This window comes from Paracoccus salsus, from assembly GCF_021556615.1.
Lineage (GTDB): Bacteria > Pseudomonadota > Alphaproteobacteria > Rhodobacterales > Rhodobacteraceae > Paracoccus > Paracoccus salsus.
In genome coordinates, this window is record NZ_JAKGGD010000006.1 from 1 (window position 1) to 54,935 (window position 54,935).

The following is a 54,935-nucleotide window of genomic DNA, read 5'->3' on the forward strand; positions in this document are numbered from 1 at the left end:
TTGAAGTCGCCAAACTCCACCTCGACCATACACCTCGATGGCCACCTGAGATTACACCGAACGAGCCGGTGAAATTACACCACGTGCTCGGACATTACCTTTTCTTTGCGCGCCGTCCCGCCTGAAGTAGTCGATGGTGTTACGTCGGGCCTGTACAAAGTCACTGGCTCCGTTGTCCGTGAGGTGTCTTCAGGGCGCGGTGTGGCATTCCTTCAAGAAACCAGTGTGGTACAGTCTCTGCTCAACAGTGCGTTGAGTGGGGTTGGCGCAACGCTTCAGAACGGATTCAGTCCCCTAGGCGTAGTTGCTCTCATCCAGAACCAGCAGATTAAATCTCGCTTGGCCGAAGTTCAATCTTCTCTGGCTCTCTTGCAGAATCTTCAAATTGGCACGTTGGCAGTTTCCGGCCTTGGGCTTGGAGTATCTGTCGCGGGCTTTGCCGTGATTCTGAAACGCCTCAAAGGCATCGAGGCACAGCTCGGCACTATCGAGGCCAAAATTGATCGCGTTACAACTGATCGTCGCACAGATGATATTCGCATGATCTTTGCTGATGTTGGGACGCAGTTGGACATCGTGGACACCTTGTCCGCGCGGTCAAACAGGGTGAGCAGCGGAGAGGCGGCTGAGCATGCGCTAGCGATCTCATCCGGGAGACTTGAAGCCCATTTTCAGCAAGAATCCGAAGCCATGCAGATGGGCCGCATGACATCTGCCGACATGGACATGCTGTGGTCGTTGGCCGCTGCGATCAGACTTTGCCATGAAGCTGGGCTCCGAGCCCTCTACAGCATCGACGAATTGGAAGCTGCAAAACAACTGGCCGAACGACGAGCGCAGCGTTTTCTAGATCTTAGCCAGAGCCTTACCCCCGATGCCTTGGCGCGCCTCTGTGCTCAGGGCAAGCTCGATCTGACCTCCTACACTGAGGCGCGGCGGCTGGCACTTCCACAGGCCGAAGTTCTTGTGCAGGCGCTGCGTGATAGTGTGGCGTCAATCAGCTCCCAATCGGAGCTGGCTCATAACCTGATAGACAACGAGATTACGGGTCCAGCTTACCTCGCTGAGATCGCAGAAGAGGAGGACGCGCCGCTACTCATGCTGTCGCCGCCTGCCTCGTAGAGGTAACAAGCACCAGTCCTTTTTTCATCAACGCTTTTCGGGGTTGGCACCGGCAAATCACCGCCATCGCTACGCACCATTCGGCCAGCGCACGCAGCTTCTGCGCCTCTTGCGTGTTGCGGCTCTGTTCCCCTTGAAGGCGATTGACACAAGGCCCGAAGTTTAAGCGGTGTTGAAACTCAGGACATTGGAAAGACGACGAAAAATCCGACCGAACCGAAATCGGCGAGGTTCGCCCGAACAGAGACGGAGCGCCATTCAGAGCCCGGAACAGGCGTGGCGCGCGGTCTCAGAGGTTCGCATGGGGGAGGCAAAGCCCTTTGAAAACACGACTATTTCCGCGCCGCGATGGGCGCCTGTCCGTGTTCGCAACAGGGATGATGGCGGAGGCGGTGGGATTCGAACCCACGGTGGGGTTGACCCACGTCGGTTTTCAAGACCGGTGCATTAAACCACTCTGCCACGCCTCCGTGGCGGGACGCTTAGCCGCTTGGCGGATAGGGCGCAAGATGCTCAGCGGCGGAGTGTCACGACGTTGGTGGCGCCGTTGATCTCGACTGCGGCGATGCGGGCGAGCTGGATATTCGACAGTGCGACCGCCGCGGTGATCTGGTCGGTTTCGGGGCGGGCGGGCAGGCGTGCGGACTCGCTTGAGGCCGCCGGGGGCAGGGCGACCATGCGCAGGCGCAGAACCCCGTCGGCGTCCGGTGTGATCCGCCCGGCGGGCTGGGGCCGTGCGGTGAGAAGCGCGACCCCGGAATATCCCTTGGTCGGGGTCATCGCCGTAACGACCAAGAGACGGCCTTCCGCAAGCGGTTCCCATCGCGCTCCCGTGATCTGTGCGATTCCTGGCCTGGCATCAGCAAGCTGGCCGTAGCCTCCATCGGGTTCCAGCGTCGTGCGCGGGGCGCTGCCGCCGCCGAACCATCCCAGCGGGTTCCATCGGCTGTCGCCGAAACGCCCGCCGCAGCCCGACAGCAGCAGGACCGAGATCAGGAGGGGCGCGGTCAGTTTCGTCATGTCACCATCCCTTGGTCTTTCGCCCGATTGTTAGGGGAAAGCGGCGCGTCGCGAAAGCCTCTTTGACCTTGTCGGCGCATCGGGTTAACCCGATATCAAGCCCGAAGGAGCAACCATGGCCAGCCCCGCCTTTGAAGACATCGCAGAGACTTTCGAATTCCTGGATGACTGGGAGGATCGTTATCGCCACGTCATCGAGCTCGGCAAGGCAATGCCGGCAATGGAGCCGGCGCTTCAGGTGCCGGCGACCAAAGTCGAGGGCTGTGCCAGTCAGGTCTGGATCATGCCGAGGGTCGAGGACGGTCGCTTCGATTTCCAGGGTGACAGCGATGCGATGATCGTGCGCGGGCTGATTGCGATCCTGCATGCCTTGTATGCCGGCCTGTCGGTCGGCGAAGTCGTGCGCGTCGACGCGCAGGCCGAACTGGCCCGGCTGGGTCTGGACGAACATCTGTCCTCGCAGCGATCGAACGGGCTGCGGGCAATGGTCGAGCGAATCAGGCTGCTTGCCGCCGCCGCAGCGTGATCCAGCCGCCACCCAGCACCCGTGTGGTGTCGCCAGCATAGAAGACACAGGCCTGGCCAGGGCTGACGCCTTCCTCGGCGTCCAGCAATTCGACCTCGGCGCGCGTGCCGTCCAGCGGCCGCAGGATCGCGGGCTTCGGCGGACGGGTCGAGCGGATGCGGACCATGCATGCGATCTCGCCTTCAAAAGGCTGATCGCCCAGCCAGTTGACCTCGGAGACCGGCACGACGGTCGTGGCCAGATGGGACTTGGGGCCGACGATGACCTGCCGCGCGAACGGATCAAGCCGCACCACATAGAGCGGGTCCTCGAGCCCGCCGATTCCAAGACCGCGACGCTGGCCGATCGTGTAGTGGATCACGCCCCGATGCCTGCCCAGCACCCTGCCGCTCATGTCGACGATATCACCGGGGTCGGCGGAACCTGGGCGAAGTTTCTCGATCACCGAGGCATAATCGCCATTCGGCACGAAGCAGATGTCCTGGCTGTCAGGCTTGTCTGCGACCGACAAACCGTATTCCGCGGCCAGCGCCCGGGTTTCGGCCTTGCTTTTCAGGTGGCCAAGAGGGAAGCGCAGGAACTCCAGCTGCTCCTGTGTGGTCGAGAACAGGAAATAGCTCTGGTCACGGGCCGGATCGGCGGCCATGTGCAACTCGGCGCGGTCCGGACCCGCCTTGCGCTGGATGTAGTGGCCGGTCGCCATGCAGTCCGCGTCGAGGTCGCGGGCGGTCTGCAGCAGGTCGCGGAACTTCACCCGTTCATTGCAGCGAATGCAGGGCACGGGCGTCGCCCCGGCCAGATACGCGTCGGCGAATTCGTCGATCACCGATTCGCGGAACTTGTTCTCGTAGTCGAGGACGTAATGCGGAAATCCCATGCGTTCGGCGACGCGGCGGGCGTCATGGATGTCCTGGCCGGCGCAACAGGCACCCTTCTTGGCCAGCGCCGCACCGTGGTCATAAAGCTGCAGCGTGACGCCGACGACATCGTAGCCTTCCGATTTGAGACAGGCGGCGACCACGGAACTGTCCACGCCGCCGGACATTGCCACCACCACGCGCGTCTGTGCCGGCGGCTTGGCAAAGCCGAGACTGTTCAATATCGGATCGCCGCCAGAAGGGCGGCGCGGAAGGACGGTGCTGGTCATGATCCCGATGGGTGTTCGCGAATTCCCGTCGAAATATAGGCAAATGCTAGCCATTCTCAACCCACGCCGCGTGAAAAAGCGGCGCGGGCTAACCTCGGTTTAAGCCATTTCCACCAGTGTCGCAGGACGCGACCGAAGGACAGGTGGAATGTTCGTGAAGAAAACCAGTGGCCCCCGCACCGTGACTTTGCCGAACGGCAGGATCCTGACCGTTGCCGATTTGCCGCCAATGGATACGCGCTGGGTGGCGAGCCGCAAGGAAACGGTCGTTCTGGCCGTCGCATACGGGCTTATCTCGCGCGATGAGGCGTTGCGCCGCTATGGGCTTTCCGAGGAAGAATTCGATGCCTGGCATCAGGCGATGAAGCAGCACGGGCGCGCGGCCCTGAAGGTCACCGCACTGCAAAGATTCAGACAACCATAGGTTGCGTCATCACGTTTTCGTCGTCATAAGTAACGACATATTAACCTGATGGGTCGATTGTCGGCACAGCACCTAGGCGAATCGAGGACGAACCAACACATGCGTATTCTTCTGGTTGAGGATGATCCCAGCACCGCGCGCGCGATCGAACTGATGCTGACGGCGGCCAGCTTCAACGTTTTCCTGACCGATATGGGTGAGGAGGGGATCGATCTGGCAAAGCTTTACGATTACGATCTCATCCTTCTCGACCTCGATCTTCCCGACATGCACGGGATGGAGGTGCTGCGCCATCTGCGACTGGCCCGGATCGATACGCCGATCCTGATCCTGACCGGATCGGACGACACCGAAAGCAAGCTGCGCGGCTTCGGGTTCGGCGCCGACGACTACATGACCAAGCCTTTCAACCGCGAGGAATTGCAGGCCCGAATCCAGGCGATCATCCGCCGTTCCAAGGGGCATAGCCAGGCGATCATCCAGACCGGCGAGATCATCGTCAATCTCGACGCACGCTCGGTCGAGGCGAAGGGCAAGCCGGTGAATCTGACCGGCAAGGAGTATCAGATCCTTGAATTGCTCAGCCTTCGAAAGGGCACCACGCTGACGAAGGAGATGTTTCTGAACCATCTGTACGGCGGCATGGACGAACCCGAACTGAAGATCATCGATGTCTTCATCTGCAAGCTTCGCAAGAAGCTGTCCGAGGCCCTGGGCGGCGAGAACCATATCGAGACTGTCTGGGGGCGTGGCTATGTGCTTCGCGACCCCGGTCCTGCGGATGAGAAACGGCTGGCCATGGGCGCCTGATTCTCGCCTCGACCGGGGTGAGGCGAAAGGCCGGCTCGCCTGTGCGAGGCCGGTCGTTTGCGTCGTTGGCCGCCGCGACTTGCGCATGGTTCCCTTCTGGGCGAAATCTGTCGGGGCGCCCTTGGCGGGCGTGGCGGGCGGGCTTTCCTGATGCAGGCGAGGCCAGCCGTCAGCAGAGCGGGACAGACGGGGCGACGGGATGGCGCAGAGCACGCGGGATGATCAGGAAGGCGCAAACGCGGCCGGGAAATGGCTGCCGGTCACCGATCTGACACCGCAGCAGGCCGGCGACGAAATCGCCGATCTGGCCAAACGCGTCGCGCAGGCGAACGAGCAATATCACGGCGGCGACTCGCCGCGAATCAGCGACGCCGAGTATGACAGGCTGAAACGACGGCTGAGCCAGCTGGAAGACGCCTTTCCCGCATTGGCGCTGCCAGACAGCCCGACCGGCAAGATCGGTGCCGCCCCCGTCGAGGGCTTTGGCAAGGTCACGCATGCTCAGCGGATGATGTCGCTCGCGAACGCCTTCGACCCTCAGGACGTGCGCGATTTCGTTGCCCGCATCCGCAGCTTCCTGAACCTTGCGCCCGGTGCCCCTCTGGATTTCACCGCCGAGCCCAAGATCGATGGTCTGTCGCTGTCATTGCGCTATCAGGACGGTCAACTGGTGCAGGCTGCGACGCGCGGCGACGGCAGCGTGGGCGAGAACGTCACCGCCAACGCCCGCACGGTCCCCGATATCCCGCATCGGTTGAACGGCGACGCGCCGGGAATCGTCGAGATCCGGGGCGAGGTCTATATGTCGCATCCGGACTTCGCGCGGCTGAATGCGGGTGACACCGGCCGCGTCTTCGCCAATCCCCGCAACGCCGCCGCGGGATCGCTGCGCCAGCTGGACCCCAGCGTGACCGCCGCGCGCCCGCTGAAATTCTTTGCCTATGGCTGGGGCGAACTGACCCGGCCTCTGGCCGAGACGCAGATGGGCGCGGTCGAACAGCTGGCGGTGCTGGGGTTCCGGACCAACCCGCTGATGCGGCTTTGCCACGACGCGGACGGGCTGATTGCCGCCTGGACCCGGATCGAACAGCAGCGCGCCACGCTTGGTTATGACATCGACGGGGTGGTCTACAAGGTGAACGACCTCGGTTATCAGTCGCGTCTGGGGTTTCGCTCGACCACGCCGCGATGGGCCCTGGCGCACAAGTTCCCGGCCGAGACGGCCTGGACCCGGCTCGATCGGATCGAGATTCAGGTCGGGCGCACCGGGGCGTTGTCGCCCGTCGCGCGACTGGAACCGGTGACGGTCGGTGGCGTGGTGGTGTCGAACGCGACGCTGCACAACGAGGACTACATCGCCGGGCGCGACCATACCGGCGCACCGATCCGCGAGGGCCGCGACATCCGCGAGGGTGACTGGGTGATGGTCTATCGCGCCGGCGACGTGATCCCGAAGATCGCCGATGTCGACCTGTCGCGTCGGCCGTGTGACAGCCGCCGCTACGCGTTCCCGACCTCGTGCCCCGAATGCGGGTCGGACGCGATCCGCGAGCCGGGCGATTCCGTGCGCCGCTGCACGGGCGGGCTGATCTGCCCCGCGCAGGCGATCGAGAAGCTGAAGCATTTCGTCGGCCGCGCCGCCTTTGATATCGACGGGCTGGGGGCGCGACAGATCGAGATGTTCTTTGCCGACGACATCTTGCCGATCCGCGAGCCCGCCGACATCTTCACCCTGGCCCGCCGCGACGCGAACAACATAGCCCGGCTGAAGAACCGCGACGGCTTTGGCGAGCGTTCGGTCGAGAAGCTGTTCGCCGCGATCGAGGAGCGTCGTCGCATCGATCTGAAACGGCTGCTTTTCGCGCTTGGCATCCGGCATGTGGGCGAGGTCGCGTCCGCCACGCTGGCGCGGCATTTCGGCAGTTGGGACGCTCTGGTGGCGGCGGTCGATGGCGCGGCCCAGGAGCCCGCCTTCACGGCCGAAGACGACAAGGCGCGCAAGGCCGCGTTGGCCGACAGCCCGAACTGGGCCGAGTTGACCGGCATCGACGGCATCGGCGCGGTCCTCGTCCTCTCGCTGGTCACCAGCTTCCAGCAACCGGCCGAACGTGCCGGCATCGACCGTCTGGTCACGCAGCTGGACATCCAGCCCGACCGCTCGCCCGCGGCAAACCACACCGAGATCAGCGGCAAGACCCTGGTGTTTACCGGGACGCTGGAACGGATGACCCGTGCCGAGGCCAAGGCCCGGGCCGAGGCGATGGGCGCGAAGGTCGCGGGTTCGGTGAGCGCCAGGACCGATCTGCTGGTGGCCGGGGCCGGTGCGGGCTCGAAGGCCAGCAAGGCGACCGAGCTTGGCGTCAGGGTCATCGACGAGGACGAATGGCTGCGGATCGCGGCACAATGACTCAGCCGAAAGGACGGCCCCCGGCGTTGTTTCCGCTTTTCGCCGGGATCGACACCTTGCCGGGGGTCGGACCCAAGGGTCAGGCCGCACTGGCCCATCTGGGTATCGAGCGCCCGCGAGATCTGATTCTGACGCTGCCCAACAGCGGAGTCATCCGCCGACCGATCAAGCGGATCCTGGACGCGCGACCGCCGGAAACGGTCACCCTGGCCGTCACGGTCGGACGGCATCACCCCCCGACCGGGCGGGGGCGTCCGTGGCGGGTGCATTGCGGCGACGACGAAGGCGGCGATCTGACGCTGGTGTTCTTTCATCCCCGTGGCGACTGGATCGAAAAGCAGTTGCCCACCGGCGCGCGAAGGCTTGTCAGCGGCAAGGTCGAACTGTTCGACGGGCTTGCCCAGATGGTCCACCCGGATCATGTCCTGCGCGACGACGAGCCGCCGCCGGCCGCGTTCGAGCCGGTCTATCCGCTATCGGCCGGCTTGACCCAGCGGGTCATGGCCAGGGCGGTCGAGGCCGCGCTGGAGCGGATGCCCGCGGCAGAGGAGTGGATCGATCCGCAGGTCCTGTCCTCACGCGGCTGGCCCGACTTCGCCGAGGCGCTGAGGCTGGCGCATGCGCCCAGTTCGCCCCATGACCTGTCGCCCGACCACCCTGCGCGGGCGCGTCTGGCCTATGACGAGTTCCTGGCGCACCAGATGACGCTGGCGCTGGTGCGCCGCGAAAAGCGCCGCTCCAAGGGTCGGGCCAGCGCGGGCGATGGCCATCTGAGGCGGGCGGCTCTGTCCAGCCTGCCCTGGCCGCCGACTGGCGCCCAGACCCGCGCCGTCGCCGAGATTGCCGCCGACATGGCCAGCGACAAGCGCATGAGCCGGCTTCTGCAGGGTGATGTCGGCGCCGGCAAGACCCTGGTCGCGATGCTGTCGGCGCTGATCGCCGTCGAGGCGGGCGGGCAGGCGGTGCTGATGGCGCCGACCGAAATCCTTGCCCGCCAGCATGCGCGCGCGCTGGAACCGCTGGCGCGCGCGGCCGGTGTCCGGCTGGCGGCACTGACCGGACGCGACAAGGGCGACTTGCGCACGCAGGTGCTGCAGGATCTGGCCGAGGGGCGGATCGACATTCTTGTCGGCACCCACGCCGTCTTCCAGAAGGACGTGCATTTCAATGATCTGCGGCTGGCAATCATTGACGAGCAGCACCGCTTCGGTGTGGCCCAACGGCTGGAACTCTCTGCCAAGGGACAGGCCCCGCCTGACATGCTGGTCATGACCGCGACGCCGATCCCCAGATCGCTGGCACTGACGCAATATGGCGATCTGGATCTGTCGGTGCTGGACGAAAAGCCACCGGGCCGCCAACCCATCACCACCGTCATGATCAGCGATCAGCGGCTGGATGAGGTGACGGCGCGGATGCGCGAGGCCCTGGGCCGGGGCGCGCGCGCCTATTGGGTCTGCCCGCTGGTCGAGGAAAGCGAGGTCAGCGACCTGACGGCGGCCGAGGCGCGCTTTCAATCGCTGCGCGCCCTGTTCGGGGATCATGTGCGGCTGATCCACGGCCAGATGCCGGCCGATCAGCGCGATGCCGCGATGGCGGATTTTGCCAGCGGGAGGGCGCAGATCCTGGTGGCGACGACGGTGATCGAGGTGGGCGTCGATGTGCCCGAGGCGACGATCATGGTGGTCGAGCGTGCCGAAAGCTTCGGGCTTGCACAGCTGCATCAGCTGCGCGGCCGCGTCGGGCGCGGGCAGGGGGCCTCGACCTGCCTGCTGATGTATCATCCACCCCTGAACGAGACCGGCGCCCGGCGGCTGACCACATTGCGCGACACCGAGGACGGGTTCCGCATTGCCGAGGTGGATCTGGAGATGCGCGGCGCGGGCGACGTGATCGGCACCGCGCAGTCCGGGCTGCCGCGCTTTCATGTCGGGGATCTGGAACACCAGGCCGGGCTGATGGCGACCGCACGGCAGGACGCCCGCGCCCTGTTGGAGCGCGACCCGACCCTGGACGGACCGCGCGGCAGGGCGATGCGCCTGCTGATGTGGCTGATGAGCCAGGACGAGGCCATCCGGCTGATCAAGGTCGGTTAAGAATTCTTAAGATGTTCTTAAAAAGTTCTTTACAGCACGCCGGAGAAATGAGAACAAAGAGGCAACACAGAGGAGTATCCCATGACCCGCGAGTTCCTGTCCGATCTTCTTGGCGTCACCGCGCTGTCTGTCATCACCGGCGTGATGCTGTGGCTGCCCGCCATCCTGCAAGCCTGAATTTCTGCCCCGCGATGCGAAAGCGGCGCCACGCCTGTGTGCCGTCCTGTCCCTGCTCGCGCAACTTGGCCGGCCCCGATCAGGGGCCGGTTTTTTCATGCACTCAGGCCGCGGCCAACGCCTGGTCCACCGCTTCAAGTGTCGCTTCCCAGGCCAGCAGGATCGAGGCGTGGCGGTTGGGATATTCGCGGGCGGGCAGCAAGACCTCGAGTTCGGCGAACGGGGGCGGGGGCGGATCGCCAGCGTTCTTCAGCATGGCGCGCAATTGGTCATGCGTCGCGGCGATTTCGTCGCGGCTGCGGCCGATGACGGCGCCGCCCAGCACGGCGGCCGAGGCCTGACCCAGCGCGCAGGCGCGCACCTGCTGGGCAAACTGGACAATGCGGCCGTCCTTGACGCCGACGTCCACCGTCACCGAGGACCCGCATTGCGGAGACCGGCGCATCGCGCTGCCTTGCGGCGCGGTCAGGCGGCCCTGATGCGGGATCGATGTCGTCAGCGCCAGGATCCGGCGCGAGTAAAGCTGCATCAGGTCGCTGTCGGCCATCGGTTCTTCCCCGCGCGCATCATCCGTCCTAGATAGGTGCCCCGACCGCGAAAGGAAACCCGATGTTCGACCCCACCAGCCTGAAATACGATGCCAACGGACTGGTCCCCTGCATCGCACAGGATCACCGCAGCGGCGAGGTTCTGATGATGGCCTGGATGAACGCCGAGGCCGTCGCCCGGACCCTGAGGACCGGACGGGCCACCTACTGGTCGCGCTCGCGTCAGGGCTTCTGGGTGAAGGGCGAGACCTCGGGTCATGTCCAGACGCTTGTGGAGTTGCGGGTGGATTGCGACAGCGATTGCCTGCTGGCGCTGGTCGAACAGACCGGACCCGCCTGCCACACCAGCCGCCGGAGCTGCTTCTACACCGCGATCCGCAACGGCGAACCGGTCGAGATACTGGCGCCGATGGTCGGGTAGCCCGCGGGGCACTGTGGACGTTTCGCGCCCCGCCCGCCAGTTCACAGCGACAGCAGGCGGCGGATGTCCCCAGGCGTCGCGCCGTCTTCGCGAAGCGCACGGATCGACCGGGAATCATCGCGTTTGGCCAGACGCTTCCCGGCGTCGTCCCGGATCAGCCGATGATGATGATACACCGGCGTCGGCAGTTCCAGCAACTTCTGCAGAAGCACATGTATCCATGTGGAATCGAACAGATCCTTGCCGCGCGTAACCAGGCTGATGCCTTGCGCCGCATCATCGACGACGACCGCGAGATGATAGGACGTGCCCATCCCGCGCCGAGACAGAATCACGTCGCCGATTCCGTCCAGAAATTCGGCTCGGCCCAGGCCGTGAACCTGCCCGGGCCGGATCGCCTCATCGCGGAAGGCGATCCGGTCCAGCCGCAAGGCATCGAAGGCGCGCGCGGCGTCAAGACGAATCACATCGCCGTCGCTGGCGTCCGACATCGGGCGGGCGCGACAGGTGCCGGGATAGATCAGCCCGTCGGGGCCGGCGGGCAGCGCGCCCTCCTGAGGGGCTGACAACGCCGCGCGGATATCACCACGGCGGCAGCGGCAGGGATAGCACAAGGGCGCCAGTCGCAGCAGCGCGTCCCGATAGACCGGCAGCCGGTCGGACTGCCGCATCACCGGACGGGGCCAGGCCAGCCCAAGCCATGCCAGATCCTCGAAGATCGCCGCCTCGAACGCGGGCCGGCAGCGGTCGCGATCGATATCCTCGATCCGCAGCAGGAACGCGCCGGGATCGGCCCTGGCCGACGCGACCAGCGCCGCATAGGCGTGACCCAGATGCAGAAGACCGGTCGGCGAGGGCGCGAAGCGGGTGCGCCTTACTGCGCCGCAAGCCATGACCTGAAATCGTCCTTGGCGCGCTGGGTGTAGGCTGGGTAGCGATCCTTGCGGCCCTTGCGGCCCGCCCGCATGTCGTCGAGCGGCGGGAAGAGGCCGAAATTGACGTTCATCGGCTGGAAGGTCCTCGCGTCTGCGCCCCCGGTGATGTGGTTGACCAGCGCACCCATCGCCGTGGTGAACGGCGGTGGAGGCAGTTCACCGCCCCGGATCTGCGCGGCCGCCATCCGCCCGGCCAGCAGGCCCATCGCGGCGCTTTCGACATAGCCCTCGACTCCGGTGACCTGGCCCGCGAAGCGCAGATTCGGCCGTCGCCTCAGGCGCATGCGGTTGTCCAGCAGGCTGGGCGAGTTCAGAAACGCGTTGCGGTGGATTCCGCCCAGGCGGGCGAAGCTCGCATTCCGCAGGCCGGGAATCATCCGAAACACCTCGGTCTGCGCACCGTGTTTCATCTTGGTCTGGAAGCCGACAATATTATAAAGCGTTCCCAAGGCGTTGTCGCGACGAAGTTGAACCACGGCATAAGGTTTGTCCTGCGGCTTGTGGGCGTTGGTCAGGCCGACCGGCTTCATCGGGCCATGGCGCAGGGTCTCGCGCCCGCGTTCCGCCATGACCTCGATGGGCAGGCAGCCATCGAAATACCCAGCCGTCTCGCCCTCGCGGAACTCGGTCTTGTCGGCGGCCAGCAGCGCGTCGATGAAGGCCTCGTACTCGCCCCGGTCCATCGGGCAGTTGATATAGGCCTTCTGTTCGGCCTCGGTTTCGCCCTTGTCGTAGCGGCTTTGTTCCCATGCCACATCCATGTCGATCGTGTCGGCGTGAACGATCGGCGCGATGGCGTCAAAGAAGGCCAGCGCATCGGTGCCCGTCACGGCCCGGATCGCGGCGGCCAGCGCGTCCGAGGTCAGCGGCCCGGTCGCGACGATCCAGTTGCCCCGATCGGGCAGTTCGGTGATCTCGCCGGCGCGGATCTCGATGAGCGGATGATCGTGCAGCGCGGCCGTGACCGCCTGCGCGAAGACCTCGCGATCGACGGCCAGCGCGCCGCCGGCGGGCAGGCGATGACGGTCGGCCATCGCCATGATCAATCCGCCCGCCGCCCGCATTTCCCAATGCAGCTGCCCGACCGCGTTCATGACATCGTCGTCCGAACGGAACGAGTTCGAACACACCATTTCGGCGCAATCGCCCGTCTTGTGGGCGAATGTCCCGACAGCCGGGCGCATTTCGTGAAGCATGACCGGGACCCCTGCGGCGGCGGCCTGCCAGGCGGCCTCGGAACCGGCCAGTCCGGCGCCGATGATGTGGACGGGTTCCATGGCGGACCTCCTGAGTTTGCGGACAGTGCGCATCGGCTAGCAGCGCGGGCCCGAATTGAAAAGGGCGACGCCAGTGGCGCCGCCCCGCATGTCACGCACGCCCCGGCCGGGGCAGCGCAATCACTCCTCTGCGGTCTCGGCCTCGGCCTCGGCAGCCGCCTCGGTGCTTTCGTCGCCTTCCTCATCTTCGCTGGAACGCAGCGCCGACGGCGCGGCGATGTTGGCGATGGCGAAGTTCCGGTCGATGGTTGCCCTGGTGCCTGCCGGCAGCTTGACGTCGTGGATATGCACGCCGTCGCCGACCTCAAGTCCCGACAGGTCGACGGTGATGTGATCGGGGATGTCACCGGCGGTCACGATCAGTTCGACTTCCGGACGAACGGTCACCAGCGTTCCGCCCTTGCGCAGGCCCGGGCATTTTTCCTGTCCGACGAACTCGACCGGGATGAACAGCTTGACCTTCGAGGTCCGGCGCAGGCGCATGAAGTCGATATGGATCGGCAGATCCTTCACGACATCTTTCTGGACGCCACGGCAGATGACGCGAACGTCGTCCTGTCCGTCGACCTTCAGGTTCCACAGCGTGGACATGAAGCGGCCCGAGCGCAGCTGGGTCAGCAGCTTGTTGAAGTCGAACTGGACGGCGACCGGGTCCTTGTGGTCGCCATACACGATACCGGGCACCTTGCCTTCGCGGCGAGCTTGGCGGGCGGCCCCCTTGCCTGACCCCGCGCGTGCCTCGGCCACCAGATCAGGGATCTCTTTGGCCATGATGTCTATCCTTCATATTTTCAAGAAACCGCCATCCTCCAAGGGTGCATGGCGGCAGAGCCGGGCCCATACACCATCGCGCGCGCGGAGAAAAGAGCCAAAGAGTGCAGATGCGGTGGACACAGGGTTTGACAGGGGGCGACGGCAACATTATGCCGATAGGATGGTCTGCATTTTACGCTGCCCGCAGTTTTTCGGCGAGAATTCTTCCGGGGTAAAGAGTTGATTCAGGACCGGGTTTACTCGATCGACTACATGCGCGCGATTCTCGCCGCGTTCGTCGTGATCGGGCATAGCGGGCTGGGTCGCGAGACGTTCGGCAGTTTCGGCCTGATTGTCCTCAGCATCGTGTTGCGCCATGCGGTTCCGCTTTTTGCGATGACCGCCGGCTATTTCCTGTTCCGCACCCAACAGAAGGCCCGGTACTGGCTTTGGGTGCAGCGCATTCTGCTGATCTATGTCGCGTGGTACCTGATCTATTTCGTCTTCATGCAGCTTTGGCAGCAAGCCACGACCCAGAACCTGCGAGAATTCCTGCTGGGCTTTCGGCATCTGTGGTTCCTCGAAGGTCTGGTGGTGGCCGCCTGCATGATGGCCCTGGTGATCCCGCGCGGGCCAAGGGCGATGCTTCTTTCCGCGGTCGCTTTCGGGTCGATCGGGCTGGTCCTGCAATATGCCTCGATCGGGCATCTCGTTCCGGTGCCGCTGGAAGTCTTTCGGAGCGGGCCGTTCTTTCTGTATCCGTTCATGGTGATGGGATATCTTTTCGCGCAGAAGATGTCCGCGCCTCAGTCCGTTCCCTGGGCGATCCCCGGTCGGGGTGTCCTGATCGCCGCACTGTTGACAGGGCTGGTCCTCGCTCTGTGCGAGAACCTGGTGTTCCTGACCGTCGTCAACCGATACGCGATTCTGGAATTCCAGGCCGGGCTGTTCCTGATGGCGCCCGCGATCTTTGCGCTGACCCTGCGTGTCTCGGTGCCCGCCAGCGGACTGCCGTTGGGACGGATCGCATCGGCCGTCTATGTCATTCACTATCTGTTCCTTCATTTCGCCAGCGAGATGCAGGTCAGCCACCCGCTGGTGCCGACGCTTGTGGCGTTCTTCGCGCCGGCACTGATGGTGGTCGCCATGGTCCGCATCGGGCGCGGTCAGCGTTGGCTGGCCCAGCTGTTCTAGGCAACCGGCGAAGGAAGAGCCCTGATCAGGCGCCGTATTCGGTCAGGAAGTCCTGCGGCATCATGATGTTGTGGCGGCCAAGCGCATGGACGTCGCGCTCGCCGCACAGCGCCATGCTGATATCCAGTTCTTTCCTGATCACGTCGAGGGCTGCGGTCACGCCAGCCTCGCCCATTGCGCCCAGGCCATGGACGAAGGCGCGGCCGATCCAGGTCGCATGCGCCCCCAGCGCCAGGGCCTTCAACACGTCCTGCCCGCTGCGGATGCCGCTATCCATGTGGATCTCGACCTGATCGCCAACCGCCTCGACAATATGCGGCAGCATCCGGATCGAACTGAGCGCGCCGTCAAGCTGGCGACCGCCATGATTGCTGACCACGATCGCATCCGCGCCGAAATCGGCGGCGATCCGGGCGTCCTCGGGATCGAGGATGCCCTTCAGGATCAGCTTTCCGCCCCACATGTCGCGGATCCGGGCGACCTTGTCCCAGTCCAGCCGCTCGTCGAACTGCTCGGCGGTCCAGCTCATCAGCGAACGGGTATCGCCGACGCCCTTGGCATGGCCGACGATATTGCCGAATTGCCGGCGTCTGGTCTGCAACATGCCCAAGCCCCAGCGCCATTTCGTCGCCAGGTTCAGCATCGTCGCCAGGGTCAGCTTGGGCGGCGCGGACAGCCCGTTCTTCAGGTCCTTGTGGCGCTGGCCCAGGATCTGAAGATCCAGGGTCAGCACCAGCGCGTTGCAGCCCGCCCGCCTGGCCCGCTCGATGATGGCGGCCAGGAAGTCCTGATCCTTCATGGCGTAAAGCTGGAACATGAAGGGCTTGGTCGTGTGTGCGGCGACATCCTCGATCGAGCAGATCGACATCGTGGACAGCGCGAAGGGAACCCCGAATTTCTCGGCCGCGCGAGCCGCGTGGATTTCGCCGTCGGCATGCTGCATGCCGGTCAGCCCGACAGGCGCCAGGCCGACCGGCATCGAGACCGGCAGCCCGACCATGTCAGAGGCCGTGCTGCGGTTCGACATGTCGACCGCCACCTTCTGGCGCAGGCGCAGCCGGGCGAAATCGGTCGTGTTGTCGCGGAAGGTCTGTTCCGAATAACTGCCCGACTCGGCATAGTCGTAGAACATGCGCGGCGTTCGCGCTCGATGCAGTGCCTTCAGGTCTTCGATGCAGGTGATGACAGGCATGTGCGGCCTCTTGGACTTGGCGGTTTCGTCATACGAAGGAACCGCCCTGCTTGCAATCAATCGCGCGCGGCCGTCATCCGCGCCAGCGCGTCCGGTTCGATCACCGGCCCGCGCATACCGTCCGCGCGCCGTTTCAGCGCCGCGGCGCGCGTCCGGGTTTCGTCGGCGGTGATCGATGGGCTGGCTGCGGCCCCCGCGGCGTGATCGGGCAGCGCAGGCTCGGCCAGGATCATCTCGGTCGGCAGCAGATGGGGGTAGGTGTCGCCACCGCCGCCACAGGCCGCAAGGCATATCAGGGCAGGGATCGCGGTCATGCGGAATGCGTGCGTCATCGCGACAGGTTACGTCGGGCGATGCACGGCGGCAACGGCTGGTTTGGCGTTGCGCCGCATCGCAGCCTGGGACTTCCACATGCGCGCGCGCCGCACTAGAAGTCGGCATGGCCCGCACGCAAGGTTCCCGCGCCGACATCACCGGCCCCCTCATCCGCGACAAGGCCCGCAAGCTGTTCGCGAGCCAGGGCTATGCGGCCGTGTCGATGCGGCAGATCGGGTCCGAGGTCGGCGTGCAGGCGGGGGCGCTTTACGCCTATACTGCCGACAAGCAGGCGCTGCTGCATGATCTTCTGGAAAGCCACATGCAGGAATTGCTGGCGGCGTGGCGGGACGATCCGACCGCGGATCCGCTGAGCCGGCTCGAGGCCTTCGTGCGTTTCCATATCGATTTCAGCCTCGACCACCCCGACGCGGTGTTCCTCTCCTACATGGAGCTGCGAAATCTCACGCCGGAAAACTTCACGCGTATCGCCGAGCTGCGCGGGCGCTATGAGGCCGCACTGGAAGCGATCCTGCGCGACGGCATGGCCACCGGCGTGATGCGCATCGAAGACAGCAAGCTTGCCACGATGGCGCTGATCGCGATGCTGACCGGGGTGACGAACTGGTACCGCGACGGCGGGCGTCTGGACCGTCACCGGATCGGCGACATCTACTGGGGTCTGGCGCGCGGCGCAGTCGGGGCGCATTGACGTCCGCTTGCGCGTTCTGCAGATACCCAGATCACGGCGCTTGCCGCCGTCACCGACGTTCCCGATAGTCATCCCATGAGTCTGCCACCCGGATTCCTCGACGAATTGCGCAACCGAGTCCCGATCAGCCGGGTGATCGGGCGCAAGGTCGTGTGGGATCTGCGCAAGTCGAACCAGGCCAGGGGCGACTGGTGGGCGCCGTGCCCCTTCCATCAGGAAAAATCCGCCAGCTTTCACTGCGACGATCAGAAGGGTTTCTACTACTGCTTCGGCTGCCAGGCCAAGGGTGACGCGCTGACCTTCCTGCGGGAAATGGACGGGCTGGAATTCATCGAGGCGGTAAAGCTGCTGGCGGCCGAGGCGGGGATGCAGATGCCCGAACCCGATCCCCGCGCGCGCGAGCGGGGCGACCGCCGCGACCGCCTGCTTGAGGTGACCGAGGCCGCATGCCGCTGGTTCCGCCTGCAAATGCAGACCGGGGCGGCGGCCGAGGCGCGCGACTACCTGGCGCGTCGCGGCATGGACCGCGACACCGAAGACCGGTTCGAGATCGGTTTTGCGCCCGACAGCCGCACGGCCCTGACCCGGGCGTTGCGCGAAAAGGGCCTCGATGAGGCGCTGATCGTCGAATCGGGCATGTCGGCAAGGCCGGATGGCGGTGGCGCGGCGTATGACCGCTTTCGCGACCGGATCATTTTCCCGATCCGGGACGGGCAGGGGCGGTGCATCGGTTTCGGGGGCCGCGCGATGGCAGCCGCGGCGCGGGCGAAATACCTCAACAGCCCCGAAACCCCGTTGTTCGACAAGGGGCGCAACCTCTACAATCTCGGCCCCGCCCGCGCCGCCGTCGCCAAGGGCCAGCGGCTTGTCGTGGCCGAAGGATACATGGACGTCATCGCGCTGGTGCGTGCCGGGTTCGAGGCTGCGGTCGCGCCGCTGGGGACGGCGATCACCGAGGATCAGTTGCGTCTGATGTGGCGTGTCTCGCCCGAACCGGTGATCGCGCTGGACGGCGATGCGGCCGGCCAGCACGCGGCAAGGCGACTCATCGACCTGGCGCTGCCCCTGACCGGACCGGGCCAGGCGCTGCGTTTCGTGGTCCTGCCCGCGGGCCAGGACCCGGACGACCTTCTGAAGTCGGCGGGCGCGGGGGCGATGCGCGCGCTGCTGGACCAGGCGCGCCCGCTGGTCGATCTGCTGTGGTCGCGCGAAACCGAGGGGCAGGTGCTGGACAGTCCGGAACGCAAGGCCGCGCTGGACCGCCGGCTGCAGCAGGCGATCGCGCGGATCCCGGACGACCTGACCCGCCGCCACTATGCCGACGAGATCCGCACCAAGCGGCGCGAGTTGTTCGGTGGTGACTGGCAGAAGCGCCGCGGCGGGCCGGCTGCGCGCCGTGCGGGTCCGGGTGCGGCGGGCCAGGGGCCGGCCCGGCGCGGAGGGGCCTCGATGGCCCCGCGCGCGCCGCGCCCTTCTGCCACGGTCAGTACGCCGCAATCGGGTGAATGGCTGCTGGAAGGTGCCAGCCTGCTGATCTGCGCGCTGCGCCCCGAACTGATCCCGGCGACGGAATCGCGGCTCGAGCGACTGGTGCCGCAGGATCCCGACCGCGGCGCGCTTCTGCATGACCTGCTGTCGGGCACCGATACCGCGGCCGGCCGTCGTGCCCTTGAAACGCTCCGGGCCGACGCCCATCTGGGCCTGACCCCGGCCGTGATCGAATCGCAGGATGATGCGGCCGCGACCGCGATCCTGACCAATCTTCTCGAACGTCTGGAGGCGCAGCGCGCCGCCGGAACCGAGCTGGTCCGGGCAGAGGCGGAAATCCAGGGCGAGGCCGATGAGGGCCTCACCTGGCGGATGCAACAGACCGCCCGCGCCCGCCACCGGGCCGAGCGGCCCGACATGGAGGATAGCGGCGACCTGAACGAGGATCGCGACGCGCTGTCTGCACAGCTGGAAAGCTGGCTCAATGGCCAGATCTGGCGCAAGCCGCCGCGGCGCTGACACGCGACGGATCGCCCGGCCCGGAAAGCCATTGCGAATCACCGCCATGCCGCATGCGAATCATCCGCCCGGCCGGCCTTTGATCCGGCCCGGAATCGCGATAGAACAAATTCAGATTCGTGCCGATTCGCAGGTGAGTCGCGAATCACTGCCCCGAGAAGGAGCCCTGGATGGCCGCCAAGGACGACGAGCAAGACAAGACCGACAAGGACGAGAACGCCCATTCGCTGGACATGAGCCAGGCGGCGGTCAAGAAGATGATCTCCGAGGCGCGCGATCGCGGCTACATCACCTATGACCAGTTGAACAGCGTGCTTCCGCCCGAGCAGGTCAGCAGCGAACAGATCGAGGACGTGATGTCGATGCTGTCCGAGATGGGCATCAATGTCATCGAGGACGAGGAAGGGGCCGACGACGCCGAGGGCGGGGCCGTGGCCACGACCGCCTCGGGCTCGCGCGAGGTGGCGGTCGCCGCGACCGAGACCGAGAAACTCGACCGGACCGACGATCCGGTCCGCATGTATCTGCGCGAGATGGGCAGCGTCGAACTGTTGTCGCGCGAGGGCGAGATCGCGATCGCCAAGCGGATCGAGGCCGGTCGCAACACCATGATCGCGGGCCTTTGCGAAAGCCCGCTGACCTTCAAGGCCATCACCATGTGGCGCCAGGAGCTTCTGGACGAAGAGATCCTGCTGCGCGACGTGATCGACCTCGAGACCACGTTCGGCCAGGCGATGGACGACGAGGAGGCCGAAGAAGCCGAAGAGCTGTCCGCCGAGGACAGCGGCGCCGCTTCGGGCGAAAAGCGCGACGAGGTGGATGCCGACGGCAATCCGATGGGCGCCGATGACGACGACGACGAAGATGACGGCGCCAACCTGTCCCTCGCCGCGATGGAGGCCAGCCTCAAGCCGAAGGTCCTCGAGACTCTCGAAGCGATCGCGCTGGATTATTCGCTGCTTGCCGACATGCAGGACCAGCGGATGTCGGCAACGCTGAACGAGGACAGCAGCTTCTCGGCCAGCGCGGAATCGGATTATCAGAAACTGCGCAGCGAGATCGTCGTTCTGGTCAATTCGCTGCATCTCAACAACAGCCGGATCGAAGCGCTTGTCGATCAGCTTTACGGCATCAACCGCCGGATCGTCACGATCGATTCGGGCATGGTCAAGCTGGCCGACGGCGCCCGGATCAACCGGCGCGAATTCATCGACGCCTATCGCGGCAGCGAGCTTGACCCCACCTGGGTCGAACGGTTGCAGCAGCAGTCCGGACGCGGCTGGCAGGCCTTGTTCGAGCGGTCGCGCGAGCAGGTCGAAAAGCTGCGCGGCGACATGGCCGAGGTGGGCCAGTATGTCGGCGTCGACATCGAGGAATTCCGCCGGATCGTCAGCCAGGTCCAGCGCGGCGAGAAAGAGGCGCGTCAGGCCAAGAAGGAGATGGTCGAGGCGAACCTGCGCCTGGTCATCAGCATCGCCAAGAAATACACGAATCGCGGCCTGCAGTTCCTGGACCTGATCCAGGAAGGCAATATCGGCCTGATGAAGGCCGTGGACAAGTTCGAGTATCGGCGCGGCTACAAGTTCTCGACCTATGCGACCTGGTGGATCCGCCAGGCGATCACCCGCTCGATCGCGGACCAGGCGCGGACGATCCGCATTCCGGTCCACATGATCGAGACGATCAACAAGCTGGTTCGAACCGGCCGTCAGATGTTGCACGAGATCGGCCGCGAGCCGACCCCCGAGGAACTGGCCGAGAAGCTGCAGATGCCGCTGGAAAAGGTCCGCAAGGTGATGAAGATCGCCAAGGAGCCGATCAGCCTCGAAACCCCGATCGGCGACGAGGAAGACAGCCAGCTTGGCGATTTCATCGAGGACAAGAACGCCGTTCTGCCGCTGGACTCGGCCATTCAGGAGAATCTGAAGGAAACGACCACCCGGGTTCTGGCGAGCCTGACCCCCCGTGAGGAACGGGTGCTGCGCATGCGCTTCGGGATCGGCATGAACACCGATCACACGCTGGAAGAAGTTGGGCAGCAGTTCAGCGTCACGCGCGAGCGGATCCGCCAGATCGAAGCCAAGGCCCTGCGGAAGCTGAAGCATCCATCCCGAAGCAGAAAGCTGCGGTCGTTCCTTGACCAGTGATCCCATGCTTTTCGAGGGGCTGGGCTTCTTTCTGTATCGCAGCACTGCCCGCGACGGGCTGTCGGAACCGGACCTCAGGGATATTCTGGCAGCGGCCAGGCGCCGCAACGCCAGGCTGAGCCTGACCGGAAGCCTGCATCACGAGGACGGCCTGTTCTTCCAGTGGCTCGAGGGTCCCGTGGAATCGGTCAGGCTGGTCGTCGAATCCATCCTGCGCGACCCCCGGCATCGTGACATCACCGTCCTGGACGAAGGCGGATTGGCTTGGCGTCGGTTTCAGGACTGGCGGATGCGGTTCTCGGACCGTGAGCAGGCCTCGATGCTGGACTGGTTCGCGCGCTCCAAGGCCTCGACGGTGGATCGCGGCGCCTATGCGGACGGGGTCGCGTCCTTCCTGCAAGCTGTGGCGATCTGATCCTGCCGGGGTGAGGCTGGGCTGCGGCGGGTTGCGTTGCGGCACAAAAAGTGAACACTGGTCCTGGCCAGAAACAGTTCGGAGTGTTCATGCCGCAGGATCTTACAGCCCGCCTCGCCGCCTGGTTCAATGACCTCCAGACGGTACAGGCGATGCTGGCGGCGGCGGTGGTTTGCCTGTTGCTGCTTTGGGTCGTGGCGTCGCGCTTGCGCCATGATCGGGCGCGGTCGGCCGCTGCCCTGTCGGATGCCGCGGCGCGCGAAGGCGACCTGACATCCCGGCTGGCCCAGATGGAACGGGTCCAGCGCGATCAGGAACTTGAACTGGGCCGACACGCCGTCCGGCACGAAACACAGTCCGCGCGGCTGGCCGAACTGGCCGAGGATCGCGACGGGCTGGCCGACGCCCTGCATCAGGCACGCCAACAGCTTGCCCGTGGCCAGACCGAACTGGCGGAAACCCGGCTTGGCGCGCAGAAGGACCGCGAGGCCGCTGCCCGCGAGATCGCAACCCTTCGCGAATTGCGAGACGAGATGACCGGGCAGTTCAAGCTGCTGGCTGCCGAGACCCTGCGCGTTCAGCAAGGCGACATGCAAAAGGCCCAGGGCGACCAGCTGACGGCGCTGCTGAACCCGTTTCGCGATCAGGTGCATCGCTTCCAGACCGAATTGCAAAGTCGCAACAAGGTTCTGGACGAGGAAGGTGCGCGGCTGCGCGAACAGATCGCATTCCTGCACAAGCGCTCCGAGGATATTTCTCGCGAGGCGGTCAACCTGACCCGCGCCCTGAAGGGCGAAAAGCAGCGTCAGGGCGCCTGGGGCGAGATGGTGCTCGAGCGCATCCTTGAGCAATCCGGTCTGGAAGCCGGCACCCATTACGACATGCAGGCCAGTTGGCGCGACGAGGACGGCAAGCTGTGGCGACCCGACGTGGTGATCAGGATGCCGCGCGAGAAGATCATGGTGATCGACAGCAAGGTTTCGCTGAACGACTACGAGATTCTGGTGAACGGCGAGGACCCTGACGAGACCCAGGCCGCACTGCGCCGGCACGTCGCGGCCGTCCGTGCCCATGTCACCACGCTGGCGGAAAAAGGCTATCACCGGATGGATGATGCCTCGGTCGATTACGTGCTGATGTTCATCCCCATCGAAGGCGCCTTCTCCGAGGCGCTGCGCGCCGACCCGACCCTGGCGGGCTTCGCGCTTGAACGCGGGGTCGGGCTGACCACGCCCACCACGCTGATGCTGACGCTGCGGACCGTGGAACATATCTGGGCGGTCGAGCGGCGGGAAAGCAACGCCATGGAAATCGCCCGCCGTGCCGGGGCGCTTTACGACAAGGTCGCCGGTTTCGCCGAATCGATGGAAGGCGTCGGAAAGGCGCTGGATCAGGCATCGCGCGCGCATGGCCAGGCTCTTGACCGGCTGACCCGTGGGCCCGGCAACGTCATAAGGCAGGTCGAGATGCTGCGCGAACTGGGCGCGCGGACGCAAAAGCAGATCGCCCTCGATCATGACCGGGCCGATGATCGCGAGCCCGACGGTCGCACCGTGCTGGGGCCGCCGACACCGCATGGACCCGAAGCCGCCGAGTGATCCGTCTGTTCACCATCGCCACAAGCGGCCCCGCCTGCCACGAGTTCACCCGCGACGTCGCGCGCTGGCTGGCCGAGATCGGCGCACATGACGGCGTGCTGACACTGATGGTCCGGCACACCTCCTGTTCGCTGCTGATCCAGGAAAATGCAGATCCCGATGTGCAGATCGATCTGCTGAACTGGCTTGATCGCATCGCACCGGCCGCAGACCACCCCACGATGGGCTGGATCACCCATCGCGACGAGGGGCCAGACGACATGCCCGCGCATCTGAAGGCGGCGCTGCTGCCCGTCAGCCTGCAGATCCCGGTGTCCGCCGGGCGGATGATGCTGGGCACCTGGCAGGGCATCTATCTGGTCGAGCATCGGAAGGCCCCCCATGACAGGCAGGTCGCCGGGTTGTTTCAGCCGGTGGAAGGCTGAGCGCGGCTGGATTGGCCAGCCCGGGCCAGCCCCGCCCAGCCCGGGAACGATCTGTTGCCCGCACCCGGCCGTCCCGCACCGGGCATGGGCGCGCGCGCGGCATTCGGGTCACACGTCGTTCCGTGCCTATGTAGTAGCCTGTGGATAACCCTACCCAAGCCCTGCCAAGCTGCCTATAGTGGCTGCGGATCCAGGGACTTGGGGGACAACAGGATGCGCTGCCCGTTTTGCGGAAATGCCGATACGCAGGTCAAGGATTCGCGCCCGGCCGAAGACAATGTGGCGATCCGGCGCCGGCGTTTCTGTCCCGCCTGCGGGGGGCGTTTCACCACCTATGAGCGGGTCCAGCTGCGCGATCTGGTCGTGGTGAAATCGAACGGCAAGCGCGAGGATTTCGACCGCGACAAGATGGCCCGCTCGATCCGCATCGCCATGCAGAAGCGTCCTGTCGAACCCGAGCGCATCGAACAGATGATCAGCGGCATCGTGCGGCGTCTGGAAAGCACCGGCGAGACGGACATCCCCTCGAAGATGATCGGCGAGATCGTGATGGAGGCGCTGTCGCGCATCGACAATGTCGCCTATGTGCGCTTCGCCAGCGTCTACAAGAACTTCCAGGACGCAGACGATTTCGACAAGTTCGTATCGGAACTGCGTCCGGGCGCGGGGTCCGATTGACCCGGAACGAACTGGATCTGCGGCACATGCACCATGCGCTGCGACTTGCGCGGCGCGGGCTTGGCAATGTCTGGCCGAACCCTGCCGTGGGCTGCGTGCTCGTCAGCAAGGGCAGGGTGGTGGGGCGCGGATGGACACAGCCCGGCGGACGACCCCATGCGGAACGCGTGGCGCTGGACCAGGCCGGAGCCGAGGCGCGCGGCGCCACAGCCTATGTCACGCTTGAACCCTGCGCCCATCACGGCCGCACATCTCCCTGCGCCGAGGCGCTTGTCGCTGCCGGAATCGCCCGCGTCGTGACCGCCCACACCGATCCCGACCCCAGGGTCGCGGGACGCGGCCACGCCATCCTGCGCGCCGCCGCGATCGAGGTGACCGAGGGCGTCGCCGAGTCGGATGCCCGGGCGCTGCAATCGGGCTTCCTGTCTTGCGTCGCGCGCGGTCGGCCCTTCGTCACGCTGAAACTGGCCAGCAGCTTCGACGGGCGCATCGCCACTTCGCAGGGCGAGAGCCGGTGGATCACCGGCCCGGCCGCACGCGTGCATGTTCATGCCATGCGGCTGCAACATGACGCGATCATGGTCGGCGGCGGCACCGCGCGGGCCGACCTGCCCCAGCTGAATGTGCGCGGATTCGGTCCGGTCCGACAGCCGGTTCGCGTCGTTCTGACGTCGCGGCCGCTGCCCGAACTGCCCGACGAGGGGCCGGAGCACGGGCCGTTGTGGCAGCTTTCCGGCACGCCCGCGGCGGTGATGGCGGAACTGGCGGCGCGCGGGCTCACGCGCGTGTTCTGCGAGGGGGGCGGTCAGCTGGCCGCCGGCCTGATCGCCGCTGATGTCGTCGATCAGCTTGTGGGCTATACGGCCGGGCTGGTTCTGGGCCGGGACGGCCGTCCATCGATCGGTGCGCTTGATCTGCCCCGTCTGTCCGACGCGCCGCGTTTTCACCTGGTGGAAAGCCGCGCGGTCGGTCCCGATATCTTCCACCGCTGGCTTCGCGCGTGACGCAATCGCGTTTCAGCGCCGCCAGATCCAGCTATGCCCCGCCAGCGCGCCCTGCGCCTTCGCCAGCAGACGCAGCGCCGCGCCGCGATTTGCCGCTTGTGGATCGGCCAGCCTGTCCAGCGCGACCTCGGGCGGGCAGGGCAGCCCCGAAACCGGGTCGCGATAGCGGGGATAGGCGATCAGGCAGGCGTGGACCAGTGCCGCAAGCGTCGGACGCGCGACCCGGCGCGCGGGGATCGGGCCCAGGTCGCGGGTCAGTCCCCAGCCGGCGTAGAACGGGGCGCCAAGCACACTGACCGGAATGCCGCGCAGCAAGGCCTCGAACCCCAGCGTCGAGGTGATGGTCCAGACTTCGTCCACGCTGTCCAGCAGGGCTGCGGCGTCCACTCGGCGTGCGACCTGGTCGCAAATCCCGGACAGGTCGGCGTCGGAGATCGCGCCGGGACGCAGCCCCGCCTCGACATCGGGGTGGGGCTTGTAGATCAGCAGCGCTGCGGGGTTCTCGGCCCTCGCGCGTGCCAGAAGCTCGATGTTGCGCCGCTCGGCGCCGGCACCCAGCCGGATCGACGCGTCGTCCTCGACCTGTCCGGGCACCAGGATGACCCGCCGACCGTCGCGGTGCAGCGGGGCAGGTGGCATGCTGGCCAGATTGTATTTCGACAATCCCTTCAGCCGGATCGCGTCGATCAGCCGGCTTGCGCGGGCCTCGCCGCCCGGTGGCGGACCCAGGGCGATCAGACGCTCCAGCCGGCTTTCCCGCGTCGGATCGTAGTAGATGCCCAGATCGTCGGCGACCAGCGACAAGGGCGGTGTCAACGCCGCGCCAAGGCCGCGCGACCGCAGGAAACCGTCCTCGACCCGGATCGCCCGGGCGGCCTCGGCCCCCCGTCCTGCCCAGGTCAGCGTCACCTGCGCCGAAGGCCGTCGGGCGAAGCGGACGGGCCTGGCATCACCGAACGCGCGGGCGATGAAAGGCCGCTTCCACAACCGCATGCCGTAAGCCAGATGTCCGTCGCGATCCTGTCGCCAGACCTGGGTCTCTGCCTGCAGCTGGTCAACCGCGCCATGGAAATCGGTCAGCCGGTCGCGGCATGGATCATACCAGACGGGCGCCAGGAGATGGCTGGCCGCGAACAGATCCTCGCGGCTTGCCCGGCCCCGACGCCCGTCGGGAAGGCCATGCTCATCCTGGCTGAGTCCCCAGCCCGCATAGAAGGGTTGACCAAAGAGCCTCGGCGCTTGCCCGGCCAGCAGCGCCTCGTATCCCAGTTGCGAACTGACGGCGTACACGGCGCGGGCATCCGCGACCAGGCGCCAGGGTGAGACCGGGCCGTCGCACAGCATCTCTCCGGCGCGCAGATCGGCCGCAGCCAGATGACCGAGGCGAAGTCCGGCGGCGGTTTCGGGGTGGCTGCGCACAACGATCGGGACGCCGGGGTTTTCTGCGCGGGCGGCGCCCAGCATGCGCAGGAAAACCCCACGGCCCGCGCCCATCAGCGATGCGTCGCCACGCGTCTGGTCGATGACCAGCACATATCCCCGACCGGGTGGAGCCAAGGCCGGATCGTGGCCGTTGTATTTCGACAGATCGAGCGACCTCAGTCGCGCCAGACCGGCGGCCGCCTGGACTTCAAGCCCTTCGGTGCGCCCGTCCACAATGAGGCGTTCGATCAGGGACGGCCGTGCAGGATCGAAATGCACGCCTTCGGTGTCGATCAGAAGTCCCACAGGTCCGCGCCGGGCCAGCCGTCCGGCGGCACGACCGGGCAGGATCGACCGCAGGAAGGCATCCTCGATCGTGACCAGCGGCGCGCCGGATCGCGCCGCGACAGCGCGTCCGCGCCAGGCGGTCGGGCTGGCCCCCCAGATCGCGATCGCATCGCCGCAGCGGGGAACGCCCGCCGCTACCCGCCATCCGGCCAATGCAAGGATCCGGTGCAGCCGGGGCCTTGTCCAGAAGCCCGCGCTATAGACACAGAGCCGCCGGGGACTGTCCCCGGCGGCCCAGCCCGTTCCCGCGTCCATCTGGCCCTTATTCGCCGAAGCTTGCCACGGTGTCTGCCGAGTCGACGCTGCCGGTGATGGCCGCGATGGTCTTGTTCCACTGCACATAGGGGGCTTCGGTGACGTAGATCGTGTCGCCATCGCGGATCAGGAAATCACGCGCGAGGAACAGCCCGTTCGGCCGCGTCAGGTCCAGCACATAGGCCATGCGCTGCGTGCCGTAGACCGGCTTGCCAAGAACCCTGCTGGCCACGGATTCAGGTTCGTCGCGCAGAACGAACACGCCGGTCGGGTCCGCCAGCGCCGAGCTGAGGCCGCCGACCATGGCGATCGCCTCGACCGCGCTGATCATCTCGTTGCCCAGGGGCACGCGGGTCTGTCCGCCCAGTGCGCCAAGCGCGGTGAAGTTGCGCTGATCTTCCTCGACCAGGATGATGTCGCCCGGTCGCAGCGCGATGTCGTTGGACCGGCTGCCGTAAAGATCGGTCAGCGAGACCTTGCCCTGGCTGCCGCCGCGCTTGACCGTGATGACCGCCACTTCGGGCTCGACCGAGACCCCGCCAGCCTGAGCCAGCATCGATGACAGGGTGCGGGTCGGCCGTTCGATCGGATAGACGCCCTGCGCCAGGACCTTGCCCATCACCGACACCGTCGCACCATTGCCGGCAACCCGCGAGACGGTCACCTGCGGATCGGGGGTCTGAGCGCTGAGACGTTCGGTGATGATCTGGCGCAGCTGTTCGGGGCTGTTGCCCGCCGCGCGGATGCGGCCGGCATAGGGCACGAAGATATAGCCCGCGCTGTCGACCTGAATTTCTGTCAGTGCGGTCGAGCTGGCCCCCAGCGAGGTCAGCAGCCCGTCATCCACGTTTTCCCAGATCGACAGGCCCAGAACGTCGCCTGCCCGGATTTCATCCGCGCCGACCTGGCCCGCGTTGCGGAAGCTGGACGAAAACCCGTAGGCGGGCGCGAAATTGCTCGCCCGATTGACGTGATCATTGACATAGATGACGTTCGCGTTCCCGCCACGTTCGACGGCACCGGCGTAGATCTCTTTCTTGTTCGGGCCCGGTCGCGGCAAGCCGCATGCTGTCACCAGCACCAACGCCGCGATCATGGTCAGCCGCAGGATACCGGCCTGGGGGAAAATGGCTGTCACCTCGAAACTCCTGTTTTCATTTCGGCGGGGGTATGCGCCCGTTTATGCTTCAATCTATCGGTTGGTCCCTGAAGAAACCACCATTTCATGCTGTTTCAGTCGCGGCGGTCTGCGATCTGGTGCCGATGTGCGACACGCCCCTTTGCCAGCGCCTCGTAGGGGTCGTCCGGGGCCAGGATCAGGTCCGCGACAAGCCGCAGCGTGTGGGCGCGCGAGCGGCGGGAATAGAATCCGCCGGGCACCTGGCTGGTCTGCAGAAGGAAGTCGCGAAGGACGCGGTAGGCTTGCGGATCGGGTGGCTGCGGTTCGGCAAGGAAATCCGCCAGCGACTGGTCGGCAACGATGCCCGGCTTGGCGTAGACCGCGCGACCCAGTGCCTTCACCGGGATCCCGCGCCACAGCGCCTGCTGCGCGGCGGTCGAGTTGACAGTGATCACCGAGCGCGCATGGGCCATCTGTTCGGCCAGTTTGCCGCTGCGCATGTAATGCACGCGGCCTTCGACGCCGAGATGCCTCGCGGCCTGCAGGATCGCGCGCCGGTTTTCCGCGCGGCCATCCTCGAGCGGGTGTGCCTTGAAGATCAGATGATGGTGACGCGGCGCGGCGCGCGAAAACTCCCCGATGACGGTGTCGATGAACTGGCTGTTGCGGGTGAAGGGTGAATGTCCCAGGAAGTTGGAATCGTGTTCCAGTTGCATCGGCACCAGAGAATAGGGCCGACCCGACAGCTTGAAACGCCGCCACTGGACCATGGATTTCAGACGATAGGCCGGTGCCATCAGGAAACGCCGCAGATTGAGCCTGAATTCCTGCCCGATCGTGATCGCGCGGTGGCCGCGATAGCGGCGATACCGGCCATTCGCGATCAGCACGATGAAATGATAGAAGGCGCCATAGAACTTGTGATGACCCATGTCGCCCCAGCGTGCCGGCGGGCGACGGATCTCGCTGCCGGAGTCCCGCAGGGCCGCGCGCATCTGCGACAGCGAGATCCGCAACAGCGCCGAATGACCATTCGATCCACCCCGCTCGTAGCTGATCCAGTAAGGGCGCAGATACCCTTCTTCGAAGACATGCAGGCGCAGGCCGTCATCGCGGGCGGCGCTGCGCGCGATGTCGTGGATCGGCCGGACGTCACCATAGAGCACGATATCGGTCACACCCTTTTCGACAAGGATGCGGTCCAGATGCTGGGGCCAGTCCTGCATGCTCCCGGTGTGGCGGATGAGTGACGCCTTGTCTGACCAGAAGAATTCGTCGCCGGCGTTGAAACCGCAGCGCCAGACGGTCGCGCCGGCAGCGCGCAGCAACCGGGCCAGGCGGTCAAAGAACGGCCCGTGCGGCCCTTGCAAAAACAGGAAGACCCGCGCCTCTGTCCCGGTGGGCGGATCGGTGGCCAGGCCATCTACGGAAAGGCGTTGGTGCAGCATCTTGCCCGGCGGACGATATGAGATCGGAAACGGAACGTCTGCCGGTCATGACACGAATTCGTTAGGATATCCATAACGCTTCGGCCCCATTTCGCCCCATTGCCGCGGCGTCCATGCGCCACCCCTTCTTGCGCGGGCGCGGTCGATGGCCTAGTTCGGGTCCAGCAGCAGGGGTCATGACGATGTTCACGGGGATCATCACCGATATCGGCACGGTTCGCGCGGTCGAGATGCGCGGCGACATGCGCGCCCGGATCGGCTGTGGATATGACATGGCGGGGGTCGAGATGGGGGCCTCGGTGGCCTGCGACGGCGTTTGCCTGACGGTTGTCGCGAAGGGTGACGACTGGTTCGATGTCGACATCTCGGCCGAGACGATCAGCAAGTCGAATATCGGCGCGAACGGATGGTCCGTCGGCAGGCGGCTGAACCTGGAACGCGCGCTGAAGGTCGGAGACGAACTTGGCGGCCACATCGTCAGCGGGCATGTCGATGGCGTCGCGCGGATCGTCGGGGCACGCGACGAAGGCGGCAGCCTGCGCCTGACCTTCGAGGCACCCCCGGGGCTGGCGCGGTTCATCGCCCCCAAGGGATCGGTCGCGCTGAACGGCACCTCGCTGACCGTGAACGAAGTCGATGGCACCCGCTTCGGCATCAACCTCATCCCGCATACGCAGCAGGTCACGACCTGGGGCGATGCGCAGGAAGGCGATGCCGTCAACCTCGAGATCGACACGCTGGCGCGCTATGTCGCGCGGCTGGCCGAAGCCGGCGCGGCGGGTATATAGGCAAGTGAGGCGGGCTGGCGGTTCCGTCAGCGGAGCGCGACATTTCAAGGGAAGCCACCATGCAGTTTGAAAAGCCCGGTCCGGTCGAAAGCGATCTGAGCAACGCGATCTCGACCATCGAGGAGATCATCGAGGATGCCCGGAACGGCCGGATGTTCATCCTCGTCGATCACGAGGACCGCGAGAACGAGGGCGATCTTGTGATCCCCGCCCAGATGGCCACGCCCGATGCCGTCAATTTCATGGCCACGCATGGTCGCGGTCTGATCTGCCTGTCGCTGCCCGGCGACCGCATCGACGCGCTGGGGCTGACGCTGATGAGCCCCAAGAACTCCAGCCGCCACGAGACCGCGTTCACCATGTCGATCGAGGCGCGCGAAGGCGTCACCACCGGAATCAGCGCCCATGATCGCGCGCGCACGATCAGCGTGGCCATCGATCCCTCCAAGGGTGGCGCCGACATCGCCACGCCCGGCCATATCTTTCCGCTTCGCGCGCGCGAGGGCGGCGTCCTGGTCCGCGCAGGACACACCGAGGCTGCGGTGGACATCGCGCGCCTTGCCGGCCTGAACCCGGCCGGTGTCATCTGCGAGATCATGAACGAGGACGGCAGCATGGCGCGGCTGCCCGACCTGGTCGCATTCGCGCAGAAGCACGGGCTGAAGATCGGCACGATCAGCGACCTGATCCGCTATCGCCGCCGGCACGACAACCTGATCGCAGAGCGCAGCCAGCGCGCGGTGCAATCGGTCAATGGCGGTGAATGGATGATGCGGGTCTTTGCCGACGAGACTCAGGGGGCCGAGCATATCGTGCTGACCAAGGGCGATCTGAACGCGCCGGGGCCGGTTCTGGTCCGCATGCACGCGCTGGACCCGCTGCACGATGTGCTGGGGATCGGCCGCGAGGATGCCGGCAGCCTGCCCGCCGCGATGCAAGAGATCGCCCGCGAGGGAAAGGGCGTGGTCGTGCTGATCCGCGACCTGACCAACGCGGTGGCCCAGCCCGGCGAGGTCGGTCCCCATACGCTGCGCCAATACGGGCTGGGCGCGCAGATCCTGTCGGCGCTGGGTCTGTCGGAGCTGATCCTTCTGACGAATTCCGCGCCGGTCAAGGTCGTCGGGCTTGACGCCTACGGGCTTTCCATCCATTCCACGCGGCCTATTCCCAGGGATTGAGACGATGGCCTCGAACACACAGCACCACCTGCTTGAGCTGCCGCACCTTGATGCGCCGGTCCGTCTGCTGGCGGTCATCGCACCCTATTACAAGGCGATCGCGGACGGGTTGCTGGCCGGGGCGCGCGCCACGGCCGACACGGCCGGCGCCGTTCTGGACGTGGTCGAGGTGCCGGGTGCGCTCGAGATACCGACCGCGGTCGCGATCGCCGCGCGCCGGTCCGGATATGACGGCTTCGTGGCACTTGGCTGCGTGATCCGGGGCGAGACGACACATTACGACACCGTCTGCAACGACAGTTCACGCGGGCTGACGCTTCTGGGGCTTCAGGGCGTGTGCATCGGCAACGGCATCCTGACGGTCGAGACCATCGACCAGGCCGAGGTCCGGGCCGACCCCGAGGGTCAGAACAAGGGAGGGGGCGCCACCGCGGCGGCGCTTCATCTGGTGGCGCTCAGCCGGAAATGGGCGAGCCGCCGCGATCCCGGCAGTCCGCCGAACGACCCTGACCCCGTCCGGCTTGCGGGCCGACTGGAAGGGCAGGGCAACGCATGAGCGACGCGGACGAGGCCGGAAAGCATTCGGCGGCACGACCCGACCGGCGCGCTCTCAGCAGCGCCGCGCGGCTTTACGCTGTCCAGGCGCTGTTTCAGATGGAGGCGGCGGGAATCTCGGCCGACCGCGTGCAGCGCGAATTCCGCACATACCGGATCGGCGCCGAAGACGAGGATGGCCGGGCGGCCGAAGCGGACGAGACAATGTTCGCCCGGATTCTGGATGACGCGGTGCAGTGGCAGTCGCGGATCGACCAGGCGACGGATCGGGGACTGGTTGCGAAATGGCCGATCGACCGCATCGACCCCGTGCTGCGTGCGCTGTTTCGTGCCGCCGGTGCCGAGCTGGTGACCCCGCGCACGCCCCCCAAGGTGGTGATCGCGGAATATGTGCGTCTCGCCGAAGCCTTCTTCCCGGAAGGCAAGGAACCGAAATTCGTGAATGCCGTACTGGATCATGTCGCCCGGCAATTGCGGCCCGACGCGTTTCCGGGTGCGACGAGTTGAACTGGTCAGAATCGGGCGGGATGGGCTAGACTGGTCGGAAGCGCAGATTGGAACCGGAGTCAGCCATGCCACGCCTTGTCCGCCTTTATGTCAAAAGCGTCCTGATCGGGCTCGCTCTGGCCTTGAGCTTCACGATTCTTCTGCTGGTGCTTGACGTGGGCGGCCTGGGCCGGCTGGTTCTGGCAAGCCCTGTCGGTTGGCTTGCCGCACTGATGCTGGTGATCTTCAATGCCATCGTCTTTTCGGGTGTTCAGTTCGCATTCGCGATCATGAGGCTGGCTGATTCCCCGCCCGCCGGCGGAGGTCGCCAGCCCTTGGTCATGATGCCTCTGCGCGCGGCCCTTTCGGCTACGGCCCGGTCGCGCGCCGGCAAGTAAGCGGGCGCCCATGTGACCTGCGGCAGAATTCACCCATGCCGTGTCGAAATGGCAACAAGATCGGCTCCGCGCCAAGCCCCCAGATCCAGCTTTTCATTGATAAGTAACGCAAATATTTCAATCTTGGCATCATTTCTGCTGGATTTTTCTGCAGACAACATCCGGCAAAAGAGCAAGGTTAACAATCTTTTAACCAGTGTCCGGCCGTGATCGCCCGGGATTTCCTGTCCCATCCTCACATTATTATTTCAGCATGCGTTCGCGGATCCTGCAGAAGCCACGCGCCTTGTCACGTTTTCGTTATGTCGCATTGTGCCGGGCCGGTGTTTGAACCGGGCGCGCCTGTCTGTAAATAACCATCAGCAGAGATGCTTTGGCGCACAGACTGCGCCAGGACAACGAAATTAAGATCGTGAGGATAACCATGAAAAAAGTTACGCTACTGACCGGCACCGCCGCACTTGTGGCCGCCCTGTCCGTTCCGGCTTTTGCCCAGACCGAAATGGCGACCGGCGCCACCGCCACCGGCGTGTCGGCTGTCGATGACCGCATCACCGATATCGAAGATGCCGTTCAGGACGATTTTGATCGTGCCAACGACCCGGACCGTTTTGGCCCGGCTGACCGCCGCCAGGGCCTGTTCGGCAACATGGCGCTGACCTATTCGGGCAACACCAGCAACAGCGACGAAGCCATCGATGATCAGGATCTGTCCGTGGCTGGCCGCATCTCGTTCAATCAGGGCCGGTTCGCCCAGTCGGTTGGCCTTGCGATCGAGTTCTCGGAAACCGACAACGAGAAGACCAAGGAAGAAGTCGCGGCGATCTACGACGCCCAGTACTACTTCAACGACCGCATGTATGGTTTCGGCCTGGGCCGGATCACCGTTGACGGCGTTGCCGCGACCGGCGAACTGGACCGTGACGGCTTCCTGGGCTTTGGTCCTGGCTACCGCGTCATCAGCACCGAAGCGACCGCATGGCGCGTCCAGGCCGGTCTCGGCGTCCGCTACACCCGCTTTGTCGGCGCTGACTCGGACACCGAAGTTGGCTACATCGCTTCGTCGCGCTTCTACCACCGCTTCAACGACGTGCTGTTCCTGACCAACGACACCGACTACCTGACGTCGGATTCGGGCGATACGATCAGCAACTCGCTGGGTCTGGGCTTCAAGGTCACCGAAGCGCTGGCGACCAAGATCAGCTACGACACCGACTACGAAAAGAACGACGCCACGGGTGACTCGGTCACCGACAACACCCTGGGCCTGTCGGTCGTTTACGGCTTCTGATCCTTCCCTCGGATTGGATGTCTCTCTGGAAGGGCGGGTGCAAACCCGCCCTTTTCGACGTGCCGACCACCAAAAAAAAACAAAACCGCCACTGCCGGGGGCAGGGCGGTGATCGGGCGGCGGGAACCGCAGCAACCGCGGCAGCGCGAGATTTCCCGAAAGCCTGGAGTACCAGGTGGGCGCCGGGTAACGTGACCAGGGCCACGACAGGGCCAGCCCCCTCGGAAAAGTTATAGGCCAGTGGAAAAATGGCCGCTCGCGAGTAGTGCAGAAACCCGCCAAGCCCGAGAAATAGGGCCGATCGCGCGTGCTTTCAAGCCGTCCCGCACGAAAATCCGAAGGGCAGGGCGCTTGCAAGCTGTTGCCGGTTCGTCCTAGTCTGCGGCATGGATCAGTCTGCGGCCAGCCTCGTTCCGGCGATGCCGGGTCAGCGCCTTGCCCGAGGCGTGGCGCGGCTGTTGCACAGCATGGATCACGCCGTGCTGACCGAATTCGTTCCGGAGCGCGGACTGCGGGTCGATCTTGTCGGCTTGGGTCCCCGGGGCGAGATCTGGATCGTGGAATGCAAGAGTTGCCGGTCGGATTTCGTCGCGGACCGCAAGTGGCATCGTTATCTGGATTGGTGCGACCGGTATTTCTGGGCCGTGGACGAAGCGTTTCCGCTGGACCTGCTGCCCGAACGGACCGGGCTTATCATGGCCGACCCCTACGGAGCCGAGATACGGCGCATGGCACCCGAGACGCGCCTTCAGGGTGCGCGCCGCACGCGGCTGATGCGGGACATCGCCCGCGTTGCCGCGCGGCGATTGCAGGCCGCCAACGACCCCCTGGCGTTCAGCGCCGGGGCTTCCTAGGCTTGTCCGCCCTGCTGCCCATCTGCCGGACCGCCTCGGCCGCCGCCATCAGTTCCTCGGCGATCTCGATCGCTTCGTCGGCGTCGAAATCCAGCGGCAGGTCGACGCCCTCGGCCTCGACATAGATCCGCACCATGCCCTTGTCGGTCGGTCCCACCTGAAGGTTGGCGGCGACGTTGCTTTCGCTGTTGATGCTCACGGCTGATCCTCGTTTCTGGTGACGCATTTTGTAGCCCGCGACGAATTTCGCGGCAAGTCGGGCTTGCAACGCGAGCCTGTCAGGTTTAGAGAACGCATCCGTGCCGCCTTAGCTCAGTTGGTTAGAGCGCTGGATTGTGGATCCAGAGGTCCCCCGTTCAAGCCGGGGAGGCGGTACCATTCCGCCCTTTCCCTGCATGTCGGCCTGTCCACTCCTGCGACGCCATCGACCGTTCGCCGCATTCGGCGATTCCCACCAGAAAAATATGATCTGCGATGGAACAATGCCGCACAGCGGCGGGTTTGCTGGATGATAGCAATCAAGACCTGTGGAAAGGACATCCCCATGGCTCAATCGAACCCGACAGCCGACGAGATGAAACGCGACGCGAAGGCCGCCGTCGAGGAGGCACGCAGTGATCTGCGCGAGGGCGCCAGGAATATCTCGGACGACATGCGCGATACCGCGAAGGATCTGGCAGACAATGCCGGCGCCGAGCGGTTGATGGACCGGGGCGCGGAGCTGGCCGAAAATGCGCGCGAGACGGGCCGCAAATACGCCGAGCGCGCGCGCGAGGCCGGCGAGGAATATGCCGGGCGCGCCCGGGAAGAGGCCGATCGGCTTTATGCCGCCGGCCAGCGCAAGGCCGACGAGGTGGCCCATTATGCCGAAGAACGTTATGACGAATTGTCCGACATGGTCCGCCGCAACCCGGCGCAGTCGCTTGGCATCGCAGCGGGCGTCGGCTTCCTCGTGGGCCTGCTGATCGCGCGTCGCTAGGACCACAGCGCATGTTCGATTTTGCAAGACGCCTTCAGCTTGCGGCAGGCGACACGGCGCGGCGCACGGCGATGAAGATCGTCGCCGGCGTCGTGCTGTCGGTTGCGTCGGGTTTTCTGCTGGCGGCATTGTGGACCTGGCTTGCCCACGGGCTGGGCTGGGGCGCGACCTACGCCTCTCTGTCCATCGGCGGCGGTTTCGCGGTGCTTGCGGTGATGCTGCTGATGATCGCGTCGCGGACACGCCACCCGATGCCGACCGGCGAGGATCTGCGGCGCGAGGTGGAAGCCCGCCTCAACCTGGCCGCCGATGCAGCCGTCGAACGCGCCCAGTCCGAAGCCTTGCGGCTTGCCGACATGGCCGAGGGAAAGGTCCATTCGCTGATCGATCGCGCCGGATACCGCGCCAATCAGTTTGCCAGCGATGCCGAACGGCGCGCGCAGGGTCTTGTGCGCGACACAGCCAGAAGCGTCGGACTGACAAGTGGCAATGTCCGCGCCGCGAAGGATGGTGCGCGCGACATGGCCAGCCGGGCGAACCGTGCGGCGAACAGCGACATGGGCAACATGGCAAAGCTGGTCGGCGCCTTCGCGATCGGCGTGACGCTGGCCGCAAAGTTGCAGGAAACACGTCGCCCCCGGACGCGGGAATTCGACCCGGACGATTTCCTCTAGGCGCTGACATGGACCGGAATCAGAGGGCCGCTTCGTCGCGGCCCTTCTTCATGCCGCCGCGGCGCGGACCTGCACCTCGACCACAAGCGCCGACAGGTCGTCACGGGTAAAGGGCGAGGCGAGGGTGAACCAGCCGCGCCGATGGACGGCCTCGGATGTGTCATCGCCGATCCGGACAACGATCTCGACCAATCCTTCGTCTGCAAGACGCGACAGGCTGCAATCCTCGATCTGTGCCAGCGAAAGCTTGGTGATGATGACGGTCCGCAAGCGTCCGTCTGGCTGCCTGCCGCACACGAGCTCGACGGCTTCTTCCGGATCTCGCAGCCGGATGGTTTCGCAAGCGGGATCGGCAGCCTCCAGCCCTTCCTGCATATCGCGTGCGATGAAGCAGTCCTTTTCGATGATGACGAAGAGCAAAGCGGAATCCGACATGACCGCTTCAGCATCACAGCACGACGCAAAGCTTGCAATTTAATGTTTGTCAGCCGGCGGAATTGCTCTGGTCCGGGCAAGGCCGCAGCCGGATCGCGCGGCTTGCGGCACGCCCGATCTCGCGGCATGTCGCGACGTCGCAGATGCGCCAGCCGCCCTCGGTCGCACCGCTGGCACCAAGCAGCAGCTCGCGCTGCGGAGGCAGATCGGGCGTCCAGACCCACCAGCCATCGCTCAGCACCGCGTCCTGCCCGGGCTCCATTCCCGCCCCCGAACCCTGCACCGCCGCGCGCTGCAGATCGAGCATTCCGTCCTTGATCAGCCATTCCTCGCGCCAGGCGACATGTTCGACCGAATGCATCCATTCCAGACGGAAATCCGGCCCGCTGAGAGCCAGCGTCATGAAACCCGCCAACAGGCAACCGCTCATCCGCGCCTCCGCATCCACCACAGTCCCAGGAATGCCGCAGCGAGGGCAAAACCGATCTCGTCCGTCATCGGAAGTGCGGCGATCAGCGTGAATGCCGCGGCAGCCGACAGCAGACGTTCCCAGAACCGAAGCGGGTGGTGCAGCCAGCCGATCACGGCGATGCCCCACAAGCCGATCGCCAGCACGCATTTCGCGACGATATAGGCCACCGCGGGCACATAGCCGATGTCCTGGGCCAGCGGTCCGCCGTCTTGCAGCATCAGGGCAGGGGTGTAGACCGCCATATAAGGGATCACGAAGCCGGCCGCGGCGATCTTCACCGCCTCGAGACTGATCTTCAGGCCGTTCTCCTTCGCGATCGGGGCAGCGGCGAAACAGGCCAGCGCGACCGGCGGCGTCAGATCGGCCAGGATGCCGAAATAGAACACGAACATGTGGCTGACGATCAGCGGAACGCCAAGCTGCAGCAGGGCGGGCGCGGCGATCGTCGAGGTGATGATGTAGTTCGGAATCGTCGGGATCCCCATCCCCAGCACGATGCAGGTGATCATGGTCAGGACCAGGGACAGGATCAGGCTGTTTTCGCCGACCGACACGATATACAGGCCGAATGTGTTCGCTGCACCAGTCAGCGTCATGGTGCCGATGATGACCCCGACCAGCGCGCAGGCCACGCCGACGGGCAAGGCGGTCTTGGCCCCCTCTGCCAGGCTGTCGATGACCTGCCAGATCGTTCTGCGCCCGCCCGCGCGGAACGCGTTCCAGGCCAGAAGCGCGCCTATGCCCCCCCATAGCGCAGCGTTGCCAAAGCGCAGGAAGCTGGCTGCGACCAGTCCCAGCCCGACCCAGAAGATCAGCCGCAGGACCCCGGCCGGCAGCCCTAGCGCGGCCGAGGCGCCAAGGATCAGCATGATCGTCAGTGCCAGCCCGACCGTTCCCGCGAACAGCGGGGTGTAGCCCGAGAACAGAAGATAGACCAGCACCGCCAGCGGCAGCAGCAGGTACCAGCTCTCTGTCAGCGCCGCGCGGGCGGAGGGCAATTCGTCCTTCGCCATGCCGCGCAAATGGCGGCGCCCAGCCTCGAGATGGACCATCCAGAACGCGCTGGCGAAATACAGGATGGCGGGGATGATGGCGGCACGGACGACCTCGACATAGGCCACGCCAAGGGTTTCGGCCATGATGAACGCCACCGCGCCCATCACCGGCGGCATCAGCTGGCCACCCATGGATGAGGTCGCCTCGACCCCGCCCGCGAAGGCCGCGCGATAGCCGAAGCTTTTCATCAACGGGATGGTGAACTGGCCGGTGGTCACGACATTGGCCACGCCCGAACCCGAGATCGTGCCCATCAGACCGGAACTGACCACGCTGACCTTGGCCGCGCCGCCCATCCGGTGACCGACCATGCCAAGCGACACGTCGGTGAACAGCTTGATCATGCCGGCCTTTTCCAGAAAGGACCCGAACAGGATGAACAGGAAGATATAGGTCGCACTGACGTAAAGCGGGGTGCCGTAGATGCCCTCGGTGCCGAACGACATCTGTTCGATCACCTGCGCGAAGTCGTAACCGCGGGTGACAAGCGGGCCGGGAAAATGCTGGCCGAACAGCGCATAGGCCAGGAACAGTCCCGCCACGACCGGCAAGGCGGGCCCCATGACCACATAGGCGGCCGCGAATGTCGTCACGAGGGCCAGGACCCCGATGACGACATCGGTCTGGTTCAGCGCCCCCGAGCGCAGCATCAGCGGGACATACTCGACCCACTGATAGCCGGCCACGAGAACGCCAGAGCCGCCCAGCAGCCAGGCAATGACCATGGCCGCCGGACCGCGCTTGCGCAGAACGGCCAGCAGCGGAAAGCAGAGCAGCATCAGAAAGCCGAGATGCAGCGCCCGCTGGACCTGGCTGGACAGGGTGACGATATGCGCCGCGATCGCGATCTGATACAGAGAGAAGGCAACCGCGATCCAGAACAGAAGCTTGCCCTGGACGCCACCGGGAAAGCTGTCTGCCAGCGGATCATGCAATCCCAGCTCGGGGTCGCCGGCCGGGGCTGAGTGCGTGGCTTGGGCCATGGGATTCGTCCGGAAGTGGCATCACGGGGCCGTGACATGGGTCCCGCCCCCGGACGCGGCGGGATCTATTCGGCGGAGACGCCGACCTCGTCGTAGTAACGCTGCGCACCCGGATGGACAGGCACCGGCATGCCCGTCAATGCGTTCTGGACGTCGATGCTGGCGGTCGCGGCGTGCGCGGCCTTCAGTTCGTCCAGGTTCTCGTACATCAGCCGGGTCATCGCGTAGGCCAGATCATCACTGACATCGGCGCTGGTCACGAGGAAGTTGATGACCGCGACGGTCGCCACGTCCTCGGTCTGGCCATCATAGGTGTCGGCCGGGATCGTCTCGGCCACATACGGGGCGCCCAGCTGGGTCGCGACCTCATCGGGAACAGAGACGACCGTGATCGGGATCGAGGTCGAAAGGTCCTTCAAGGAGGCGACGCCCAGTCCCGCCGACTGCAAGGTCGCATCCAGCTGGCGGTTCTTCATCAATTCGACCGATTCAGCGAAGGGCAGGTATTCGACCTTGCCCAGATCGTCATAGGACATGCCCGCGGCGGCCAGGATCGCGCGGGCGTTCAGCTCGGTGCCCGATTTCGGTGCCCCGACCGACAGGGCCTTGCCCTTCAGGTCCTCAAGCGTCTTGATGCCCGACTCTTCGCTGGCAACGATCTGGATGTAGTTGGGATACATGGCCGAGATGCCGCGCAGCTTTTCCAGCGGTTGCGGGAATCCTGCCTCGGCGTCGCCTTCGGCGGCCAGCTTGACCGAGTCGCCCAGGGCGATCCCGATCTCACCCTTGCCCTGCTGCAGCAGGTTCAGGTTCTCGACGCTGGCCTTGGTGGACTGGACCTGGACTTTCGTCCCGGGGATGCCATCCGTGTAGATCTTGGACAGCGCGCCCCCGACCGGATAATAGACGCCCGACGTGCCGCCGGTCAGAATGTTGATGAATTGCTGCGCGCTGGCAGCGATCGGCAGCGCGCCAACAGCCAGCGTCGCGAGGACCGCCGCAAACCTGTTGCGATTGATCATATTCCCCTCCCTGGGTTCTTTTCTTCCGGCAGGCTAGGCAGCTGTCCTGTGCAGGTCAACGCCGAATATCACGCAGGTGAGATACCCCTCGACAAGACAAGGCGCGGCGGGCATGCCTGCCCGCCGCGCCTTCCAGGATCAGGCTTTCTGCCTTCCGATCAGGCGTTTGCTTCACGAATCTTGTGTGCGGCATCCTTGTCGTAGACGACGCCCTGCTGATCGAACAGCTGATCCAGTTCGCCGGAAAGAGTCATCTCGGTGATGATGTCGCAACCGCCGACGAATTCTCCCTTCACGTAAAGCTGCGGGATCGTCGGCCAGTCCGAGTAATCCTTGATGCCCTGCCGGATCGCGTCATCGGCCAGCACATTCACGTCGCGAAAATCGACGCCCATGTAGTTCAACACACCCGCGACACGGCTGGAAAATCCGCATTGCGGCATTTCCTTGGTGCCCTTCATGAACAGCACGACATCGGCCGCGTCCACAATATCCTTGATCTGGGTGTTCACATCGCTCATTGCGTTGGTCCTTTCGGTCGATTGCCCGCGCGGGTGTCGGGCCGAATGCATGTACGGGCAGGGGTCCCGCCTAGTCGGGGGCCTTGGTGGTCAGCGCAAGGGCGTGCAGCGCTCCGGCAGGGCCGTCCATACGGCCTTGCAGCGCAGCATAGACCGCCCGCTGCTGCTGGACCCGGTTCTTGCCGCGAAAGCTTTCGTCGATGACCTCTGCCGCATAATGGTTTCCGTCACCGGCAAGATCCGTGATCGTGATCTGCGCCTCGGGGAATGCGGCCCGGATAAGGGCCTCGATGTCGTGGGCTTCCATCGCCATAGCGCTGTCCTTCTGTCATTGGTTCAGATGTAGGTGAACCGCGATTGACCCGCAAGGTCGGAGGGCCGACGGGCAGACCGGGATGCGCGTGTCGGAACTCGCAAGGCATTTGTTGATAATCAGTATTATGGAACGCATTTGAGTCTGGCGCGAACATATCCTTATGTTAGCATGCGACAAATGGGAGAAAGATCATGCGCTTGAATCGCCGTCATTTCCTGCACACTGCCACAGCTTTCAGCCTGCTGGGAGGCCGTGCCTGGGCCGCAACCGAGACCCGCTTCGAGGATTTCGTGATCCGCACCGTCTCGGACGGAAAGCTGGTCCTGCCAATCGACTTCCTCATGCCCGAGGGTGCCGATCAGCAGCAGATCGCATCCTTGCTGCAAGAGGCTGGCGTTTCTGGCGAAACATACGATTCACCTCTGAACCTGACCCTGATGCAGCGTGGCGAGGACCTGATCCTGTTCGATGCCGGCTCTGGACCAGACTTCATGCCGACCGCCGGACGGCTGCCCGACGCTCTTGCCGCCATGGGAATCGCACCGGACCAGATCACGCATGTCTTGTTCACCCATGCCCACCCGGATCACATATGGGGCGTCCTCGATGATTTCGACGAACCGATCTTCCGCAACGCACAGCATCTGATCAACCGCGTCGAGCGGGATTTCTGGCTTGACCCTGCAACGATGGAAACCATTGACCCATCGCGTCAAACCTTTGTCGCCGGCGCAAGGCGGCGGATCGAGACCCTGGGCGACCGATTGGAGGTCTTCGAAGATGGTGACGAGGTTCTGCCGGGCGTTACCGCCTTGATGACTCCGGGTCATACGCCGGGACACACCAGCTTTGATCTGGCTGGACAGGCGTTCGTGATCGGTGACGCGGTGACCACGCCGCATATGGGTTTTCACCGTCCCGACCTGCCATCCGGCAGCGACCAGAACCCCGAAAGAGGTGCAGAAACACGGGTCAGCATGCTGACCAGACTGGCCGATTCCGGTGTCGCGGTGGTTGGCTATCATCTGCCCGATGGCGGAATTGGCAAGGTCGTTCGCGATGGTGACGCGTTTGCGTTCCAGTCCGCCTGAAAGCCGTCCGCGCTACGATTTCAGGGCTTGTTCCGATCCTCGGCATTTCCGAGACTTGGCGTCAGGTCAAGAAGGAGGTCGTGATGGCCGTATCCCCGCCCGTCTGTGATTTTGGTGCTCCGTGGCACGATTTCCGACTGCCCGGAACGGATGGTCGGGACTACGGTCTCGACGACGTGAAAGGTCCGAACGGCACGCTGGTGATGTTCATCTGCAATCACTGCCCTTATGTCCAGTCGGTCATCGACCGGATCGTGCGCGATGCGCGGGCGATGCAGAGCGCCGGGATCGGCGTGGTGGCGATATCGTCCAATGATGTCGCCGAATATCCTGAGGATGGGCCCCGCCACATGAAGGCCGAGGCGGACAGGAACGGCTTCACCTTTCCCTATCTCTACGATGAGACGCAGCAGGTCGCGCGCGCCTATGGCGCGGAATGCACGCCAGACTTCTTCGGCTACAACGCCGATGGCGCGTTGCAGTATCGCGGCCGGTTCGATTCCTCGACCCGGATGGCCGGCCCGCAGGATGCGCGCCCCGAATTGCTGGAGGCGATGTTGCAGATCGCAGAGACTGGAAAAGGTCCAGAAAAACAAACCGCTTCGATGGGTTGCTCGATAAAGTGGAAGCGCGCATGACCGTCTGCATGGCCCCCTGCCCGGTCGTCTTCGATCTGGACGGAACGCTGATCGACAGCGCGCCAGATATCCACGCCTGCGTCAATGCCGTGCTCCGGCATCACGGTGTCGCGCCGCTTGGCCTGGACCGCGTCCGCAGCTTCATCGGCGGAGGCGTGGATGTGCTGTGGACCAAGGTGATCGCGGCGTCCCGCATCGATCCGCGTTTCCGCCGCGACCTGATCGCCTCTTTCATGACGCGCTATCACCAGGCTACCGCGTTGACGCGGCTGTTTCCAGGCGTGGACGACGTCCTGGGGCTGCTGGCGGATCGCGGACATCCGCTGGGGATCTGCACCAACAAGCCGATGGGGCCGACCCGGGCGATTCTTGATCATTTCGGTATCCGGCACCTGTTCGCCACCATCATCGGCGGTGATTCCGTTTCGGAAAAGAAACCTCATCCGGCCCCGTTGCGCGCCGCGCTGGCGGCACTGGGGGCCAATCCCGACGCTCCGGCGGGCCTTTATGTCGGGGACAGCGAGTTCGACGCAGCCTGCGCCGCTGCGGTGCCGGTCCCCTTTCTGATCTACAGTCGCGGCTATCGGCTGACCCCGCTGGATCAGTTGACGCATCGCGCGGCCTTTGACGATTTCACCGACCTGCCCGGATTGGTGGAAAGCGTGGCAATGCCGTGATGACCGGGAAACTTGACAATCGGGCCGGAATGGCGGCAATCGGGCCTCAAGCTTTGTCAGAAAGGCCGGTCATGGATCTGCGTCAGCTCAGCCCGACCCTTGCGGTGTCGCCGCAAATCTGCCCCGAGGATGTGGCCGAACTGGCGGCCGCCGGGTTCAAGGTGCTTGTCAACAATCGTCCCGACCAAGAGGTCGACGCGCGGATCGACCACGAGGCCATCAGCAAGGCCGCTGAAGCCGCCGGGATGACCTATCACTACCTGCCGTTCCATCCGGGTGAGATCACGCCCCAGCTGATCACCGAATTTTCGCACGCGACGGCCGGTCGGGGTCCGGTGGTCGCCTATTGCCGGTCGGGTCATCGCAGCACGGTGTTGTGGGCGCTTAGTCAGGCAGGCAAGCGTCCGGACGTCGAAATCCTCGACGCCGCAAGCAAGGCCGGCTACGACCTGACGCCGGTGCAGCCCCTTCTGGCCTCGCTTGCCAGCCGCAAGGTCTGAGGTCGGGCCATGCGCCGGGCCCTCGACCCGGCAACATCGGCCGAGCTGTTCGGTTCGGCGTCTGTTGGAGCGGGCCAGGGATGAAGCGATCCGGCTCTGACGTCCAGATTTGCGGATGTCCCGGCAGGGTGTGAGCCCGGCGCCGGTCTTCATCCGGCGCGCCAGGTTGCAAGACCGGACCTGTCGCGTATTCTTGCCGTTCCAACGGCTCGTCCAGGCCACTTTGCGTCAACGACACGTGGCATCGGGTTCGAAGGAATCCCCTCCATCCAAGCGTGGGATGAGGCGGCGTTGGTTCAGGCCGGAACCCCCAGCGCCCGTTTGACATTCGCGGTCCAGCCAAGCAAGCGGTGCTCGCCGGCGACGATGGCCGGACGTTTCATCACGCTGGGTTTCTCGCCCATCATGGCCACAGGGTCGGCGGCGCGCTCTTGTTCGGACATGCCGCGCCAGGTCAGGCTGGCGCGATTGACGATCTTCTCGCCAAACTCACCCGTCAGGCGTGTCCGCTCTTCCTCGGACAGGGGCTGTTTCTGGACATCGCGGAAATCGACCGTCCAGCCGTGTTCCGACAACGCGGCCTGCGCCTTCTGGCAGGTCGAACAATGGGCAAGCCCGTACATGGTCAGCGTCTTGGACAATGCGTGAACTCCTTGACAGGTCAGATGAAGGGGACAAACGGAACGCCGCAGGCCGAAAGCGTCAGCAGGGCGGCAATGGCCAGATACAGGCGCATCCTGGGACTCCGTCTCATGGGTGATGCTGTTTATCGACGCCCGGCTGGTTGCAGGCAAATCACAAATCCGCCGTCCGATCAGCATGGTGAAGACTCTTCCGGACCCGTCGCATCGCCCACCAGACGATCAGAACCGCAATCGGTGTCATCGCCGCGATCAGATATGATTTCTCGATCCCGACGGTTTCGGCAAGCGGATACAGCGCATAGGACAAAAGGCCGACCGCATAATAGCTGATCGCGACCACCGACAGGCCTTCGACGGTGTGCTGAAGTCGCAATTGCAGGTCGGCACGCCGGTCCATCCGCTCAAGCAATTCCTGATTCTGGGCCGATCGCTCGACATCGACCCGCGTGCCCAGCAATTCGCCCGCGCGGGCCGCCCGTTCGACCATGGTCTTCATTCGCGACTCGTTGGACTTCACCGTCCGCATGGCGGGTTGATAGCGGCGGCGCATGAACTCGGTCAGCATCTGACGCCCCAGAAAGCGGGTCTCGCGCAGCGCGCTGATGCGGTCCGTCACGATCGCCTCGTAGGCAGCCGTCGCGCCGAACCGGAAAGAGTGCTGGACCGCCTCCGCCTCCAGCTCGGCCGAGACCGACAGCAGATCATGCAGCAGATCGTCGGCCGGGCGACTGTCGTCGGTCATGCCGTCCACGATCGCCGACAGCCGCGGCTCCAGCTCGTTCAGACGGTGCGACAGGCCACGGGCGCGACCCAGCCCCAGCATCGACATCGCGCGATATGTTTCCAGTTCGACGATGCGGTGCACCAGCCGGCCCGTCCGTCCGTCGCCGACACCGGGGCGCACGAACAGCGCAAACCGCATCCAGCCATCGGCGTCGATCCGGAAATCGCCCGCGATCATGGCGGCCTCCTCCAGCACCCAGACGGCGGTCAGGCTGTCGCGGGTGAACCAGTCGGAAATCCGCTCCAGTGCCTCGGCCGGGTCGTCGGGCAGCGGCTCGACCTGAACCATGACCGCCGCCACGCGCTTGCCCGGCGCATTCAACTGCCATTCCTGGGAGAAGATCGCGGCCGCGCTGGGGTCGAAGGGCCGAATCGGCAGACCAGGCGTGGTGGCCATGTAGGTCACGAATTCGGTGTGGCTTTCCCATTTCAGCTGGTATCGGCCCAGCTGGCCCTGAAAGTGGCTGTCCTCGGGGTCGGGGCGCGGCCCGCCATGCCGCTGGGTCAGCTCGGTCAGATGCGCCATGTCCAGCGACCGGTCGCGGTTCGCCGCGTCTCGCGGCTCCTTGAAGGCCACGAAGACGCAGGTCGCCGGTGCCTTGATGCGCGGCGAGGGCCGCGCATGCAGTTCGTTTACCAGCGCATAGCGCAAGGGATGTTCGGTCGCCGGGCCCAAGCCAGTCTCCTCCATCTTCGGCCGCAGAGCGGGATGTCCACAATCCCGCCCAGAGCCGCACCGATCAGCCACCCAAAGCCCGACTGCGCCCGAAGCGCCGGCAGCCACACCATCCCCATCGGGAACCGCGCGGCAAACCCGATCGCCAGGTTCGCGCCAGTGTTCGAGCCACCATCATAGTCACAGCGCCCGGACGGGTCTTGGGTGAAAAGCCGACCGATGACAAGATGTCGCTTCTGGCCCAGATGATGATCCGCGATCGGAATGGCAATAACGCGACACCCGCATCGCCGTGCCCCGCAGCGGGATGGGTCACGTGCCGCGAGTCGCGGCAGGAAACAGGCGGGCCGCCCCAAGGCAGCCCGCCATACGCAGCATGGCAACCCGGTTATTCCAGCAGCGGCAGCAGCTTGTTCACCGAATCCTTGGCGTCGCCATAGAACATCCGCGTGTTGTCCTTGAAGAACAGCGGGTTCTCGATGCCCGAATAGCCGGTGCCCTGGCCGCGCTTGCTGACGAAGACCTGCTTGGCCTTCCAGACCTCCAGCACCGGCATGCCGGCGATGGGGCTGTTCGGATCGTCCTGCGCGGCCGGGTTCACGATGTCGTTCGACCCGATGATGATGACGACGTCGGTCGAGGGGAAATCGTCGTTGATCTCGTCCATTTCCAGCACGATGTCGTAGGGCACCTTCGCCTCGGCCAGCAGCACGTTCATGTGGCCGGGAAGGCGACCGGCGACCGGGTGGATCGCGAACCGCACCTCCTTGCCCGCCGCGCGCAGCTTGCGCGTCAACTCGCTGACCGCCGACTGCGCCTGCGCGACGGCCATGCCGTAGCCCGGTACGATCACGACGCTGTCGGCGTCGTTCAGGGCGGCTGCCACGCCATCGGCGTCGATGGCGATCTGTTCACCCTCGATCTCGGCCGCCGGTCCACTGTCGCCGCCGAACCCGCCCAGGATCACCGACACGAAATGCCGGTTCATCGCCTTGCACATGATATAGCTGAGAATCGCACCCGATGACCCGACCAGCGCACCGGTCACGATCAGCAAGTCGTTGCCAAGCGTGAAGCCGATCGCGGCGGCGGCCCAGCCCGAATAGCTGTTCAGCATCGACACCACCACCGGCATGTCGGCGCCGCCGATGCCCATGATCAGGTGATAGCCGATGAAGAACGCCAGCAGCGCCACCAGGATCAGCCAGAACACGCCGGAACCGGCACCGGTGAAATAGAGGATGCCGAACAGCAAGGACAGGCCGAGCGCGCTTGCGTTCAGCATGTGCCCGCCCGGCAGCTTCTTGGGCTTGCCATCGACCCTGCCCGACAGCTTGGCGAATGCCACGACCGAGCCGGTAAAGGTCACCGCACCGATGAAGATGCCAAGGAACACCTCGATCTTCAGCATGGCAATCTCGGCCGGTGTCTTGTGTGCCAGCACCGCCGCGAAGCCCTCGAACTCGTGCAGCGCGCCCTCGGCCTTGATGCGCAGCACGCGCGCCAGTTCGATCTGCGCGTTGAAGCCGACAAAGACGGCGGCAAGACCGACAAGGCTGTGCATCGCGGCGACAAGCTGCGGCATCTCGGTCATCTGGACGCGCTTGGCGACCACCCAGCCGACCGCGCCGCCGATGGCGATCATGATCACCGACAGGAACCAGTTGCCTGCGCCCGGCCCGAACAGCGTGGCCAGCACGGCAAGCGCCATCCCGGCGATGCCGTACCAGATCGCGCGCTTGGCGCTTTCCTGACCGGACAACCCCCCCAGCGCGAGGATGAACAGGATCGCGGCAACCACATATGCGGCAGTGGTGAATCCGTATTCCATATGCCCTCCTCCCTTACGATTTCTGGAACATGGCCAGCATCCGGCGCGTCACCAGGAAACCACCAACGATGTTCACGCCCGCCATCAGCACCGCCAGCGCGGCAAGGATCATCACCCAGCCCGAGCCAGAGCCGATCTGCATCAGCGCGCCCAGGATGATGATCGAGCTGATCGCGTTGGTGATTGCCATCAGCGGCGTGTGCAGCGAATGGGCGACGTTCCAGATCACCCGGAAGCCCACGAAACAGGCCAGCACGAAGACGATGAAATGCGACATGAAGCTGGCCGGTGCGACCAGGCCCACCAGCAGCAGCACGATCGCCCCGCCCGCAAGCATCGTCACCTGCGACTTCGTCTCCGCCTTGAAGGCGGCGATTTCCTGGGCGCGACGTTCCTCGGGCGTCAGTTCCTTCTTCTTTTCCTTCGGCTTCTGCGCCGCGATCGCCGCGACCTTGGGCTTGGGCGGCGGGAAGGTGATGTCGTGATCATGCGTCACCGTCGCGCCGCGGATCACGTCGTCATCCATGTTGTGATCGATGACGCCATCTTTCTTGGGCGTCAGATCGTTCAAGAAATGGCGGACGTTGTTGCCGTAAAGCTCGGACGCCTGCGCGCCCATCCGGCTGGCGAAGTCGGTATAGCCGATGATCGTCACGCCATTGTCCGAGACGATCTTCTCGTCGGCCATTGTCAATTCGCAGTTGCCACCCTTTTCGGCGGCAAGATCCACGATGACGCTGCCCTTCTTCATCGCCTCGACCATGTCCCTGGTCCACAACACCGGCGCGTCCCGTCCGGGGATCAGCGCAGTGGTGATGACGACGTCCATCTCGGGGGCCAGTTCACGGAACTTCTTCAGCTGCGCGTCGCGGAACTCGGGGCTCGAGGGCGCGGCGTAGCCGCCGGTGGCGGATCCGTCCTGGGTCTGTTCGGCGAAATCCAGATAGACGAACTCGGCGCCCATGGATTCGATCTGCTCGGCGACTTCGGGGCGGACATCGAAGGCATAGACCCGCGCGCCGAGGCTGGTCGCGGTTCCGATCGCCGCAAGCCCCGCCACGCCCGCGCCGACCACCAGGACCTTGGCGGGCGGAACCTTGCCCGCGGCCGTCACCTGGCCGGTGAAGAATCGCCCGAAATTGTTCGCGGCCTCGATCACCGAGCGATAACCGGCGATATTGGCCATCGAGGACAGCGCGTCCATCTTCTGCGCGCGGCTGATCCTGGGCACCATGTCCATCGCGATGGCGGTGATGCCCTGCTGCTTGGCTTTCTCGAGAAGCTCGGCGTTCTGCGCGGGATAGAAGAACGAGATCAGCGTCTGCCCCTCGCGCATCTGCTCGATCTCGCCATCGGAGGGTTGGCGCACCTTTGCAACGACATCGACGGCGCCGATCAGGGCCGCGGCACTGTCCTCGATGGTGACACCGGCCTTGCGGTAATCCTCGTCCGAAAACCCCGCGCGCGATCCCGCGCTGCTTTGAACATGAACCTCATGCCCCAGTTTCTGAAGATGTCTTGCCGAGGATGGCGTCACCGCCACCCGTGCTTCACCCTCGAAACTCTCTTTCAAAGCGCCAATCTTCATGGCGTCCAAGCCCCCCATGTCCTGAGTTCGCACAACCGGCTCTGCATAGCACCCGGCCACAATCAATCACAAGGGCGCGATGTGCCAGCCTGTCGGCGCCATGCCGGAGATGCTGGAAAACGCCGCGCCCCATCCGGCGGAAATCAGGGCACGGGCCCGGCTGCCGATCGTGACGAAAAGACCGCGCGAGCGTGTCGCGCGGTCCTTTCGACTTCACGGATTCGGCTTTCGGCCTCAGTTCGTGGTCTCTTCCGGCGCAACGACCGGGTCGGTGCCCTCGGCAGGCGCAGGGTCGGTCGTGACGGCTTCGTCCTCGACGCTGATCGCGTCATCCAGGGACTCCTGGGCATCCTCAAGCGCGCTTTCGGCCGCAGCCGCCGCATCGGATGCTGCCTCCGACATTGCCTCTGTCGCATTGTCCAGCGCCTCGCCTGCGGCGTCTGCCGCGCTTTCGGCGGCGTCAGACGCTTCCGAGGCCGCGTCTTCGGCAGCGGCCGCTGCATCCTGGGCGGCATCTTCGGTCGCCGCGGCGGCGCTTTCGGCAGCGGCTTCGGCATCGGCGGCAGCATTGTCGGCAGCGGCTTCGGCATCGGCAGCCGCGTCTTCCGCGGCCTGTTCGGCGTCGGTGGCAGGCTCTTCCACGACGACGGCATCGTCGTCAGCCGCCGGTGCTTCTTCGGTGGTCGTGACCGTGGTGGTGTCGCCTTCGACCGCGACGGTGTCGTCGGTCATGAAGCGCTGCAACACGAAATAGGCCAAGGCCAGCGCCAGCAGGACACCGATGATCAGCGGAAGCGGCGACGAGCGACGCTCAACCGGCTCTACATAGGTTTCCTTGGGTGCGGCCGGGTCGCCGTCGGTCGGGGTGGTGCGTTTGGGATCGTTCGGATCATAGGTCATCGCTGGCCTCCATAAGGACTTCTAGAACACCGGGTTAGCAACGCACCCCTGTCGTCCAGCCGGCCGCCGCTGTCAATCTCATAGCCGAAAAACGCCCGTCTTGCGACCCGGCTTCCAGCCGATTAACACGGTCAGCAGTATCGGGTTCCGCCCGTCGCACAGGTTTTTTCTCAACCGGAGGGCATCATGGCGCCGACACAAGACCCGATCGCGCAGCATCTTGCCGACTATCGACCCTACCCCTTCATCCTTCACCAGACTCGCCTGGATTTCACCCTCAAGCCGGCGGCGACCCGCGTGCGTGCCGCCCTGACGCTGCAGCCGCGCGCCGGGGTCGAGGATCTGGTTCTGGACGGCGGCGGGCGGGTCACGCTGATCGCGTTGCGCATCGACGGGGCCGCGCCCGATCCGACGCAGGTCGAACGCGACGACGAAACCCTGACCATCGCCGCCGCCGCCCTGCCCCGGGGCGTCTTCGTGGTGGAAACAGAGGTCGAGATCGATCCCTCGGCCAACACCGAATTCGAGGGTCTGTATCTCTCGGGCGGCATGTTCTGCACGCAATGCGAGGCCGAAGGCTTTCGCCACATCACCTTCTATCCGGATCGCCCTGACGTGATGGCACCCTTTGACGTCACGATCCGTTCCGAGAAACCGGTTCTGCTGTCGAACGGCAACCCTGCCGGTCAGGGACCGGGCGTTGCGGCATGGCATGACCCATGGCCCAAGCCCGCCTATCTGTTCGCACTGGTCGCGGGCGATCTCGTCTCGGTCAGCGACAGCTTCACGACCCGTTCGGGACGCCAGGCAGAGCTGAACATCTGGGTTCGCCCCGGCGATCAGGACCGGGCCGGCTATGCGATGGAGGCCCTGATCCGGTCGATGACGTGGGACGAGGATGTCTATGGCCGCGAATACGACCTGGATGTCTTCAACATCGTCGCGGTGGATGATTTCAACATGGGCGCGATGGAGAACAAGGGGCTGAACATCTTCAACTCCAAGCTTGTCCTGGCCAGCCCGGAAACCGCGACGGACGCCGATTACGAACGCATCGAATCGGTCATCGCCCATGAATATTTCCACAACTGGACCGGCAACCGCATCACCTGCCGCGACTGGTTCCAGCTGTGCCTGAAAGAGGGGCTGACGGTCTTTCGCGACCAGCAGTTCACCGCCGACATGCGCAGCGCCCCGGTCAAGCGGATCAGCGATGTGCGTGCCCTGCGCGCCCGCCAGTTCCGCGAGGACCAGGGGCCGCTCGCCCATCCGGTCCGCCCCGAGCGCTATGAGGAAATCAACAATTTCTACACCGCAACCGTCTACGAGAAGGGCGCCGAGGTGATCGGCATGCTGAAGCGGCTGGTGGGCGATGAGGGCTATGCGCGGGCGCTGGAGCTGTATTTCGACCGGCATGACGGCGATGCGGCCACGATCGAGGACTGGCTGAAGGTGTTCGAGGACGCGACCGGCCGCGATCTGGCGCAGTTCAAGCGCTGGTACACCGACGCAGGCACCCCGCACCTGACCATGGAAGAGGACTGGGACGACAGCGTCCGGGGCGGGCGGTTGACGCTGCGCCTGACCCAGCACACCCCGCCCACGCCGGGGCAGGACGACAAGCCGCCGCGCGTGATCCCCGTCGCGGTCGGGCTGATCGGCCCGAATGGCGACGAGGTCGCCGCGACCCGCATCCTCGAACTGACCCAGGCCGCGCAGAGTTTCGACTTTGACGGGTTGGGCGCGCGACCGGTCGTTTCGACGCTGCGCGGTTTCTCGGCCCCGGTTGTGCTGGAACGGCCGATCGATGATCGCACCCGCGCCTTCCTGCTTGCCCATGACACCGATCCTTTCGCGCGGTGGGAGGCTGGCCGCGATCTGGCCTTGTCGGCGCTGGTCGCCTTGGCGCAGGGCCGGCAGGCGGGGGATGAATTCATCGACGCCATCGGCCGGCTGGCCGGCGATGACGATGCCGACCCGGCATTTCGCGCCCTGTGTCTGGCCCTGCCCGGCGACGAGGACATCGCGACCCGGCTTGCCGCGCTGGACGTGACGCCGGATCCCGATGCCATCCACGCGGCGCGCGACGGGCTGGCACGCCGCCTGGCCGAGGCGCATGCCGAACGGCTGTCGGAACTTTACGAGACGATGGCCGTCCCCGGCCCCTACTCGCCCGAGGCTGCGGCCGCCGCGCGCCGGTCGCTGCGCATCGCGGCGCTGGGTCTGCTGAACCGGATCGACCGGGGCGACCGGGCCGAGGTGCTGTTTGGCACCGCCGGCAACATGACCGAAAGGATGGCGGCGCTGATCTGCCTGATCCGGCGCGGCCGCGGCCAGGCGGCGCTGGATGCGCTGCACGACCAGTTCGGCGACAACCGGCTGGTCATGGACAAGTGGTTCTCGGTCCAGGTGATGTCCGCGCCGCCGGCCGAGGCCCCCGCCATCGCGGGGCGTCTGGCGGGCCGCAGGGATTTCGACTGGAAGAATCCCAACCGCTTTCGCGCGCTTCTGGGCGGGCTGGCCGCGAACCACGCCGGCTTCCACGCCGCCGATGGTTCGGGCTACGACTTCACCGCCGACTGGCTGATGCGGATGGACAAGGTCAATCCGCAGATCGCCGCCCGGATGTCCACCGCCTTCGAGACCTGGCCCCGCTATGACGCCGCGCGTCGCGAACGCGCCCGTGCCGCGCTGGACCGGATCGCCGCGATGCCGGGAATCAGCCGCAACACCCGCGAGATGGTGTCGCGGATGATCGCGGCGGGCGCGTGAGGCCGCTTGCGGGGGCAGGCGCGCCGGGGCAGGATGGCCCCGATGAACGAAAAGACCGTCGCCGCCCGGGCCGAGATGCAGGCCCGTCTGGACCCGCTGATCGCCGAGCGGGCGGCCTGGCTTTTTTCCGGCCGGCTCCATCACCGCATCGCCCGCCGGCTGATGATGGGGCTGCTGCGCTATCCCCGGACCATCGAACTTGGTGCAGAGTTCCGCGACCTGCCGACCGCGGAAATCATGCGGCGGATGGGGCAGCTGATCGTGCGCGATGTCCGTGTCGAGGGCCTGGAACATCTGCCTGCGACCGGGCCGGCGCTGATCGTGTCGAACCACCCCACGGGCATCGCCGACGGGATCGTGATGCATGCGCTGCTGGCGCCGCTGCGCAACGACCTGTTCATCTTCGCCAACCAGGACATGATCCGGGTGCTGCCGCAGACCACGAATCTGATCGCGCCGGTGGAATGGCGGCTGGAAAAGCGCACCCATGCCAAGACCAGGGCGACCATGGATTACACCCGGGCGGCGCTGTCTGCCGGTCGGATCGGGCTGATCTTTCCATCGGGCCGGCTGGCCAGGCGGCAAGGCCTGACGTTGCAGGAACGCCCCTGGATGGCCAGTGCGGCGACCATCGCGCGCAAGTTCGATGTGCCCGTCATTCCGCTGCGCATCCGCGCGCGCAACTCGGCGCTGTTCTATCTTCTGGATGCGATCCACCCGACGCTGCGCGACGTGACGCTGTTCAACGAGGTCCTGAACAAGGCCAGTCAGCCTTATCGCATCACGATCGGCCGCCCGATCGCGTCCTCCTCCCTGCCCCGGGCCAGCGATGAGGCGATCAACCTGCTGCGCGATACGGTGCTTGCGCTGCCTGCGCCGGGTCC

55 protein-coding genes, 2 tRNA genes and 1 other RNA gene (1 of these 58 running past the window's edge) are annotated in these 54,935 nt (G+C 65.2%); 32 read left to right on the forward strand and 26 right to left on the reverse strand.

Features of this window, described 5'->3' with window-relative positions; all coding sequences use genetic code 11:
• The first annotated feature begins 225 nt into the window (after positions 1–225).
• The gene (locus L1965_RS12120; protein ID WP_235756714.1) at positions 226–1,122 is read left to right on the forward strand and encodes a hypothetical protein; all 897 of its coding nucleotides are present in this window, start codon (positions 226–228) and stop codon (positions 1,120–1,122) included.
• A gap of 381 nt (positions 1,123–1,503) precedes the next feature.
• On the opposite strand, the gene L1965_RS12125 is transcribed toward L1965_RS12120, so the two are convergent.
• A tRNA-Ser gene (locus L1965_RS12125) sits at positions 1,504–1,592 on the reverse strand.
• Between the two features lie 43 nt (positions 1,593–1,635).
• Positions 1,636–2,142, reverse strand: coding sequence for a hypothetical protein (locus L1965_RS12130; protein ID WP_235756715.1), 507 nt, complete (start codon positions 2,140–2,142; stop codon positions 1,636–1,638).
• 115 nt (positions 2,143–2,257) lie between these two features.
• Between L1965_RS12130 and L1965_RS12135 the strand changes: the two genes are divergently transcribed.
• The gene (locus tag L1965_RS12135) at positions 2,258–2,668 is read left to right on the forward strand and encodes a SufE family protein (RefSeq protein WP_235756716.1); all 411 of its coding nucleotides are present in this window, start codon (positions 2,258–2,260) and stop codon (positions 2,666–2,668) included.
• Here the strand turns inward: L1965_RS12135 and mnmA are convergent.
• Complete coding sequence (gene mnmA / locus L1965_RS12140; RefSeq protein ID WP_235756717.1) at positions 2,640–3,815, reverse strand: tRNA 2-thiouridine(34) synthase MnmA; 1,176 nt, start codon at positions 3,813–3,815, stop codon at positions 2,640–2,642. The genes L1965_RS12135 and mnmA overlap by 29 nt on opposite strands.
• 148 nt (positions 3,816–3,963) lie before the next feature.
• On the opposite strand from mnmA, the gene sciP reads away from it, so the two are divergent.
• The 4 genes from sciP (at position 3,964) to recG (ending at position 9,552) form a co-directional block, all read left to right on the forward strand.
• The gene (sciP, locus tag L1965_RS12145) at positions 3,964–4,239 is read left to right on the forward strand and encodes a CtrA inhibitor SciP (protein WP_235756718.1); all 276 of its coding nucleotides are present in this window, start codon (positions 3,964–3,966) and stop codon (positions 4,237–4,239) included.
• Between the two features lie 99 nt (positions 4,240–4,338).
• Positions 4,339–5,049, forward strand: coding sequence for a response regulator transcription factor CtrA (ctrA, locus tag L1965_RS12150; protein WP_235756719.1), 711 nt, complete (start codon positions 4,339–4,341; stop codon positions 5,047–5,049).
• A gap of 199 nt (positions 5,050–5,248) precedes the next feature.
• Positions 5,249–7,456: an NAD-dependent DNA ligase LigA gene (gene ligA, locus L1965_RS12155; protein WP_235756720.1), complete on the forward strand. Its 2,208-nt coding sequence runs from the start codon at positions 5,249–5,251 to the stop codon at positions 7,454–7,456.
• Positions 7,432–9,552 carry an ATP-dependent DNA helicase RecG gene (recG, locus tag L1965_RS12160; RefSeq protein WP_235756721.1) on the forward strand — a complete coding sequence of 707 codons (2,121 nt, stop codon included), beginning with the start codon at positions 7,432–7,434 and terminating at the stop codon, positions 9,550–9,552. Before ligA ends, recG begins: the two co-directional genes overlap by 25 nt.
• A gap of 280 nt (positions 9,553–9,832) precedes the next feature.
• On the opposite strand, the gene L1965_RS12165 is transcribed toward recG, so the two are convergent.
• Complete coding sequence (locus L1965_RS12165) at positions 9,833–10,276, reverse strand: iron-sulfur cluster assembly scaffold protein (RefSeq protein WP_235756722.1); 444 nt, start codon at positions 10,274–10,276, stop codon at positions 9,833–9,835.
• 62 nt (positions 10,277–10,338) lie between these two features.
• On the opposite strand from L1965_RS12165, the gene hisI reads away from it, so the two are divergent.
• Positions 10,339–10,698 carry a phosphoribosyl-AMP cyclohydrolase gene (gene hisI, locus L1965_RS12170; RefSeq protein WP_235756723.1) on the forward strand — a complete coding sequence of 120 codons (360 nt, stop codon included), beginning with the start codon at positions 10,339–10,341 and terminating at the stop codon, positions 10,696–10,698.
• A 41-nt stretch (positions 10,699–10,739) separates the two neighbouring features.
• Here the strand turns inward: hisI and gluQRS are convergent, their stop codons facing one another.
• The 3 genes from gluQRS to L1965_RS12185 form a co-directional block, all read right to left on the reverse strand.
• Complete coding sequence (gene gluQRS / locus L1965_RS12175; RefSeq protein ID WP_235756724.1) at positions 10,740–11,591, reverse strand: tRNA glutamyl-Q(34) synthetase GluQRS; 852 nt, start codon at positions 11,589–11,591, stop codon at positions 10,740–10,742.
• A complete protein-coding gene (trmFO, locus tag L1965_RS12180) occupies positions 11,573–12,910 on the reverse strand; it encodes a methylenetetrahydrofolate--tRNA-(uracil(54)-C(5))-methyltransferase (FADH(2)-oxidizing) TrmFO (protein ID WP_235756725.1) in 1,338 nt (445 codons plus the stop codon). Before trmFO ends, gluQRS begins: the two co-directional genes overlap by 19 nt.
• A gap of 120 nt (positions 12,911–13,030) precedes the next feature.
• Positions 13,031–13,681, reverse strand: a complete 651-nt coding sequence (locus L1965_RS12185) for a 50S ribosomal protein L25/general stress protein Ctc (RefSeq protein ID WP_235756726.1) — start codon at positions 13,679–13,681, stop codon at positions 13,031–13,033.
• A gap of 222 nt (positions 13,682–13,903) precedes the next feature.
• Between L1965_RS12185 and L1965_RS12190 the strand changes: the two genes are divergently transcribed.
• Positions 13,904–14,857: an acyltransferase family protein gene (locus L1965_RS12190; protein ID WP_235756727.1), complete on the forward strand. Its 954-nt coding sequence runs from the start codon at positions 13,904–13,906 to the stop codon at positions 14,855–14,857.
• Between the two features lie 25 nt (positions 14,858–14,882).
• On the opposite strand, the gene L1965_RS12195 is transcribed toward L1965_RS12190, so the two are convergent.
• Together L1965_RS12195 and L1965_RS12200 are read right to left on the reverse strand one after the other, a co-directional pair.
• Entirely contained in the window at positions 14,883–16,049 is a 1,167-nt protein-coding gene (locus L1965_RS12195) for an alpha-hydroxy acid oxidase (RefSeq protein WP_235756728.1), read from the reverse strand.
• A gap of 56 nt (positions 16,050–16,105) precedes the next feature.
• Complete coding sequence (locus L1965_RS12200) at positions 16,106–16,363, reverse strand: hypothetical protein (protein WP_235756729.1); 258 nt, start codon at positions 16,361–16,363, stop codon at positions 16,106–16,108.
• A 125-nt stretch (positions 16,364–16,488) separates the two neighbouring features.
• Between L1965_RS12200 and L1965_RS12205 the strand changes: the two genes are divergently transcribed.
• From L1965_RS12205 to ribD, 8 genes are all read left to right on the forward strand, one after another.
• Positions 16,489–17,076 carry a TetR/AcrR family transcriptional regulator gene (locus tag L1965_RS12205; RefSeq protein ID WP_235756730.1) on the forward strand — a complete coding sequence of 196 codons (588 nt, stop codon included), beginning with the start codon at positions 16,489–16,491 and terminating at the stop codon, positions 17,074–17,076.
• Between the two features lie 75 nt (positions 17,077–17,151).
• Entirely contained in the window at positions 17,152–19,083 is a 1,932-nt protein-coding gene (gene dnaG / locus L1965_RS12210) for a DNA primase (RefSeq protein WP_235756731.1), read from the forward strand.
• Positions 19,084–19,253: 170 nt separating this feature from the next.
• A complete protein-coding gene (rpoD, locus tag L1965_RS12215; RefSeq protein ID WP_235756732.1) occupies positions 19,254–21,230 on the forward strand; it encodes an RNA polymerase sigma factor RpoD in 1,977 nt (658 codons plus the stop codon).
• Positions 21,220–21,645 (forward strand): BLUF domain-containing protein, encoded by a 426-nt coding sequence (locus L1965_RS12220; RefSeq protein WP_235756733.1) that lies wholly within the window; start codon positions 21,220–21,222, stop codon positions 21,643–21,645. The genes rpoD and L1965_RS12220 overlap by 11 nt, the downstream gene beginning before the upstream one ends.
• A gap of 89 nt (positions 21,646–21,734) precedes the next feature.
• Complete coding sequence (locus tag L1965_RS12225) at positions 21,735–23,243, forward strand: DNA recombination protein RmuC (RefSeq protein WP_235756734.1); 1,509 nt, start codon at positions 21,735–21,737, stop codon at positions 23,241–23,243.
• Positions 23,240–23,668, forward strand: a complete 429-nt coding sequence (locus L1965_RS12230; RefSeq protein WP_235756735.1) for a secondary thiamine-phosphate synthase enzyme YjbQ — start codon at positions 23,240–23,242, stop codon at positions 23,666–23,668. The genes L1965_RS12225 and L1965_RS12230 overlap by 4 nt, the downstream gene beginning before the upstream one ends.
• A 213-nt stretch (positions 23,669–23,881) precedes the next feature.
• Positions 23,882–24,346 carry a transcriptional regulator NrdR gene (gene nrdR / locus L1965_RS12235; protein WP_235756736.1) on the forward strand — a complete coding sequence of 155 codons (465 nt, stop codon included), beginning with the start codon at positions 23,882–23,884 and terminating at the stop codon, positions 24,344–24,346.
• Positions 24,347–24,372: 26 nt separating this feature from the next.
• Positions 24,373–25,350 (forward strand): bifunctional diaminohydroxyphosphoribosylaminopyrimidine deaminase/5-amino-6-(5-phosphoribosylamino)uracil reductase RibD, encoded by a 978-nt coding sequence (ribD, locus tag L1965_RS12240; RefSeq protein WP_235756939.1) that lies wholly within the window; start codon positions 24,373–24,375, stop codon positions 25,348–25,350.
• A 12-nt stretch (positions 25,351–25,362) separates the two neighbouring features.
• Here the strand turns inward: ribD and L1965_RS12245 are convergent, their stop codons facing one another.
• The 3 genes from L1965_RS12245 to L1965_RS12255 form a co-directional block, all read right to left on the reverse strand.
• A complete protein-coding gene (locus tag L1965_RS12245) occupies positions 25,363–27,375 on the reverse strand; it encodes a capsule polysaccharide biogenesis protein (protein ID WP_235756737.1) in 2,013 nt (670 codons plus the stop codon).
• A 7-nt stretch (positions 27,376–27,382) separates the two neighbouring features.
• Positions 27,383–28,471 (reverse strand): polysaccharide biosynthesis/export family protein, encoded by a 1,089-nt coding sequence (locus L1965_RS12250; RefSeq protein ID WP_235756940.1) that lies wholly within the window; start codon positions 28,469–28,471, stop codon positions 27,383–27,385.
• Between the two features lie 137 nt (positions 28,472–28,608).
• The gene (locus L1965_RS12255; protein WP_235756738.1) at positions 28,609–29,943 is read right to left on the reverse strand and encodes a capsule polysaccharide biogenesis protein; all 1,335 of its coding nucleotides are present in this window, start codon (positions 29,941–29,943) and stop codon (positions 28,609–28,611) included.
• Positions 29,944–30,125: 182 nt separating this feature from the next.
• On the opposite strand from L1965_RS12255, the gene L1965_RS12260 reads away from it, so the two are divergent.
• The 5 genes from L1965_RS12260 to L1965_RS12280 all read left to right on the forward strand — a co-directional run bounded on the left by L1965_RS12260 (position 30,126) and on the right by L1965_RS12280 (position 33,348).
• Positions 30,126–30,731 carry a riboflavin synthase gene (locus tag L1965_RS12260; RefSeq protein ID WP_235756941.1) on the forward strand — a complete coding sequence of 202 codons (606 nt, stop codon included), beginning with the start codon at positions 30,126–30,128 and terminating at the stop codon, positions 30,729–30,731.
• A 59-nt stretch (positions 30,732–30,790) separates the two neighbouring features.
• A complete protein-coding gene (gene ribB, locus L1965_RS12265; RefSeq protein ID WP_235756739.1) occupies positions 30,791–31,909 on the forward strand; it encodes a 3,4-dihydroxy-2-butanone-4-phosphate synthase in 1,119 nt (372 codons plus the stop codon).
• A 4-nt stretch (positions 31,910–31,913) separates the two neighbouring features.
• The gene (locus L1965_RS12270) at positions 31,914–32,465 is read left to right on the forward strand and encodes a 6,7-dimethyl-8-ribityllumazine synthase (protein ID WP_235756740.1); all 552 of its coding nucleotides are present in this window, start codon (positions 31,914–31,916) and stop codon (positions 32,463–32,465) included.
• Positions 32,462–32,971 (forward strand): transcription antitermination factor NusB, encoded by a 510-nt coding sequence (gene nusB / locus L1965_RS12275; RefSeq protein WP_235756741.1) that lies wholly within the window; start codon positions 32,462–32,464, stop codon positions 32,969–32,971. Before L1965_RS12270 ends, nusB begins: the two co-directional genes overlap by 4 nt.
• A gap of 65 nt (positions 32,972–33,036) precedes the next feature.
• Entirely contained in the window at positions 33,037–33,348 is a 312-nt protein-coding gene (locus L1965_RS12280; protein WP_235756742.1) for a hypothetical protein, read from the forward strand.
• Positions 33,349–33,377: 29 nt separating this feature from the next.
• Here L1965_RS12280 and L1965_RS12285 read toward each other — a convergent pair whose 3' ends face one another.
• Entirely contained in the window at positions 33,378–33,581 is a 204-nt protein-coding gene (locus L1965_RS12285; protein ID WP_235756743.1) for a hypothetical protein, read from the reverse strand.
• 140 nt (positions 33,582–33,721) lie between these two features.
• Between L1965_RS12285 and L1965_RS12290 the strand changes: the two genes are divergently transcribed.
• On the forward strand, positions 33,722–34,639 hold the full coding sequence (locus L1965_RS12290) for a DUF481 domain-containing protein (RefSeq protein WP_235756744.1): 918 nt from the start codon (positions 33,722–33,724) through the stop codon (positions 34,637–34,639).
• A gap of 119 nt (positions 34,640–34,758) precedes the next feature.
• Here L1965_RS12290 and ssrS read toward each other — a convergent pair.
• A non-coding RNA gene (gene ssrS / locus L1965_RS12295) (6S RNA) lies at positions 34,759–34,916 on the reverse strand.
• Positions 34,917–35,025: 109 nt separating this feature from the next.
• Between ssrS and L1965_RS12300 the strand changes: the two genes are divergently transcribed.
• Positions 35,026–35,493 carry an MmcB family DNA repair protein gene (locus tag L1965_RS12300; protein WP_235756745.1) on the forward strand — a complete coding sequence of 156 codons (468 nt, stop codon included), beginning with the start codon at positions 35,026–35,028 and terminating at the stop codon, positions 35,491–35,493.
• Here the strand turns inward: L1965_RS12300 and L1965_RS12305 are convergent.
• Positions 35,474–35,692 carry a DUF6324 family protein gene (locus L1965_RS12305; protein ID WP_235756746.1) on the reverse strand — a complete coding sequence of 73 codons (219 nt, stop codon included), beginning with the start codon at positions 35,690–35,692 and terminating at the stop codon, positions 35,474–35,476. The two genes, L1965_RS12300 and L1965_RS12305, sit on opposite strands and share 20 nt — an antisense overlap.
• A gap of 102 nt (positions 35,693–35,794) precedes the next feature.
• Here L1965_RS12305 and L1965_RS12310 point away from each other — a divergent pair.
• The 3 genes from L1965_RS12310 (at position 35,795) to L1965_RS12320 (ending at position 37,146) form a co-directional block, all read left to right on the forward strand.
• Positions 35,795–35,871: transfer RNA gene (locus tag L1965_RS12310), tRNA-His, on the forward strand.
• Between the two features lie 166 nt (positions 35,872–36,037).
• Complete coding sequence (locus L1965_RS12315; RefSeq protein WP_235756747.1) at positions 36,038–36,472, forward strand: ElaB/YgaM/YqjD family protein; 435 nt, start codon at positions 36,038–36,040, stop codon at positions 36,470–36,472.
• A gap of 11 nt (positions 36,473–36,483) precedes the next feature.
• On the forward strand, positions 36,484–37,146 hold the full coding sequence (locus tag L1965_RS12320) for a phage holin family protein (RefSeq protein WP_235756748.1): 663 nt from the start codon (positions 36,484–36,486) through the stop codon (positions 37,144–37,146).
• A gap of 48 nt (positions 37,147–37,194) precedes the next feature.
• On the opposite strand, the gene L1965_RS12325 is transcribed toward L1965_RS12320, so the two are convergent.
• From L1965_RS12325 to L1965_RS12350, 6 genes are all read right to left on the reverse strand, one after another.
• Positions 37,195–37,581, reverse strand: a complete 387-nt coding sequence (locus L1965_RS12325; protein WP_235756749.1) for a hypothetical protein — start codon at positions 37,579–37,581, stop codon at positions 37,195–37,197.
• A 49-nt stretch (positions 37,582–37,630) separates the two neighbouring features.
• On the reverse strand, positions 37,631–38,011 hold the full coding sequence (locus tag L1965_RS12330) for a DUF1850 domain-containing protein (protein WP_235756750.1): 381 nt from the start codon (positions 38,009–38,011) through the stop codon (positions 37,631–37,633).
• Positions 38,008–40,092: a TRAP transporter permease gene (locus L1965_RS12335; RefSeq protein WP_235756751.1), complete on the reverse strand. Its 2,085-nt coding sequence runs from the start codon at positions 40,090–40,092 to the stop codon at positions 38,008–38,010. The genes L1965_RS12330 and L1965_RS12335 overlap by 4 nt, the downstream gene beginning before the upstream one ends.
• A 65-nt stretch (positions 40,093–40,157) precedes the next feature.
• Entirely contained in the window at positions 40,158–41,114 is a 957-nt protein-coding gene (locus L1965_RS12340) for a TAXI family TRAP transporter solute-binding subunit (RefSeq protein ID WP_235756752.1), read from the reverse strand.
• 158 nt (positions 41,115–41,272) lie between these two features.
• Positions 41,273–41,635 (reverse strand): Grx4 family monothiol glutaredoxin, encoded by a 363-nt coding sequence (gene grxD, locus L1965_RS12345; RefSeq protein WP_235756753.1) that lies wholly within the window; start codon positions 41,633–41,635, stop codon positions 41,273–41,275.
• Between the two features lie 70 nt (positions 41,636–41,705).
• The gene (locus L1965_RS12350) at positions 41,706–41,948 is read right to left on the reverse strand and encodes a BolA/IbaG family iron-sulfur metabolism protein (protein ID WP_235756754.1); all 243 of its coding nucleotides are present in this window, start codon (positions 41,946–41,948) and stop codon (positions 41,706–41,708) included.
• A 194-nt stretch (positions 41,949–42,142) separates the two neighbouring features.
• Between L1965_RS12350 and L1965_RS12355 the strand changes: the two genes are divergently transcribed.
• The 4 genes from L1965_RS12355 to L1965_RS12370 all read left to right on the forward strand — a co-directional run bounded on the left by L1965_RS12355 (position 42,143) and on the right by L1965_RS12370 (position 44,857).
• A complete protein-coding gene (locus L1965_RS12355; RefSeq protein WP_235756755.1) occupies positions 42,143–43,042 on the forward strand; it encodes an MBL fold metallo-hydrolase in 900 nt (299 codons plus the stop codon).
• Between the two features lie 83 nt (positions 43,043–43,125).
• The gene (locus L1965_RS12360; protein WP_235756756.1) at positions 43,126–43,680 is read left to right on the forward strand and encodes a thioredoxin family protein; all 555 of its coding nucleotides are present in this window, start codon (positions 43,126–43,128) and stop codon (positions 43,678–43,680) included.
• A complete protein-coding gene (gene gph, locus L1965_RS12365) occupies positions 43,677–44,357 on the forward strand; it encodes a phosphoglycolate phosphatase (protein ID WP_235756757.1) in 681 nt (226 codons plus the stop codon). Before L1965_RS12360 ends, gph begins: the two co-directional genes overlap by 4 nt.
• A 71-nt stretch (positions 44,358–44,428) precedes the next feature.
• Positions 44,429–44,857: a protein tyrosine phosphatase family protein gene (locus tag L1965_RS12370; RefSeq protein WP_235756758.1), complete on the forward strand. Its 429-nt coding sequence runs from the start codon at positions 44,429–44,431 to the stop codon at positions 44,855–44,857.
• Between the two features lie 296 nt (positions 44,858–45,153).
• Here L1965_RS12370 and L1965_RS12375 read toward each other — a convergent pair whose 3' ends face one another.
• The 5 genes from L1965_RS12375 to L1965_RS12395 all read right to left on the reverse strand — a co-directional run bounded on the left by L1965_RS12375 (position 45,154) and on the right by L1965_RS12395 (position 51,279).
• A complete protein-coding gene (locus tag L1965_RS12375; RefSeq protein ID WP_235756759.1) occupies positions 45,154–45,498 on the reverse strand; it encodes an arsenate reductase family protein in 345 nt (114 codons plus the stop codon).
• A gap of 154 nt (positions 45,499–45,652) precedes the next feature.
• On the reverse strand, positions 45,653–46,960 hold the full coding sequence (locus tag L1965_RS12380) for a DUF3422 family protein (RefSeq protein ID WP_235756760.1): 1,308 nt from the start codon (positions 46,958–46,960) through the stop codon (positions 45,653–45,655).
• A 388-nt stretch (positions 46,961–47,348) separates the two neighbouring features.
• Entirely contained in the window at positions 47,349–48,791 is a 1,443-nt protein-coding gene (locus tag L1965_RS12385; RefSeq protein ID WP_235756761.1) for an NAD(P)(+) transhydrogenase (Re/Si-specific) subunit beta, read from the reverse strand.
• A 13-nt stretch (positions 48,792–48,804) separates the two neighbouring features.
• A complete protein-coding gene (locus L1965_RS12390; RefSeq protein WP_235756762.1) occupies positions 48,805–50,379 on the reverse strand; it encodes a Re/Si-specific NAD(P)(+) transhydrogenase subunit alpha in 1,575 nt (524 codons plus the stop codon).
• Between the two features lie 234 nt (positions 50,380–50,613).
• Complete coding sequence (locus tag L1965_RS12395) at positions 50,614–51,279, reverse strand: hypothetical protein (protein WP_235756763.1); 666 nt, start codon at positions 51,277–51,279, stop codon at positions 50,614–50,616.
• 186 nt (positions 51,280–51,465) lie between these two features.
• Between L1965_RS12395 and pepN the strand changes: the two genes are divergently transcribed.
• Positions 51,466–54,051 (forward strand): aminopeptidase N, encoded by a 2,586-nt coding sequence (gene pepN / locus L1965_RS12400; RefSeq protein ID WP_235756764.1) that lies wholly within the window; start codon positions 51,466–51,468, stop codon positions 54,049–54,051.
• Positions 54,052–54,093: 42 nt separating this feature from the next.
• Positions 54,094–54,935: the 5' portion of a 1-acyl-sn-glycerol-3-phosphate acyltransferase gene (locus L1965_RS12405; protein WP_235756765.1), read on the forward strand. The gene runs 70 nt beyond the window's last position; only the first 842 of its 912 coding nucleotides appear in the window; its start codon is at positions 54,094–54,096; the stop codon falls past the right edge of the window.

Excerpts from the sequence above, each read along its gene's own strand:
- L1965_RS12280 (WP_235756742.1), top strand. The coding sequence starts at position 33,037 with ATGCCACGCCTTGTCCGCCTTTATGTCAAAAGCGTCCTGATCGGGCTC.
- L1965_RS12130 (WP_235756715.1), bottom strand. The coding sequence starts at position 2,142 with ATGACGAAACTGACCGCGCCCCTCCTGATCTCGGTCCTGCTGCTGTCG.
- L1965_RS12360 (WP_235756756.1), top strand. The coding sequence starts at position 43,126 with ATGGCCGTATCCCCGCCCGTCTGTGATTTTGGTGCTCCGTGGCACGAT.
- ribB (WP_235756739.1), top strand. The coding sequence starts at position 30,791 with ATGCAGTTTGAAAAGCCCGGTCCGGTCGAAAGCGATCTGAGCAACGCG.
- recG (WP_235756721.1), top strand. The coding sequence starts at position 7,432 with ATGGCTGCGGATCGCGGCACAATGACTCAGCCGAAAGGACGGCCCCCG.
- L1965_RS12250 (WP_235756940.1), bottom strand. The coding sequence starts at position 28,471 with ATGATCGCGGCGTTGGTGCTGGTGACAGCATGCGGCTTGCCGCGACCG.
- grxD (WP_235756753.1), bottom strand. The coding sequence starts at position 41,635 with ATGAGCGATGTGAACACCCAGATCAAGGATATTGTGGACGCGGCCGAT.
- L1965_RS12395 (WP_235756763.1), bottom strand. The coding sequence starts at position 51,279 with ATGACCTATGATCCGAACGATCCCAAACGCACCACCCCGACCGACGGC.
- L1965_RS12330 (WP_235756750.1), bottom strand. The coding sequence starts at position 38,011 with ATGAGCGGTTGCCTGTTGGCGGGTTTCATGACGCTGGCTCTCAGCGGG.
- L1965_RS12200 (WP_235756729.1), bottom strand. The coding sequence starts at position 16,363 with ATGACCGCGATCCCTGCCCTGATATGCCTTGCGGCCTGTGGCGGCGGT.
- ctrA (WP_235756719.1), top strand. The coding sequence starts at position 4,339 with ATGCGTATTCTTCTGGTTGAGGATGATCCCAGCACCGCGCGCGCGATC.
- gph (WP_235756757.1), top strand. The coding sequence starts at position 43,677 with ATGACCGTCTGCATGGCCCCCTGCCCGGTCGTCTTCGATCTGGACGGA.
- mnmA (WP_235756717.1), bottom strand. The coding sequence starts at position 3,815 with ATGACCAGCACCGTCCTTCCGCGCCGCCCTTCTGGCGGCGATCCGATA.
- L1965_RS12260 (WP_235756941.1), top strand. The coding sequence starts at position 30,126 with ATGTTCACGGGGATCATCACCGATATCGGCACGGTTCGCGCGGTCGAG.
- L1965_RS12165 (WP_235756722.1), bottom strand. The coding sequence starts at position 10,276 with ATGGCCGACAGCGACCTGATGCAGCTTTACTCGCGCCGGATCCTGGCG.
- trmFO (WP_235756725.1), bottom strand. The coding sequence starts at position 12,910 with ATGGAACCCGTCCACATCATCGGCGCCGGACTGGCCGGTTCCGAGGCC.
- nusB (WP_235756741.1), top strand. The coding sequence starts at position 32,462 with ATGAGCGACGCGGACGAGGCCGGAAAGCATTCGGCGGCACGACCCGAC.
- ribD (WP_235756939.1), top strand. The coding sequence starts at position 24,373 with ATGCACCATGCGCTGCGACTTGCGCGGCGCGGGCTTGGCAATGTCTGG.
- pepN (WP_235756764.1), top strand. The coding sequence starts at position 51,466 with ATGGCGCCGACACAAGACCCGATCGCGCAGCATCTTGCCGACTATCGA.
- L1965_RS12350 (WP_235756754.1), bottom strand. The coding sequence starts at position 41,948 with ATGGCGATGGAAGCCCACGACATCGAGGCCCTTATCCGGGCCGCATTC.
- L1965_RS12185 (WP_235756726.1), bottom strand. The coding sequence starts at position 13,681 with ATGGCCAAAGAGATCCCTGATCTGGTGGCCGAGGCACGCGCGGGGTCA.
- L1965_RS12385 (WP_235756761.1), bottom strand. The coding sequence starts at position 48,791 with ATGGAATACGGATTCACCACTGCCGCATATGTGGTTGCCGCGATCCTG.
- L1965_RS12325 (WP_235756749.1), bottom strand. The coding sequence starts at position 37,581 with ATGTCGGATTCCGCTTTGCTCTTCGTCATCATCGAAAAGGACTGCTTC.
- rpoD (WP_235756732.1), top strand. The coding sequence starts at position 19,254 with ATGGCCGCCAAGGACGACGAGCAAGACAAGACCGACAAGGACGAGAAC.
- gluQRS (WP_235756724.1), bottom strand. The coding sequence starts at position 11,591 with ATGGCTTGCGGCGCAGTAAGGCGCACCCGCTTCGCGCCCTCGCCGACC.
- nrdR (WP_235756736.1), top strand. The coding sequence starts at position 23,882 with ATGCGCTGCCCGTTTTGCGGAAATGCCGATACGCAGGTCAAGGATTCG.
- L1965_RS12340 (WP_235756752.1), bottom strand. The coding sequence starts at position 41,114 with ATGATCAATCGCAACAGGTTTGCGGCGGTCCTCGCGACGCTGGCTGTT.
- L1965_RS12225 (WP_235756734.1), top strand. The coding sequence starts at position 21,735 with ATGCCGCAGGATCTTACAGCCCGCCTCGCCGCCTGGTTCAATGACCTC.
- L1965_RS12370 (WP_235756758.1), top strand. The coding sequence starts at position 44,429 with ATGGATCTGCGTCAGCTCAGCCCGACCCTTGCGGTGTCGCCGCAAATC.
- L1965_RS12315 (WP_235756747.1), top strand. The coding sequence starts at position 36,038 with ATGGCTCAATCGAACCCGACAGCCGACGAGATGAAACGCGACGCGAAG.
- L1965_RS12285 (WP_235756743.1), bottom strand. The coding sequence starts at position 33,581 with ATGGGACAGGAAATCCCGGGCGATCACGGCCGGACACTGGTTAAAAGA.
- L1965_RS12390 (WP_235756762.1), bottom strand. The coding sequence starts at position 50,379 with ATGAAGATTGGCGCTTTGAAAGAGAGTTTCGAGGGTGAAGCACGGGTG.
- sciP (WP_235756718.1), top strand. The coding sequence starts at position 3,964 with ATGTTCGTGAAGAAAACCAGTGGCCCCCGCACCGTGACTTTGCCGAAC.
- L1965_RS12270 (WP_235756740.1), top strand. The coding sequence starts at position 31,914 with ATGGCCTCGAACACACAGCACCACCTGCTTGAGCTGCCGCACCTTGAT.
- L1965_RS12300 (WP_235756745.1), top strand. The coding sequence starts at position 35,026 with ATGGATCAGTCTGCGGCCAGCCTCGTTCCGGCGATGCCGGGTCAGCGC.
- L1965_RS12245 (WP_235756737.1), bottom strand. The coding sequence starts at position 27,375 with ATGGACGCGGGAACGGGCTGGGCCGCCGGGGACAGTCCCCGGCGGCTC.
- L1965_RS12135 (WP_235756716.1), top strand. The coding sequence starts at position 2,258 with ATGGCCAGCCCCGCCTTTGAAGACATCGCAGAGACTTTCGAATTCCTG.
- L1965_RS12355 (WP_235756755.1), top strand. The coding sequence starts at position 42,143 with ATGCGCTTGAATCGCCGTCATTTCCTGCACACTGCCACAGCTTTCAGC.
- L1965_RS12205 (WP_235756730.1), top strand. The coding sequence starts at position 16,489 with ATGGCCCGCACGCAAGGTTCCCGCGCCGACATCACCGGCCCCCTCATC.
- L1965_RS12195 (WP_235756728.1), bottom strand. The coding sequence starts at position 16,049 with ATGCCTGTCATCACCTGCATCGAAGACCTGAAGGCACTGCATCGAGCG.
- dnaG (WP_235756731.1), top strand. The coding sequence starts at position 17,152 with ATGAGTCTGCCACCCGGATTCCTCGACGAATTGCGCAACCGAGTCCCG.
- L1965_RS12255 (WP_235756738.1), bottom strand. The coding sequence starts at position 29,943 with ATGCTGCACCAACGCCTTTCCGTAGATGGCCTGGCCACCGATCCGCCC.
- hisI (WP_235756723.1), top strand. The coding sequence starts at position 10,339 with ATGTTCGACCCCACCAGCCTGAAATACGATGCCAACGGACTGGTCCCC.
- L1965_RS12335 (WP_235756751.1), bottom strand. The coding sequence starts at position 40,092 with ATGGCCCAAGCCACGCACTCAGCCCCGGCCGGCGACCCCGAGCTGGGA.
- L1965_RS12320 (WP_235756748.1), top strand. The coding sequence starts at position 36,484 with ATGTTCGATTTTGCAAGACGCCTTCAGCTTGCGGCAGGCGACACGGCG.
- ligA (WP_235756720.1), top strand. The coding sequence starts at position 5,249 with ATGGCGCAGAGCACGCGGGATGATCAGGAAGGCGCAAACGCGGCCGGG.